Raw genomic sequence first — 56,879 nt, forward strand, 5'->3', positions numbered from 1 at the left:
GACCGGGATGGACGTACCGCTGGTGTACCAGTTGTTCCGCCAGGAGCACGGCTGGATAGCCAAGTACGGACGGGATAAGCGCTGAAAGCATCTAAGCGTGAAGCCCCCCTCAAGATGAGATTTCCCAGTATGTAAGACCCCTTGTAGACGACGAGGTAGATAGGTTCGGGGTGGAAGCGCGGCAACGTGTGGAGCTGACGAATACTAATCGGTCGAGGGCTTATCCAAAAATAAATGATCAGCAGCAGCTTTGGTTTCGATCCAGTTTTCAGGGCGCAAGCCTTGAAGCTTACGATGCAGTTTTGCTAAAGCAAAACTCTTAGTTTGGTGATGATGGCGGAAGGGAACCACGCGTACCCATACCGAACACGACCGTTAAGCCTTCCAGCGTCGATGGTACTTGGACCGCAGGGTCCTGGGAGAGTAGAACGTCGCCAAGCAAAATTATACGAAAAGGGCCGTCCCGTACGTAGATTTTAAATACGTAGGGATGGCCCTGTCTTGTTTAATTCTCATTTTTGTTAAAAAAGAGTCGAGTAGGGGGATACATCGGTTTCCTTGCTCGACTCTTTTGGGTTTATCGCCGTTTATACGCATCTATTTGATTTTCAGACTTGACCGTTAACAGCCTACGTATTTCCTCTTTTATCACTTACCTCCGTCCGCTCTGGACTGCCGGGATTGGCTTGTATTTGTTTTCTTAGTCCTCATTCTCAACATACACCTCCAATAGAATTCGTTCCGTTTAACCAATATTTTCCCATACGATGGCAGGCAGAACGCGTCGTCATAACATTAGAACAATGTAAATAAAATGAGAATAGGAAGAACGAATCCCAATAAAAAACAATACAATGAAATGAAAGTGGTTACAATAACGTAATTTTCTTTTTGAAAGCGCATTCTTATAACATAATCTTAGAGTTTTTTAAGGGGGTGGAAATCATGTGAGCGCTACGAATCACTACGTTCAACACTTTAAGTAAAGCTGGTCAAAAGGAGGAATTAGCATCTCGTGTTTGAAATTCACGCTAGACAATAGCGATAAAAAAATTGACAGGAGTACCATGGCAGCACCGGAGATCGCTCCGAAGCTCGCGGCGTTGCTTGTGATAGATAGGCAGCCCTTATGTACAGATCCCGAAGGTACGCTGAGCATTCCGAGTGTGGGAGGCATCCTGAGTAGAAAGGACACGGTAGAGCAGGTCATCAAACGGTTCCGTGGGGAAGGCAGTCCAGTCATAGGGTCACTAGAATGCGGAGGGAGGAGTTAACGTGTCGTCTTTATCTTTTCCTGAGGAGGAACTTGGAAACACGAATGTTGGGGAAACAGAGGAGGCAAAAGGAAAGTTTGCCTCACTGAAGCCGCAGCTAGGCGGTTTTGCAAAGCTGATCGAGTTCACACAGACGCAAGCTGGGATCCTGAATGCGGCAGCTGACCGAATCATTCCCGGTGGTGAGGGATTTCCCTGGCCTAGCGAAGTCGGGATAGTGCGCTTTATCGCGCACTACATCACACCGAGCGGCGAGGAGCCTAGATGGTTCCCCTTCGCCGGTGAGGATGAATTCAGAGCAGAATTAGATAAGCTCGGTGAGGACTTTCTCCAGGCAGACGAGGCCAAGCAGGTCGAGATCCTCAAACGTATCGAGCGGGAGTTGCCAACCTTCTTCTCACAGCTTAGAGATCTAGTCTACTACGGGTACTACTCGCGGCCCGAAGTCACACAGGCGATAAACGAGAACCTCGAGGCAGGTCGCGACTACCGGAGCTCTCCACAGCCTTACGGCTATCTGGACGTTATCGAGCAGTGGGATGAATCGCTGTTCTCTCAAGCAAAAGGTTCCTATATCCGGACAGAAGACGTCAGGCGTGTAAACGTCCGGACTCCGGCCCAGCAGGGGGTGGAGAGCACGACACCATCAAGCGAGGAGCCTTCCTGTAATGAAGAAATTTGAGGCATAATAATCATCTTTGGCTGATAGCCGCCGGGCCATTAATGGCTGCAGACTGTATTGGAGCTTCTTCGGCAAATCGTCATCTTATAAGCAACCGCGTTAGGAGCCATGTATTAAGTACTTTAGATGCAGAATATTCCCCTTCAGGGTTATGGCATGTGTTGATTAGGGAAGCTTTTATTTATTCCTTATGAAATTTTGATTAAGAACGGGCATGTTGGAATAAATTATTTTTTTTTTTCTAGAGGGAGGTTCAAAAATGGCGAGCTATGTGGAAACGAACGTCCTAGTAATCGGCGCGGGCGCGGCCGGTGGCGCGGTCAGTAAACGGCTTAGCGACGCAGGAATCAAGGTCACGTGCCTAGAGCAGGGCGATTGGGTACACCCGCTAGACCACCCGCATTTCCACCACGAATGGGAGATCGAGAGGAAGCGAGGCTGGGACTTCGACCCGAACAAACGCAAGCTTCCGGAGGATTATCCGACTACGGGAAACGTAGCGGCATACGTATATAATGCCGTTGGCGGCACGACCAGGCATTATGCGGGCGCCTGGCCGCGTTTTAAACCGGTCGATTTCCGTAAGGGGACCGAGCACGGGCTGGAAGGAACGATCGACTGGCCGATCAGCTATGAGGAGCTGGAGCCGTTCTACAACATCAATGACGCGGAGGTCGGGGTGGCGCGTATAGTCGGCGATCTGGGGAACCCCAAAAGACCGCCAGGCTATGGGCCCCCTATCCCCCCGGGAAAGCTTGGCCTGAAAATGGCAAGGGCGTTCGAGAAACTCGGGTGGCACTGGTGGCCGGCAGACTATGCCATCCTGACCCGGCATAAGGACAGCCGTTTGCCCTGCAATGCGTGCGGACCCTGCTTAAGCGGGTGCCCGCGCGGCTCGATCGGCTCTACAGATGTCACTTACTGGCCCAAGGCCATCCGAAACGGCGTCGATCTGCGCACCAACGCGCGGGTTGAGCGGATTAACGTTGGCGAGGACGGACGCGCCACTGGTGCGACGTACATCGATCGGATTACCGGCGAACGGCACGAGGTTAGGGCGGACATTGTAGTGATGTGTGCCAACGCCGTCGGCACCCCCCGCTTGCTCCTTATGTCCGCCCAGAACGGACACCCGGACGGTTTGGCAAACAGCAACGGACTTGTAGGGACACACCTCATGTTCCACGGCTGGGCCTTCGAAGATTTCTGGTTCGATGAGCCTATAGAGGACTATAAGGGCCCTGAACCGGCGTCTCTGTATAGCCAGGAGTTCTATGATACGAATCCAAATCATGACTTCGTCAACGGATTCTCATTGCAAGTCGGGCGGGCAAACGGTTCCGCCTACACCGCTATGGGGACGACGAGTAATCATCTTGCGCCTTGGGGGGCGGACCACCGGAAATTTTTCAACGAGCACTTCGGCCGACATGTACTCATCTACGTACAGGGAGAGGATCTCCCGGTAAGAACGAACAGGGTGACGCTAGACCCCAAAGTCACCGATTCAAGCGGACTTCCCGCGCCTCACTTGCACTACAAGCTGACTGAGAACGACGCTCGACTTCTCGAGTGCGGAAGACAAAAGGCCCGAGAGGCCGCCGAGGCTGCTGGCGGTCTAATAGATGCGAGCAGTTCGGGGGTTACAGGCGTTACGAAACCACCGCCAGGCTGGCACATTATGGGTACCTGCCGGATGGGAAATACGCCGGAAGATTCAGTAACCAACAAATTCAATCAGAGCTGGGACGTACCTAACCTGTTTATCGTCGACGCCAGTGCGCTCCCAACCAGCGCTGCCGTCAATCCGACGAGTACCTTGCAGGCACTTGCCGTCCGTTGCGCCGAGTACATAAAGCGGCGTCACTCTCACATCCTATCGCAGAAGGTCACACCCAGCAACGCGGATGCACCGGATTTTTGATCGAACTTGAGACAACACCGTATGAGCCTATGAAATTTGGAGTTTGAAAGAGGAAAACCATCATACCCGTGAAGTGGATGGGTTAATAACAAAAAACGTCCATTTCGCGGGAAGTGAACAGCGGCTTGAGCTGGTAGACGGAGAAATTGAGGTGCTGCCGGGCATCCGTGTTATCTGGACAAGCGGCCATAGCCCCGCCGACCAGATGGTGACCGTTGAGGCCACGCAGGGGACTGTCATTATCCCCGGCGGCGAGAACTCGAAGCCAACATTCCCATGGTTATTACTGCAACTTCGACAACGCAGCCGCGGCTATGGATCTGGTACGTGAAAGAGACGTAATCATGCTGCCGGCCCATGAACCTAAGGTAGACGAGCGCTGCCCGTTCTCAAAGACCGGGCAAAGAAAGGAAAGGGGGGAGGAATGATGGAATTGTACCGGCCCAGGCGCTGATAAAGCTAGGACCGGTTCTTGTAATCGCTGACGGGGTTACCGGCTATGGACATGTTGCTATAGCTTAAGGAGTATTTGAATGAATCAGGGCAATCGGGAGGCATACTAACTGAAGATTTGCAACTTTGCGCTCTTAAGGAGAGATACGCCCAGATGAAAGCTGTGACCTATCAAGGAGTTAAAGATGTTAAGGTAAAGGAAGTACAAGACCCCAAATTGGAGAAGAAAGATGATATTATCGTCAGAATCACCAGTACGACCATATGCGGTTCCGATCTGCATCTTATTCATGGCATGGTTCCCAATATGCCGAAGGATTTTATAATCGGGCACGAGCCGATGGGGATCGTAGAGGAAGTCGGTCCTGAGGTGACCAAAGTGAAAAAGGGAGACCGTGTGGTTATTCCCTTTAACATTGCCTGTGGACAATGCTATTACTGCCAGCATCATCAGGAAAGCCAATGCGATAATTCCAATCCGCATGGAGATACCGGCGCTTATTTTGGGTACTCCGAAACGTTCGGCGGGTACGCCGGGGGTCAGGCCGAGCTGCTTCGGGTACCCTATGGGAATTTTGTGCCTTTCAAGGTGCCCGAGGATAGTGAGATGGATGACGAAAAGCTTTTGTTCCTGTCCGATATTATTCCAACCGCCTATTGGGGCGTAGATAATGCAGGAGTTAAGCCCGGAGATACGGTCATTGTGCTTGGTTGCGGTCCAGTTGGTCTGCTGGCACAAAAGTTTGCTTGGCTAAAAGGAGCGAAGCGAGTCATTGCCGTCGATTACATCCCTTATCGGCTGGAGCATGCAAAGCGGATCAATCGTGTAGAGACGGTTAATTTTGAGCAGGAGGAGAATATCGGTAATCATCTAAAGGAGATAACGAGCGGCGGGGCAGAGGTGGTTATTGATTGCGTAGGCATGGATGGAAAAATGACTACGCTCGAATTGGTGGAAACGGCACTGAAGCTGCAAGGAGGCTCCATGGGAGCAATCACTATCGCAACCCAGTGCGTAAAGAAGACAGGAACCATTCAATTAATCGGTGTATATGGAATGCGCTACAATGCGTTTCCTTTGGGAGATTTATTTGCCCGAAATATCGTCTTAAAAATGGGTCAGGCACCGGTGATCCATTATATGCCTGAGCTGTATCAAATGATTAAGCAAAACAAATTCGATCCGACGGACATCATTACTCATCGCGTGCCATTAACGGAGGCCGAACGGATGTATGAGCTTTTTGACGAGAAGAAGGATAACTGCATTAAAGTCGTATTAAAGCCCTAAATCCAAACCGTATTCGAGGAGGAATTAATTTATGAACAAAGTTCAGAATAACAACGACAATGAAGAGCTGGCAGAGTTAGGCACTCATATGGCAGGAGCCACAGATTTGCATCATACGAGGACAACAAATGAAGCGGTACAAATCGATCCTCCCGTAGGCAACCAGCCGGGGGCCATTGATAATCGAAGCGGAAGATTTAATACGAAGAAGAATGGCAAGCCCATCTGATCCCAACGAAAATTCAAAATGCAACAAGAGCAGGCGTCCTTTAGAAATAAAGCATACCTGCTTTTTCCCTATTTTTGAACGTTAATCCACCTCTGCAAACAGTTCCTTAAGCATCCGTTCCCGGCCAAGCAGGAACTGCTTTATCATCATGTAATGATCTGTTTCTTCGACCGTTTCCTGTTCAATGCCTAAAGCGCCATGCTTCTCAAATAGGCATCTTGTTTTTTATAGTCACCCGGCACCGGTCTTCTTTCCTTCCCCATATCATGAACAACTGCATTCTATCAAAAAAGAAAAGAAAAATGTAACGATAGAAATCAAAAACACCTCATCCCGAAAGGAATGAGGTGCCTTAACGGTCGCTAAGTCCTGGAATGATAGGGCTACAAACGTGTAAAGCCTTCCTCGCGAAGATATTCGATCGCCTCGTCATAGGTTTCAAAAGCGGACTCCAGGTTAAGACCTGTGTATACATACCATATTTCGTCTTCTTCAAGCAGCACAAGCGTCTGGTTATCCGGACCGATCCATCGTTCTTCTTTCGCATCTCCTATAATGGCCTGTTCCTCGGTAGTTCTAGGGGAGAGAGAGCGGATGGATGCTTCGATGATCGCTTGAAGCTGTTCCTTGGAGAAATCACGAATATTCACCAAGCCTTTGTTATCCTTTTCGTAATCGTGCAGAAGGCCGGCGTAGACAAAGCCGTTGCCGTTAGGATGCAAATGATAAACGACGATCTTTTTATCATAGGCGCTTTTCTCATAATGATAATTGATTCGGCCCAAGGATACCGTTTTAGGTTCCAGATCCTGGAAAGATTCCACAACGGCGCGTTTTTCTTCAAAAGAAAGCATGATATCCCTCATAACATCGATTAATGTATTCCAAGTTCCAGTTGATTATATCATAGGACAGGCTGCATCACGATCAAATTTTGAGTGCACATCCATTTGAAAAACATATAACAAGGCATTACTTACGGGTTTGGGCGATCAAATCGGATACCGTGACAAATCGATAGCCCTGCTGTGTCAGTTCGGGCAAAATTCGTTTGAGCGCCTCCACGGTCTGGGTACAATCTCCCTGCAGATCGTGGAACAATATGATATCTCCGTTGTGTACGTTGCTCAGAACCTGCCGGACGATTTTGTCCACCCCCGGCTTCTTCCAATCCTGCGTGTCCTGATACCATGACCACATCACGACCGTCAGCTTATCGTCTTTTACGGATTGAAGCAGCGCATCGTTATAAAAACCTCCGGGGGGACGGAACACATGCGGCATTTGTTCCGTGATATCGAATATGACCTCCTGCGTTTGACGGATCTCTTGTACGAGACGTTCCGGGGGATAGTTTTTTAAGTAATGATGATCAAATGTGTGGTTGGCGATTTCGTGACCTTCGTTTACCTCGCGAATAGCGATAGCCGGGTACATTTGTACGCGTTTGCCGATCACGAAAAACGTGCCTTTAGCACCGTATTGCTTGAGCAAATCCAAAATTTGCGGCGTATACACCGGATTCGGCCCGTCATCAAACGTGAGAGCGATCAGCTTCTGATCCGTCTCCACGTTCGAGATGACTTCACTGCTAGGAGGGGCGCCACCGGTAAGAAAGAGGAGTACCAAACAAAGCATAAGTAGACGTACGCTGTGATGCATAACATTTCGACCTCCGTTCTGACATGACTCGCTTAGGTTTTGGTCGCCGGAACAAAAATATGCGACAGCTCCGGCAGCCAAAAAAAAGCAGTCGTCTCGGAAGAGACGACTGCTTTTTTTTGGCTGCAGATGAGAATCAAATATGATTACGAGCCTAGTACGTAAACTTTAACTTGTTGAATCCCGAACGTTCTTGCTTTACTCTTGCTCTCCGGCAGGAAAATGTCAATGCGGTTGCCTTTTACCGCACCTCCTGTATCGGTGGCCGTGGCGTACATTCCGCCGGCAGGAAGACCGTCATACGTATAGCCCTCCACATACACCTTGGAGCCGAGCGGTATAACGGACGGATCTACGGCAATGGTACCCAGACGAAGCGGGTTGCCCATATAATCGATTCCTGCATAACCGCCGTTCTCATCGGCAGACGCGGTATATGCCGTAGCTTTGGCTTCAACGATTTTGGAGTAAGTCGGCACCTTGTTAACCGGACGGTACCACGCTGGAGCGTGATATTGCCCGTCCATGCTAAGAATCGCAATCCGGTTGACTTTGTCCCATTGTGTTTTGATTCCGAACGTGTCGGAGATCAGCCGAAAAGGGACATAGACGCGTCCGTCTACGAATCTGGCAGGATTATCGATCTCAGTCGGCTCTCCGTTAATGATAACCGTCGGATCGCCGGTCGTGAGCGATACCGATGTGTCGTCGCTCTTCATGGTAATGGTGAATTGGGAACCGTCTTGTTCCCAGTGAAGCTCGTAGCCAAGCTTGTCCGTAACCGCTCTCGCGGGAACCTGGAGCTTCTGATTCTCATCCACGAAAGGCTGTGCATCCGGGAATGCCACGAGCTTTTCGTTGACCTGTACCTTAACGTCATCGGCCAGACGTACAGGTTGCTGCGCATGCGCGGGTAAAGCTGTCGTTAAAACGGCAGGTACGGCAAATACACATGCGAGCAGCATGTTTTTGAAACGGAAATTCATGCTTATGTTCCCTCCTGTTTATGCCTCCGAGGTTAGTTGTCGGGTTCGGGAAGAGGTTGTTCCCTAGCGCGGCCTGTAAAGGCTTTGCGCATTCACCCCATGGTGCTCAGTCCCCCGTACGTACACATAGATTGGCTGCACGATTCGGCTTTTAAAAGCCTAACATAGGATCATATTGAGGTTCAATGCATAAAATCATCCAATCATTTCCCGATAATGGAATTGCTTCTAGCTCCGATTTTCCTCATGCTGCATAATCCTGTACAATAAAAAGAAAGACACGGTCTGGGATAGAAAGGAAAGAGAGACTCATGTACAGACGCGATTATCTCATGCGGTTGATTGAACAGACGGCGGAAGTGCTGCATAAAGTGATGTCCGCAAGGCAAAATCATCGATTGCAAGAAGCTCTTGAGCTTGTGAACCAGGCGATGCGTCAATTGCTGGGACTGAATTCGAAGCTGATTCACGCTCTTTCTACCAAGGATTTGCTCGCCCTTCTTTCCAAGGACGGGGAAGTCGATCAAGGAAAGGTGCTGGCTTTAGGAGATATGCTGAACGCGCAGGGCGCTGCACAGGAAGAGCATGGCTATACGGACGCTGCACGTAAGGACGGCTTAAAAGCGCTTGACCTGCTGCTCTCCGCCAGGGAAATGGATTCCCGCGGCGAATTGGCCGAGATGTTCAAAGAACGGATTGATGCGGCGCTTGCGCTCGTTAACCGTGCGCCTATGCCGACGGATACCATGCATAAGCTTGTTTTATATTACGAAGATTGCGGGCAGTATGCCAAAAGCGAAGATGTGTTGTTTCATTTATTAGATGAATTAAGTGACGCCGAGCCTCTTCGTGAAGAATTCACAAGTCTATTGGATGAAGGGATCCGCATGTACGGGCGCTGGCGGTCTGTCGAAGAAGAGCGGCTGGCAGCAGGTAATTTCTCAGTCGCCGAGGTCGAAGACGGTCTTGATGAACTAAAGAATAAGAAATTAAAGAATGTCATTATCCGTCAAAATCCCAGGGAATAGGGCGCCAAATGCGAACTATTATTTGTGTCTTTTTAGTTAATGTTCGTCTTTTATAGTTGACATCCAGTGTTAAAGCCTGTAAACTGAAGACGTATCAGAGAATGGAAAAATCGTTCGGAAAAAGTCGAATAATCTCGTATATCATCGGGAATAAGGCCCGAAAGTTTCTACCCGAAAACCTTAAATTTTTGGACTACGAGTGAGCGTCGGTATTATAGAAAGGTCAGCACATCGGTGCATGGCCTTAGCTTGCGCTTGTGGGTATTCTTGTCGTCCTGCCGATAGACTGTGCGTTAGAGGTTCAGTATCTATCTAATGGGCGTTTTTGTTTTTTACTTTCACTATAGATGCTAAACGACATGGAGGATAACAGATGTCAGTTCTTGTAGGGGTCATTATGGGCAGTCAATCGGATTGGGAGACGATGAAGCATGCATGCGACATGCTGGAGGAGCTGGGGGTGCCTTATGAGAAGAAGGTCGTTTCGGCACACCGCACGCCTGATCTGATGTTCGACTATGCGGCGTCGGCGCAAGAGCGGGGTCTGAAGGTCATTATTGCGGGTGCCGGCGGAGCCGCGCACTTGCCTGGTATGGTGGCGGCCAAGACGGTGCTGCCGGTAATCGGCGTTCCGGTCAAAACCTCCACCCTTAACGGCATGGATTCGCTGCTGTCGATCGTACAGATGCCAGGCGGCGTTCCCGTCGCAACCGTTGCGATCGGACATGCCGGGGCGACGAATGCCGGCCTTCTTGCGGCGCAGATTCTTGGGTCGTTCGATCCTGAGCTGCAGCAAAAAGTAACGCAGCGGCGCGAGCGCATCGCACAGACAGTAATGGAAAAGAGCGTGCTGGAATGACACGAGGGAATGTGACAGACAAGGCGTACAATCCGGAGTTTGTTCATGCGCCGGGGGCGACGATCGGCATCCTTGGCGGGGGGCAGCTGGGCCGGATGCTGGCTTTGGCCGGACGAGCGATGGGCTACCGCTTTGTTACGCTGGATCCGATACCCGATGCACCGTGCGGACAGGTGGCGGATCGTCAGATCGTTGCAGAATATCATGATGCGGCGGCGGCAAGGCAATTAGCGGAGCTGTCGGATGTCATCACGTATGAATTCGAGAATGTGGACGCGGAAGTAACCTCTCTATTGATGGCTGAATCCTATGTGCCGCAGGGAAGCCGCCTGCTTTACACCACGCAGCACCGGCTGCGCGAGAAACGTGCGATTGAAGCGGCCGGAGTTAAAGTAGCGCCTTATGCAGAAATCACAAATGTGGAGGAGCTGCGAGAAGCGGTAGTGCGGTTCGGAACACCCTGCGTGCTCAAAACGGCGACAGGCGGCTATGACGGCAAAGGACAATGGGTCATCCGAACGCTTGAAGAGGTTCAGGATGCTTATGATACTTTAAGTAAGGCCAAGACGGAGCTGGTGCTGGAGCAGTTTATCCGCTTCGACAAAGAAATTTCCGTTATCGCAGCCAGAAGCCCGAGGGGAGAAGTTAAGGTATTCCCGGCGGCCGAGAACGTGCATGTGAACAATATCTTGCATCTGTCCATTGTTCCGGCTCGTGCGCCGGAAACGGTATTGAAGGCAGCGGAAGCGATGGCTCAGCGAATTGCAGAAGAGCTTGACGTAATCGGACTGATCGCAGTGGAGATGTTCCTGACGGCCGACGGAGAGCTTTACGTCAACGAGCTTGCCCCGCGGCCCCATAATTCCGGCCATTACACGATGGAAGCCTGCAAGACGTCGCAATTCGAGCAGCATATCCGGGCGGTCTGCAACCTTCCGCTGGGCGATACTGCGCTGCTTACTCCTGTGGTGATGGTTAACGTTTTGGGCGAGCACGTACAGCCGCTGCTGGATTGGATCGTGAATCCGGAATCGGAGCGGGTTGTGCCCGGAGTGACGGCTAAGGTCCACTTGTACGGCAAGCAAGAAGCCAAAACAGGCAGAAAAATGGGACACGTCAATGTGTTGTCCGAATCTGCAGAAGCTGCATTTCGCTGGATAGAGGCTTCACATATTTGGGAATCTATAGAAAAGAATTAAACGAAGGATGGGGAAACGATGATCGAACGCTACACAAGACCCGAAATGGGCGCCATTTGGACGGAAGAAAACAAATTCAAGGCTTGGCTGGAAGTAGAGATTCTTTCCTGTGAGGCATGGTCTGAGCTGGGTGTTATTCCGAAGGAAGATGTTGCCGAGCTGCGCAAAAAGGCAGGATTTCAGATTGACCGTATCTACGAAATCGAACAGGAAACCCGCCATGACGTCATCGCGTTTACCCGTGCGGTATCCGAAACGCTGGGGGATGAGCGGAAATGGGTGCATTACGGTTTGACCTCGACGGACGTCGTGGACACGGCGCTAGGTTATTTGCTCAAGCAAGCCAACGAGATTTTGGAGCGCGACATCGTTAACTTCATCGACATCGTTCGTGAAAAAGCCATCGCTTATAAAGATACTCCGATGATGGGACGTACACACGGCGTACATGCCGAGCCTACGACCTTCGGTTTGAAAATGGCGCTCTGGTATGAGGAAATGAAACGCAACCTGGAGCGGTTCCGCTTTGCGGCTGACGGCGTGCAGTACGGTAAAATCTCCGGCGCCGTAGGAACATACGCGAACATCGATCCGTTCGTAGAGGAATATGTTTGCGGCAAGCTGGGCACAAAGCCGGCACCGATCTCGACGCAGACGCTGCAGCGCGACCGCCATGCGGAGTACATGGCTACCCTCGCTTTGGTCGCGACTTCACTGGACAAGTTTGCAACGGAAATCCGCGCATTGCAAAAGAGCGAATTCCGTGAAGTGGAGGAGCCGTTCGCCAAAGGACAGAAGGGCTCGTCGGCCATGCCGCACAAGCGCAACCCGATCGGCTGCGAAAGCATCTCCGGTTTGGCGCGTGTCATCCGCGGTCACATGGTTTCCGCATACGAGAACGTCACGCTGTGGCATGAAAGAGATATTTCCCATTCCTCCGTGGAACGGATTATTTTACCGGATGCGACGATTTTGCTTAACTACATGCTGAATCGACTGGGCAATATCGTGAAAAATTTGACGGTATTCCCTGAAAACATGAAGCGCAACATGCAGAGCACCTACGGCGTTCCTTTCTCCGGCCGCGTGATGACGAAGCTGATCGACAAAGGCTTCAGCCGCGAGCAGGCTTACGATACGGTTCAACCGCGCGCCATGCAGGCATGGGAAGAACAGCGCCCGTTCCGTGAGATTATCGAGAATACACCGGCGGTACGCGATGTGTTGAGCCCGGAAGAGATCGAGGATGCATTTAACCCGAGCTGGCATTTGAAGCACGTGGATACGATTTTCAAGCGTTTGGGCTTGAGCTGATAAAAGGGGAGGCCATAAGGACGATGAGCGCTACGACAACGGCCATTTCAAGTGCGGAAGCTTATGTAAAGGCGCCGCTGCTGTATAAAGGCAAAGTGAGAGAACTGTACGATCTCGGCGAGCACTATCTGATTGCGGTCACCGACCGGATCTCGGCGTTCGATTGGGTGCTCAGCCCGGCGGTGCCGGACAAGGGCAACGTGCTGAACAGCTTGAGCAAGTTCTGGTTCGAGCAGACGGCTTCGATTCAGCCGAATCATGTGGTTCACGGGGATGTGGATAAGCTCGGCGATCTGATTACAGACCGCGAGATTATGAAGGACCGCTTCATGGTCACTCGCAAAGCGCAGCGGATCGATATCGAATGTGTGGTTCGCGGATATATAACCGGCGGAGGCTGGCGCCAGTATCAGCAGACAGGTGAAGTGAACGGACACAAGCTTCCGGCAGGAATGCGGAAAAACGAGCGGTTTCCCCAACCGGTCTTCACACCGGCCGCCAAGAACGATGTCGGCCATGACGAGGACATATCCATTGAGCGAATGAAAGAGCTGGTTGGAGCGGAGCTCACAGAGCAGCTGCAGGAAAAGAGCATCCGGCTGTACGAGTTTGCTCATGCGTTTTGCGCGGAGCGCGGCATCATTTTGGCCGATACGAAATTTGAGTTTGGAATTATTGACGGCGAAATTATCTTAATAGATGAAATTTTCACCCCGGACTCCTCCCGTTTCTGGGCGCAGGAAAAGTACGAGCTGGATATTGAAATCGACGGCATGGACAAGGAGCCTGTGCGTACGTATTTGGCCGGCACAGGCTGGGATAAAAACAGTGAGCCGGATCCTTTGCCGGCACATGTAGTGGAAGAGACGTCCAAGCGTTACCGCGATATTTATAACCGTTTGGTGCAAGGGTAATTGCCGCTTACGCGGTAGAAAACGAAAGAACAAACCATTTTGCAGGAGGGTTTTATCCGATGTTTAAAGCGACCGTGTATGTAACGATAAAGCAAAGCGTACTTGATGTTCAGGGAACCGCCGTTCAAGGCGCGCTCCATTCGATGGGTTTTGATGAGGTGGAGAAAGTAAGAATCGGCAAGTATTTAGAAGTGGAATTGAACACCAACGATCGCGCGGCCGCAGAAGAGCGTTTGAAGGCCATGTGCGAAAAACTGCTGGCCAACACGGTGATCGAGGACTATCGTTTCGAGCTGGTACAGGCCTAATAAAAGGAGGAGCACGACAATGAATTTTGCGGTACTGGTATTTCCGGGCTCCAACTGCGATATCGACTGCTATAAAGCGGTGGAAGATACGATCGGACAGCCTGTAGATTATGTTTGGCATACGGAAACGGATTTGTCGAAATATGACTGCATTATCCTTCCCGGAGGCTTTTCGTACGGCGATTACTTGCGCACCGGTGCGATTGCGCGGTTTGCGCCTGTCATGAATGCGCTCGTTCAAGCGGCGGCTGAAGGAAAATATATACTCGGCATTTGCAACGGATTCCAAATCCTGCTCGAATCGGGGCTGCTGCCAGGCGCAATGCTGCGCAACCGGTCGCTGAAGTTCCGCTGTCATGCGGCGCTTCTTTCGGTAGAGAACACGGACAATCCTTTTACAAAAGAATATACCCAAGGCGAGCTGATCAACATTCCGATCGCTCACGGGGAAGGCAATTACTACTGTGACGAGGCAACGCTGGCTGAGCTTAAAGCGAATAACCAGATCGTTTTCCGGTATGAAGCAGGGAACAATCCGAACGGCTCGGTGGATGATATTGCGGGAATTTGCAGCAAAGAGGGCAACGTGCTTGGTATGATGCCTCACCCGGAGCGTGCGGTGCATGAGATCCTGGGCTCGGCGGACGGACGGAGAATGTTTACATCGATATTGAGCACTTGGAGGGAGAAGCATGGCGCAGCAGCTATCGGCTAAAGAACCAACAGCGGAACAAATTGCGGATCAGCAGATCTACAAGCAGTTTGGCGTTACGGATGCGGAGTATGAACAAATTTGCGGGTTCCTCGGACGGAAACCGAATTATGTGGAGATCGGCGTGTTCAGCGTCATGTGGTCGGAGCACTGCTCCTACAAGAACTCCAAAGTGGTTTTGAAAAAATTCCCGACCAGCGGACCGAAGGTCCTGATGGGCCCCGGCGAAGGCGCAGGTATCGTCGATATCGGAGACAACCAGGCGGTGGTGTTCAAGATCGAAAGCCACAACCACCCATCCGCAGTGGAGCCGTATCAAGGAGCAGCTACGGGCGTAGGCGGCATAATCCGCGATATTTTCTCGATGGGCGCTCGTCCGGTGGCTGTGCTGAACAGCCTGCGTTTCGGTAAGCTGACCAACGATCGCGTGAAATATTTGTTCGAGAACGTCGTATCGGGGATTGCAGGGTACGGCAACTGTATCGGTATTCCGACGGTTGGCGGGGAAGTCATGTTCGACGAAAGCTATGAGGGCAACCCGCTTGTTAATGCGATGTGCGTAGGCATCATTGAGCATGACAAGATTCAAAAGGGCGTGGCCAAAGGCGTAGGCAACCCGGTATTCTACGTAGGTCCGGCAACGGGCCGCGACGGCATTCACGGCGCGACGTTCGCGTCCGAGGACTTGTCGGAGCAGTCGGAATCGAAGCGTTCCGCAGTGCAAGTCGGCGATCCGTTCATGGAAAAGCTGGTGCTCGAAGCGTGCCTTGAGCTGATTAACTCAGGCATCGTTGTGGGTATTCAAGATATGGGAGCCGCAGGACTTACCTGCTCGAGCTCAGAGATGGCAAGCAAAGCGGGCAACGGCATGGAGCTGTACCTCGATCAGGTGCCTCAGCGTGAAGAAGGCATGACGGCTTACGAGATGATGCTGTCGGAATCCCAAGAACGTATGCTGTTTGTGGTGAAGCCTGAGCATGAGGCACAGGCCGTAGCGATTTTTGAACGCTGGGGCTTGCCTTGCCCTAAAGTCGGAAAGGTAACCGACGACGGCAACCTGAAGCTTTACCATAAGGGTGAGCTGGTGGCTAACATGCCGGTTAAGGCATTGGTGGACGATGTCCCGATGTACCATAAGCCTTCGGCTGTGCCTGCTTACTATGAGGAGAACGGCCGCATCGATACGCTGCGCTACCCTGAGGTAACGGATTTGAACGATGCGCTTTTACAGGTATTGGCATCGCCGACGGTGGCGAGCAAAGAATGGATCTATAATCAATATGACTATATGGTACGTACGTCCACAGCTGTTCAACCGGGTTCGGATGCAGCGGTTGTGACAATCCGCGATTCCCGCAAGGCACTGTCGATGTCGACGGACTGCAACGGCCGTTTCGTTTATCTGGATCCTGAAGTCGGCGGACGCATTGCCGTAGCCGAAGCAGCCCGGAACAACGTTTGCTCGGGAGCGGAGCCGCTGGCGATTACGGACAACCTGAACTTCGGAAGCCCGGAGAAGCCGGAAATTTTCTGGCAGCTGGAAAAAGCGGTCGACGGCATGGCGGAAGCGTGCCGCAAGCTGAATACGCCGGTTATCGGAGGAAATGTCAGCTTGTACAACGAGAACGCCAAAGGCGCGATTTATCCGACGCCGGTCGTCGGGATGGTCGGTCTGGTGCATGACATCGACCATATTACGACACAAGGGTTTAAGCGCGAGGGTGATATAGTATTATTGCTTGGTGAAACGAAAGCGGAGCTTGGCGGCAGCGAGTTCCAATACGTATTGCACGGTGTGACGGAAGGCCGTCCGCCGCAGATCGATCTCGATGTGGAGCAAACACTGTTGAGCACCGTGCTGCGCGCGATTCAAAGCGGACTTGTAGCTTCGGCTCATGACCTGTCGGAAGGCGGCTTGGCTGTAGCATTGGCAGAGAGCTGCATGAGCGGGAAGATCGGCGCCCAGGTGAATTTTGCAAGCGAACTGCGCAATGACGTGGCATTGTTTAGCGAAAGCCAGTCGCGCCTTCTGCTCAGCGCTGCGCCTGACAAGGTCGAAGAACTGCAGAAGCTGTTGTCGGAAGCGGGCGTGCCTGTACAAGTTTTGGGTACGGTCGGCGGAGAAGCATTGAATGTTCAAGTGAATGGCAAATCGGTTATTGATGCATCTGTAACACAACTAGAAAAGGTTTGGAAGGATGCGATTCCATGTCTGATGAACTAAGAGTCGGCGGACAAGGACTAGGTTTTATAAAGGGCAACGGGTCGGGCTCCGCCAAGGTTCCGAAGCTGTGGACCGGAGATTACTATAACGAGGGCGTCGGCAGCAGTCATGACGGCTTGTTCGATAAGCTGGGAGAAGAGTGCGGTGTCTTCGGAGTGTTCGGTCACTCCGAAGCGGCCTCGCTTTCGTACTACGGCCTGCATGCTCTGCAGCATCGCGGCCAAGAGAGCGCGGGCATCTGCGTAACCGGCGGAGAGTCGTTCAACTATCATCGCGGCATGGGGCTCGTGAAGGAAGTGTTCAATAACGACAACCTCGGAACGCTGGCTGGTGCCAACTCGATCGCCCACGTGCGTTACTCTACGGCGGGCGAAAGCAAGCTGGCCAATGCGCAGCCCCTCGTGTTCAAATACCGCGAAGGGGACTTGGCGATTGCAACGAACGGCAACTTGACCAATGCGCCGGAAATCAAGCGTCAGCTGGAGAAGGAAGGCTCTATCTTCCAGACGACGAGCGACACGGAAGTCGTTGCCCACCTGATTGCGCGCTCCAAGCACGACGATATTGTCAGTGCTGTGAAGGAAACGCTTCTCAAGATACAGGGCGCTTATGCGTTCCTATTCATGACTAAGGATAAGCTCATTGCCGCACGCGACCCGTACGGCCTGCGCCCCTTCGTCATGGGCCGTCTCGGGACCGCGAAGCTCTTCGCATCCGAGTCGTGCGCATTCGATACGGTCGGCGCCAAGTACTATCGGGACATTGAGCCCGGCGAGATGCTGGTGATGGACCTCAAAACCGGTACATTGACGGAAGACCGATTTTCACCTATAAAACAACGTGCCATTTGCGCGATGGAATACATTTATTTTGCCCGTCCGGACAGTGATATCGATGCGACGAACATTCATTCTGCGCGCAAGCGCATGGGCCGCCAGCTGGCGCTCGAATCGTTCGTGGATGCCGATGTCGTCACCGGTGTGCCGGATTCGAGTATATCGGCCGCCATCGGATACGCGGAGCAGACAGGCATCCCCTATGAGCTGGGGCTGATCAAGAACCGTTATACCGGCCGGACGTTCATTCAGCCGAGCCAAGAACTGCGCGAGCAGGGTGTAAAGATGAAGCTGTCAGCCGTACGCAGCATCGTAGAGGGCAAGCGGGTCGTCATGATTGACGACTCGATCGTGCGCGGGACGACGTCGCTGCGCATCGTGAATTTACTCCGCGAAGCGGGAGCTTCCGAGGTGCACGTGAGGATCAGCTCGCCGCCGTTCCAGAATCCGTGCTTCTACGGCATCGATACGCCGAGCCGCACGGAGCTCATCGCCGCGGTGAAATCGGTAGAAGAGATTCGCCAGGCGATCAATGCCGATTCTCTTCACTTTCTGACTAAAGAAGGCTTGCTAACGGCTATCGGTCGTCCCGGAAATGAATATAACCGCGGTCATTGTACCGCTTGTTTCGACAATCAATACCCGTCGCCAATTCCGGATGAAGCCAAGCTCGGTTGCGGCTGCGATTGACATGGAGGTTGAGGGGCGCCTGCCGGCGGCCCTCAACCTCAAAACCGCGGGAGCAAAAACAGCGGTAACGGGCGCTGATCATAAAGCAAACCACAGGCTGTCATCCGCATGAAAATAAGCATACCAGCCAGCGAGGCCCGTTTAGATAGGCGCAAACGGCGGCAGAAAGAGCCGCAATGGCGGTAAGGTAATGACGACCATTGAAGACAACACAAGAGCTGTAATGTTCGTTGGAGTGCATTAGCAATGCAGGTAGGGTCATATCGATTTGGGGAGGAAATACCAAGTGTCCGATGCATATAAAAAGGCCGGTGTCGACATCGCAGCCGGTAATGAAGCGGTAGAACGCATGAAGAAGCACGTAAAGACGACGTTCCGTCCTGAAGTCATGACGGAGCTCGGCGGTTTCGGCGGACTGTTCGGCTTGAATAAAGATAAATATGAGGAGCCGGTGCTTGTTTCCGGAACGGACGGTGTCGGAACGAAGCTCAAAATCGCATTTGCGATGGACAAGCACGATACGATCGGCATCGATGCCGTGGCGATGTGCGTGAACGACATCGTGGTACAGGGAGCAGAGCCGCTCTTTTTCCTCGATTATCTCGCTTGCGACAAGGTCATTCCGGAGAAAATCGAAGCGATCGTCAAAGGCATCAGCGACGGCTGCGTGCAATCGGGATGTGCTTTGATCGGCGGCGAAACGGCGGAAATGCCGGGCATGTACAGCGAAGGCGAATATGATATCGCCGGCTTTACCGTCGGTGTCGTAGACAAAAAGAAGATCATCGACGGCAAGACGATTCGTCCGGGGGATGTGGTGCTTGGATTGGCTTCAAGCGGCGTGCACAGCAACGGCTTTTCGCTTGTCCGCAAGCTGCTGCTTGAGGAGAAGGGCTACAGCCTGCACGATCACGTGGATGCATTGGGCGAACGCCTCGGCGATACGCTGCTTGCACCGACAAAAATCTACGTCAAGCCGGTGCTTGCCGTTTTGGAGCAGGTAGAAATCAAAGGCATGGCGCACATCACCGGGGGAGGCTTCCTGGAAAACATTCCGCGCGTGCTGCCTGAAGGCGTGAACGTGGAAATTGATTACGGTTCATGGCCGATTCTTCCGATTTTTGAGCTGATGCAGCGTGAAGGCGAAATCAGCAATAACGATATGTTCCGTACATTCAATATGGGAATTGGCATGGTCGTGATCGTAGCCGAGGATCAGGCCGCTAAAGCGGCTGAGCTTTTCGAGCGTAACGGTGAAAAGGCCTATACTCTTGGCCGCGTAACGGCAGGGGAGCGCATTGTCACTTTTAACGGGGCTGCCGTATGAGTACGGCTCCCCTCAGCATTGCCGTATTCGCATCGGGGAACGGAAGCAATTTTCAAGCGATTGCGGATGCGGTAAAGGACGGACGGCTCGATGCACGCATCGAGCTTTTGGTCTGTGACCGCCCGAAGGCCAAGGTAGTGGAGCGGGCGGAAGCGGCCGGTATCCCCGTATTTGCGTTTTCCCCGAAGGAGTACACTTCACGGGAAGCGTATGAGCACGACATATTACAACAGCTGCAGCAGAAAAACGTAAGACTTGTCGTTCTTGCGGGATATATGAGAATTATAACCAAGGTATTGGTAGACGCGTATTGGGGATGGATGATCAATATACATCCTTCGCTGCTGCCGTCTTTTCCGGGGCTTGACGCGGTGGGACAAGCGCTCCGTCACGGCGTGAAGGTCACCGGAGTGACGGTGCATGTGGTCGATGGAGGTCTCGACAGCGGGCCTATCTTGGCTCAAAGGGCTATCGACATTCACCCGGACGATACGGAGGTATCGATTGCCGAACGCATACATCAAATCGAGCACCGGCTGTATCCGGAAGTCATACAAGGCATTTGCAAAGGCAGCATCAGTCTGGAAACAGCTGCCGATATTAAACCAAAGGATGGGATAACACCATGAGCCAAACGACGAGCTCTCCAAACGTGTTGGAACTGAGATACGGAATGAACCCGCACCAAAAACAAGCGAAGCTCTTTAGTGAAGGAGAACTGCCGATTAAGGTTCTTAACGGCGATCCCGGATTCATCAATTTGCTGGATGCGCTCAACGGTTTTCAGCTTGCCCGCGAATTGCGCCGCGCAACCGGACTTCCTGCAGCTGCGTCCTTCAAGCATGTAAGCCCGGCAGGAGCTGCCGTTGCCGCTCCGATGTCTCCCGAGCTGAAGAAGGCTTACTTTGTGGAAGGGCTGGAGCTTTCTCCGCTGGCAACCGCCTACGCGCGTGCCCGCGGAGCCGACCGGATGTCCTCCTTCGGCGACGCCGCCGCACTCAGCGATATCGTTGACGCTTCGACGGCCCAATTGTTAAAGCGGGAGGTATCCGATCTTGTCGTCGCCCCGGGATACACGGACGAAGCATTGGAAATGCTTAAGGCGAAAAAGAACGGAAAGTATCTGATTCTTCAGATCGATCCGGATTATGTGCCGAATCCGGTCGAAATCCGCACGCTGTTTGGTCTTACGCTGCAGCAGGAGCGTAACGACGCAGTCATCGATGAATCTGCTCTGGAAAAGATCGTTACAGAGAACAAAGACCTGCCGGAGAATGCAAAACGGGATCTTTTAGTTGCACTAGTCACCTTGAAATATACGCAATCCAATTCCATCTGCTACACGCTGGACGGCCAAACCATCGGCATCGGAGCAGGACAGCAATCGAGGATTCACTGTACGAGACTTGCGGGAGACAAGGCCGACCGCTGGTTCCTTCGCCAGCATCCGACGGCGCTCAACATGAAATTCCGTCAAGGACTTTCCCGGGCGGAGCAGAATAATGCGATCGACCTCTGGCTCGAGGATGAGCTCACATTGGTGGAGCAAGCGGCATGGGAAGCTTGCTTCGATGAAGTGCCGGCACGCTTGTCCCGTGAAGAGAAGCGTGAGTGGCTGAACAAGCTTCAGGGCGTTTCTTACGGTTCGGATGCCTTCCTTCCGTTCCGCGATAACCTGGACCGCGCCAGCCGCAGCGGCGTGAAATACGTCGTGCAGGCGGGCAGCTCCATGCGGGATGAAGAAGTCGTACAAGCGGCCAACGATTACGGAATGGTGATGATGTATTCCGGCGTTCGTCTGTTCCATCACTAAGCAAGCTATTGAACCGGGGAGGAAAACGAAAGTGTCGACGACTAGAGCCGCGAAAGCGGAGCAATATATCAACGGGTTAAAAGAGAATGCTTATCCAGGCCGCGGGATCGTGATCGGTTTAACGCCTGACGGTACGCGTCTGGTACAGGTGTACTGGATTATGGGCCGAAGTGAAAACAGCCGCAACCGCGTATTTATTCAGGAAGATAACGGATTTGTCCGTACGGAGGCGAAAGACCCTGCGAAGCTGACGGATCCTTCGCTGATCATTTATTACCCGGTTAAGCATGTGAACGGGGCGCATATTGTTACGAACGGAGATCAGACCAATACGATTCATGAAGCGCTGCAGGCCGGCGGGTCATTCGAGTCTGCGTTGGCCACACGGACGTACGAGCCGGATGCGCCGAATTTCACTCCCCGCATCAGCGGTCTCGCAGACCTGAAGGACGGTCAGTTCGCTTACAAGCTGTCGATTTTGAAATCCAGCGATAATACGGAAAAACAAACGCTTCGTCATACCTATACTTATGAGAAGGCCATTCCGGGCTTCGGGCACTGCATCCATACGTATGCAGGGGACGGCAACCCGCTGCCTTCCTTCCAAGGTGAGCCGGCGCTTGTTCCGCTTTCAAACGATGTAAAGCAGATTGCGGATACCTACTGGAACGTTTTGAATGATGAGAATAAAATTTCACTGCTGGTCAAGACCATTCGCCTCGGAAGCGGAGAGACCGAGCTGTTGATCGTAAATAAGGATTAAGGGGGAGCGCAACATGCGGATATTGGTAGTGGGCGGCGGCGGCCGCGAGCATGCGATTTGTTGGGCGCTCAAAAAAAGTCCTAAAGTGCAGGAACTGTTCTGCGCGCCGGGCAACGGAGGCATTGCCGGAGTGGCTGAATGTGTGCCAATCCAGGTGAATCAATTTGAAGAGATCGCCCAGTTTGCGATCGACCGTGCGGTTGACCTCGTCGTGATCGGACCGGACGACCCGTTGTCCGAAGGCATTGTAGACCATCTGGAAGCCAAGCAAATTCCGGTCTTTGGCCCTCGCAAAAATGCTGCGATTATTGAAGGAAGTAAAGTGTTCACCAAGCAGCTGCTGAAAAAATACAACATTCCGACAGCCGCTTACGAATCCTTTGACAAGTACGAGGATGCCGTAGCTTACCTGCACAAGCAGCAGGTACCGATTGTCATTAAAGCAGACGGCCTGGCGGCAGGAAAAGGCGTTGTTGTAGCCCAAACGTTGGAAGAAGCGGAGAAGGCGCTGCATGACATCATGGTCGCCAGAGTATTCGGCGAATCCGGCAATCAGGTAGTTATCGAGGAATTCCTGACTGGACAAGAAATGTCCATACTGGCTTTCGTGGACGGCGAAACGGTACGTCCGATGGTACCTGCACAGGACCATAAGCCGGTATATGATAACGATAAAGGGCCAAATACAGGCGGGATGGGTACGTATACGCCGCTGCCGCATATTCCGCAGTCCATTATCGAAGAATCGATTGAAACGATCATCAAGCCTACGGCAAAGGCCATGGTGGCCGAAGGCCGCCCATTCCGCGGTGTGCTGTTCGCAGGACTGATGCTTACGCCAAACGGTCCGAAGACGATCGAATTCAACGCGCGTTTCGGCGATCCGGAAACACAGGTCGTGCTGCCGCGGCTGAAGACGGATCTGCTGGACATTTTCCTTGCAGCGGTAAACGGACGTCTGGATCAGATGAACATCGAATGGAGCGACGAAGCTGCCGTATGCGTTATTCTTGCTTCCGAGGGGTATCCGGCATCGTACCCGAAAGGGCTGCCGATCGAAGGGCTGGATGAGGTTCAGGATGCGCTCGTGTTTCATGCCGGGACCGCTGTGAAAGACGGAGCCATCGTCACCAGCGGCGGCAGGGTGCTTGGTGTAACCGCGCTGGGCCGCGATATCGCGGAGGCGCGTGCCAAAGCCTATGCGGAAGCCGACCGCATCCGATTCCAAGGCAAGCATTATCGGACGGATATTGCAAAGAAAGCTTTAGTATAAAAGATGCGGTAAAGCCGGATTTGAGGGCACAGCCTTCAGATCCGGCTTTTTTATTTATGGCCTAAGGGCTTTCCAAAATGGCTATCAAGTGATGGCTTTCTTCCTTAAACAACCATGTATATTTCTCCAGTCCTTCGATCATTTAATGTTGCGATAGGAAACTAGCATATAACGGATCTGCTGCGAGTATATATTTTAATAGATCCATTTCAGTGAGATAAGGAAGTTGATATCGTATGCAAGGATTCCTTAATAAAGAAATATTCCACGATGTACTGAAGCTGATCTTGTTTCAAGCGTATCTTTTTCTCTTTCATATGACGATGACGCTGGAGTATGACGGAGTTTACAAAATCATGGTATACGCGGGCTGTTTGCTGTTTTTAAGCCTGTTTTTCTTTTCCATTTCCTCTTTGAACAGGCAAAAAGAAAAGGTTCGCGGCGTATTCAACCAGCTATTCATTTCTCTCATCTGCTTTCATTTGCTGCTAAGCTTTATCAGCGGTTCAAAACAGAGGGAAAGTGTGATGTTCTTTGCGCTGACGGCGATCTTTATCCTGACCATGAACGGGTATATGTCGGTGGAGGACAAGCCGGAAGGCCTGATGGTCAAGCTGGTCTACTGCCTGCTGATCGGATGCATTGCCGCAGCCGCCGTGCTAAAGCTCGTTGCCGGGGCGTTTTCATTTGGATAATTACTGTAGACGACTGTCCAAGCTCTGTTTCATGCAGAAGGATTATTTTCTGCCGCTGCCCTTGATGACGATATGATCCCAGTATCTATACACGAAAAAAGCGGCAAGTCCGATTCCCGCGATCAGCACGGCCGATAACCAGTGATGCTGCACGTAATATAGGAACGAATTCATGGCTGGGCTCTCCCTTCTTTCAAGATTTTCCTTCATTTTTCCCAATGAGGCCCAATCTCATGAGTGAAAAGCAATCCAAACACAAAAACGCTGAGACTCTAATGGAGTGCTCAGCGTTTTAGCTTTTATTTTATATCACTAATGCGGTAGGCTTCTCATTGTTCGCGATTACGCTTGAATTGTTTGGGTATCGTTCGGGTTTTTTGCCTCTGCCGAAAGGAACGACCATCGGGGTACCGAACAACGGGTCCTCGATAATACGGCAATCCAAGTCGAATACACTGTGGATCAGTTCTTCGGTGATGACGTTCTGCGGTTGTCCCTCCGCCCATATCTTTCTGTCCTTGATGGCCACGATATTGTCCGCATACCGGCAGGCCAGATTGATATCGTGAAGCACCATGACAATGGTGCGCTGTTCCCGTGCATTTAGATCGTACAGCAGATCCAGCACTTCAATTTGGTGCGCGAGATCCAAATACGTTGTCGGTTCGTCGAGTAAAATGGTCGGGGTTCCTTGAGCCAGCGTCATGGCTATCCATGCGCGCTGTCGTTGACCTCCGGAAAGGGAATCGACGGTACGCTCGGAAAGATGCTTCATGTGGGTTCGCTCGAGTGCCCGTTGAACCATGGTTTCATCTTCCTTCGACCACTGCTGCAGCCAATTTTGATACGGATATCGTCCTTGCTTGACAAGCTGCAGAACAGTTAAACCTTCCGGAGCCGCCGGACCTTGGGGGAGCATGGCCATTCGCCTCGCAACCTCCTTCGTTCTCAACGTGGCGATATCACTGCCGTCGAGTACGACCTGCCCGCTTTGAGGCTTCAACAGCCGGGCAAGAGAACGCAACAGCGTCGATTTACCGCAGCCGTTGCTGCCGATGAATACGGTGATTTTTCCTTTGGGCAGGCAGACGTTCAGGTCCTGGAAAATGCACGTGTCACCGTAGCTGAGACACAGGTCGTTCGATTGAATGGCGGTCATAAGAATCAACTCCTTTATTCAACGTGGTTGACGCAGCGTAGTTTTGGTATGCGTTAACCGTGATTTCGGCTGTGATATAACAAATAAATAAAGAAAGGAGCGCCGATACATGCGGTGAATACACCCGCAGGAATGTCAAGCGGCGTGAACAGTGAACGGCCTGCAAGGTCAGCCAGCAGCAGGATGAGCGCGCCGATCAGCGCAGAAACAGGCAGCAAAGCGCCGAAGGCCGGTCCCACGAGCTTGCGCGCCATATGGGGCGCCATTAAACCGATGAAGACGATGGCCCCTCCAAACGCAACGGCTGCGCCGGCCAGCGCAACGCTGAGCAGCATCAGGAGCATGCGTTGGCGCTGCACGGCGCTGCCTACGCTGCGAGCCACATCCTCGCCGAGCTCTTGAATGTTGATGTGACGCGACAAGACGATCACCAGCGGCAGAAGCATCATAACCCAAGGCAGCAGAGGAAGCACGTCCTTGTCCCAAGAGACGCCGTAGATGCTTCCGGTCATGAAGGTCAAAGCTTTATTGGCCAAAACGACCGGACCCGAAATCATAAGCATATAAGAGACAGCGTTCATCGCTGCCGTAAAGCCGATGCCGATCAGAACGAGACGAAGCGGGGTGACGCCGCCATTTTTCCAGGAGAGCGAATATACGGCCAGCGTCGCCGTGAAGGCTCCGGCTACGGCAAATAAAGGAAGCCAATGAATGCTTGCTTTATCCGAGACAAAAAAGAAGAAGGTGACGGCTCCCAGTGTTGCACCGCCGGTCATGCTGATGGTGTCGGGGGATGCCAGCGGATTGCGTACAACCCCTTGCAGGATGGCTCCTGCAACCGCCAGTGTGGCTCCGATCAGCACCGCGATGACGACGCGCGGCAGACGTAAAGAGCGAATAATCGTTTCGCTTGTATCCGATCCGTGACCAAAGACGGAACGAATCACCTCCGCGGGCGTAATGAACACGCTGCCGAGCCCTGTGCTGAGAATCATCACCGCTGCCGTCGCCAGCAGCAGAATGAGTGTAACGGCCAGAGCCTTTTTGCTGATGAGAAAAGAGTAGGCTTTGCCGCGCAGAGAAACATATTTGCTTTTGGCTTGGCTCATTTCAGCTGACCTCCTTTGCGGGCGATATACACAAAGAAGGGAACGCCGATTAACGCCGTGGTCACTCCGACGTGAACTTCCTTCGGCATGGCGATGAACCTTGCGAGAATATCCGCGCTGACCAGCAGCAAGGCTCCCAGTACTGCGCAATAGGGAAGCACCCAGCGGTAATCGGCGCCGATAAGAAAGCGGACAATATGCGGTACGATGATACCGACAAAAACGACAGGACCGGCAACCGCAACCGAACCGCCGGCAAGCAGCACGACGACGACCGCCGCCGCGGCTTTGATCAGCATAGTACGCTGTCCCAAGCCCTTGGCTACATCCTCACCCATGGAAAGAACATTGATATGAGGAGACAGCAGCAGTGCACCTGCCAATGCGATGAGCATATAGGGAAGCACGGACAGCAGCATTTCCATCGTCCGTCCGGCGACGGAGCCGACGAGCCAGAAGAGCACCTGATCGAACGCTTTACCGTCGGCCAGAAGAATCCCCTGGGTAAGCGAATGAAAAAATGCGGTAATCGCTGATCCGGCGAGTGTGATTTTGATCGGGGTCAAGCCGTCCCGTCCGATGGAGCCAAGAACATAGACGGCGGCAGAGCTGACGGCAGCTCCCAAGAAAGCAATCCATGTAAATTGCGTTAAGCCCGATACATCAAATAAAGAGACGGATAAGATAATGGCGAATGCGGCGCCGGCGTTCACGCCGAAGAGGCTTGGGGAAGCCAGCGGATTGCGGGTGATCGCCTGCATCAGAGCTCCGGCGACCGCCAGACTGCCTCCCACGGCGGCGGCAATGAGCGCCCGGGGTACCCGGGCCGATTGAATGATGATGTGCTCATTTGAACCGTCATGCTGTGTATAAGCGGACACGATGCTGTTCCACGAATAAGGATTGACGCCGAACATAACGCTTGCAAGCATGGAAACGGCGAGCAGCACCAAAGCTGCAATCAAACCGCCGATTTTGAAGGAAAGTTGATTGTGAAGTCTTGTACGCATGAATATAAGCCTGCTTCCCGTGATTTCCGGACCCATTGGATTTATCTTAGTACTAAAATAAATAAATAAAATAATAAATCCATTGTATGAGAAGCGTTATCAACTGTCAATGATTTTGAGAATCATTATCAAAAAAGATTGACAATGTGCGAGTTCCCAATTATGATTTATTTTGTTAATGATAATCATTATCACTATTTGGTACATAATCAGGAGGTTCACTCAATGTTTAGTGCACGCAAATCGTTTCAATGGAAAACAGGCGCAATTCTCGCCGGTGCGCTGTTTATGTCTGTATGGCTGAGCGCTTGCGGGACGAATCCGTCTGCCGCGCCGAATGCTTCTGAGAATCAGCAAAGCGCACCTGCCGCCGCTGCGGAAGGTCCGCACAAAGTGAAGCATGCGATGGGAGAAACCGAGGTTCCGGCGAACCCGAAGAAGGTCGTCATTCTGACCAATGAAGGAACGGAAGCTTTGCTGGCTCTGGGAATTAAGCCTGTGGGTGCCGTCAAGTCTTGGACGGGTGATCCTTGGTACGATCATATCAAAGCCGACATGGAAGGCGTTAAAGTGGTCGGAGAAGAAAGCCAGCCGAACCTGGAGCTGATTGCCGCACTGCAGCCTGACCTGATTATTGGGAATAAAATGCGCCAAGAAAAAGTATATGCCCAGCTGAATGCCATCGCTCCGACCGTATTCTCCGAAACGCTGCGCGGCGAATGGAAAAATAACTTCCGTCTGTATGCGGAAACGGTTGGCAAAAAAGAAGAGGGCGAGAAAATTATCGCCGCTTTCGACAAACGCATTGAGGATTTTAAAGCGAAGGCCGGAGACAAGCTCAAGGAGAAAGTATCGGTTGTACGCTTCATGTCCGGCAAAACGAGAATTTACCTGCAGGATACATTTACGGGAATTATTTTCTCACAAATCGGCATTGCGCGTCCTGAATTGAAGGATAAAGAAACCTTCGCTATTGAAATTACGAAGGAACGTCTGCCGGATGCAGATGCGGACAGAATGTTCTATTTCACATACGAGACCGGAGACGGGAAAGCAAGCAACCAAGAGAAAGAATGGATGAACGATCCGCTGTGGAAAAACCTGAATGTAGTAAAGAAAGGTCAAGTGTTTAAAGTGAACGATGCGATCTGGAATACGGCGGGCGGGGTTAAGGCTGCCAACCTGATGCTCGACGATTTGTATAAATTTTACGATATAAAGTAAGAAAACGCCAAAGGCCGGCTCTTCCAAGGGAAGAGACCGGTTTTTTCAATAAAAAGGTATAACCTTCGGACGGTTAAAGCAAAATATATGAGGTTCCTTACCACAATCTAGAACCCAAGGAGGATTTCAACCCTATGCACCAGGTGATTAACCAATTAAACCAATGCCAACAAGCCATTGGCCAGCTGATTCAGCAAACGGAACAAGCGAGCATGAATTACCAGAGAATGCTGCAGCAGGAGCAGCAAAACGCGCAGCAGCTGGAGATGCTGGCTCAGCGGGAGCGTCAGGCGGCTCAAATGATCCAAATGGCGCTGCAGGGTCATCAAACGGCGATTCAGCAAATGCACCAAATGTCGCAAATGTGCCAACAAATGGAGCAAAGGCTTGTACAAATGAACGCGATGGGCATGCAGTCACAGCAGCAGGGCGGCTACGCCCACGGCAGCATGTTCCAATAAATAGCCGGCTGAGCTGTTCCCGACTTTATCGGGGACGGCTTTTTTTTCACGTTGTACAGGAATTTCCTAAGGATTGTTGACAAATTTATCTGTAATAATTATAATAACAGTAAGACGAAAGAGGAGGACGCCAGGCGTGAACAGTGAATTTACAATTGCGGTACACAGTCTGGTGCTGCTTGCTTACCGGCCGGATCATATGGCTACCAGCGATATGATCGCGGCGAATGTTTGCACTCATCCCGCCCGTGTGCGGAAGGTAATGAGCTGTCTGAAGAAGCAAGGCTACGTTAGTACTAAAGAAGGCACCGGCGGCGGATATGCGTTAAGCTGTAATCCGGCCGAGGTCACTTTGGCGCAAATGTATCGTGCGACTTCGATTGGCTCTCTCAAGCCTTCCTGGTGCTCCGGCAGCGAGGAGGAAGATTGCATTGTTGCATGCAACATGGCGGACGTGATGGATCATATTTTCGCGGAAGCCGAGGAGCAGATGCTGACCTTTCTGTCCCGGATTACGATCCTTGATGTACTGAACCGGATTCGGGAAGTGCAAGACGTGAGGAAGTAATCGATCCTTTGTGTACAAACTGTTACTTTAATTGTATCAGATTTCGATAAATAGGAGGGATTGGTATATGGCTTCAATTCATGATGTGAAAATGAACGAAGGCGACTGGGTGAGCGGTACAACGCAAGAGGATGAACGCTTTATCGGTTATGTCGAATCGAGGGAAGGAAACGGTTTGATCAAGGTTCGAATCACCCAATGCGACCGTCCGGAAATCATCGGCGATTGGGCCGAAGCCAAGCTGTCCAAGGTTTCTAAGCTTTCTGAGTATGAACCGGCCGGCGAAACGGCGCTGCGCTCGTTGATTGAAATTGCTCTGATGACAAAGGACCGGGAATGGTTTACGGAGCTGAGCGGCAAGCTTGCCTTATCCGCCGAAGTTGAGGCGGAGAACCGGTCGAGAAGGAACCGTTTGGAGGCGGATTTTCTTTTGCAGCGCCCATCCCGTTTGAATTAACCTGGTGGGGTATAAAAACATTTAGATATGTTTTCATAAAATATTTATTTATTAGGAGTGGATACTCATGGCTATTGTTAATGTAACTGATGTACAATTTAAGGACACCGTAAAAGAGGGAGTCGTATTGGTTGATTTCTGGGCGCCTTGGTGCGGACCTTGCAAAATGATTGCGCCGGTGCTTGAGGAGCTGAACGGAAAGCTCGGAGGCGCGCTTACGATTGCGAAAGTAAATGTGGATGACAACCCGCAAACCGCAGGCAATTACGGAGTTATGAGTATTCCGACCTTAAAGCTGTTTAAAGACGGCGTAGAGGTCGGCACGAACGTAGGCTTCAGACCGCTGAATGAACTGGAGGCTTGGGTACGGGAGCAGTTGTAAGCCGGTCAGAGGAGCCTTCTAATCTTTCTGGTTAGGGGGATACACATGGTTCCATCTTTTTTCATGGCTCATGGCGCGCCTACTCTTGTATTGGAGAACACCTCCTATACCCGGTTTATCCAAGATTTAGGCCGGACTCTTCCTGCTCCTGAGGGAGTCGTCATTTGGAGCGCACATTGGGAGAGTCCGACCCAGCTGGTTACCGGCGCCCCAAAGCTTGAAACGATCAAGGACTTTTGGGGCTTTCCGCAAGAGCTCTATGATTTATCCTATCCGGCCAAAGGCAGCATGATGCTGAGCATGGAAATTCAAAGCATGCTGTCCGCGGAAGGCATTCATTGTCATATTGACGATCAGAGAGGCTTGGATCACGGTGCGTGGTCCTTGCTTTCTTTGTTGTTTCCTCAAGCCGATATCCCTGTTGTAGGGATGTCGGTGAACGCAAATCTCGTTCCTGAAGAACAATATCGCATCGGAAAAGCGTTGACGGATTTGAGAAGGAGCGGCTATTTGCTCATCGGCAGCGGCGGTACGACGCACAATCTGTCCAGATTGAACTGGAGCCATGAAAGAGTGGAGGCTTGGGCGCTGAAGTTTGACGAATGGCTGGCGGAGAGGATCCTTGTATGGGATTTGGAGGCCTTATTCGATTATGAACGCCGCGCTCCTTATGCGAGCTTGGCCGTACCGACCAAAGAACACTTCGTGCCCTTGTTGATCGGATTGGGAACGGCTGATGAAAAGCGTAAAGCGGCGCTGCTTCATCAGCAGTATCAGTTTGGAACACTCGGCTTGAGCTGTTGGATGTTCAGCTGAATGCAGCCAGCTGGCATCATAGAATAAAAAAGGGAAATAAAATCGCGGCATCATCCGATATTTAATATAGGGATGATGCCTTTTTTGTATTTATTTGCAAAAAAAGGATTCTAAACGCAAGATTAATAGAATATAGTTTACTAGAGGACAAGCGGATGAGGTGACGTCGTATGAAACGGAAGCAGAGGATAACGGAATGGAGCCGCATGGGGCGGCAGGGAGGACTTGCGCTGCTGGCGGTCTGTCTGGCCTGGACAGCGGCGGGCTGTCAAACCACCGGAGGGCCGCCGCCGGATAATGTGAAGCCGGTTGTTATGGAGCCGAATGTTCCGCCCGCGCCTCTTGTCAAAGCTGAACCGGCTTTCCGGGCTCCTTTAACGGGAGTGCCGGGCGACAAGAAAGCGGAGGAGCGGCCGATCATGGTTATGATCAATAATGCCCCGCAGGCGAGGCCGCAAAGCGGTCTGACGCAAGCGGATATGCTTCTCGAGGTGCTGGCTGAAGGGGATATTACCCGGATCGTCGGTATTTTTCAAAGCAGTACGTCCAAGGATCCCGTTGGCCCGGTGCGAAGCATCCGTCCCTATTTTATCGAAATCGGCAAATCGTTTGGAGCTATTCAAGTGCATGCGGGCGGAAGCCCTGACGGTTATGAAAAGCTGAAAAAGGAGCGCATTCAGGCGCTGGATGAAATTACAAATGCAGGTGCCGCCTTTTGGAGGGAACGTTCCCGTAAGGCTCCCCACAACCTATATACGGATCTGACGAAAATACGGGAGACGGCTCAAGAGCGGGGCTTTACCGCTAACGCTCTCACCCATCCGGTCTACAGCTTTGTAAAGACGGATTCGGAAGCCGTCCCGGCTCTGGGCAACGATGCGCAGGATGCGCCAAAGGTGGATGTTACCTTTTTGATGCAGAGCTATAAGGTTACTTACGATTTTGACCGGATCAGCGGGTTGTATAAACGGTCGATCAACGGCAAAAAGCATATCGATCTGAATAATGAAGAGCAATTGTCCGCGGCCAATGTGGTAGTGATGGGGACAAAGCACCGTACGCTCGATAGCGAGGGCAGGCTTGACGTCAAGCTTACCGGGATCGGCCCGGCACTCCTGTTCGAACGGGGCAAGGTAAAGAAAGCGGAGTGGAAGAGGGATAAAGAAAGCGACCCGATCCGTTTTTATGATCAAGGCCGCGAGGCGGTTCTGCAGCAGGGGCAGACGCATATCATGATCGTACCCGATACGCCGTCGTTTGAAAGCCATGTAAACTACGGGCAGCAGCCGTAACCGCTGCCGCCCTTTATTGCGGCTCCAGGTAGGCCTTGGCCTGCCGTTTCCAAGACTCGACATACTGGTCCGCCGCCCACTGCGCCATAATCACCGATTCATGGGGTTGGAGCGGGATCGTCATAAGCTGCGATGGAATCAGCCGGTCGATATAAGGGTAGATGATAATACTTCGATCCGTAACGACCGCCACAATATCGTGCTTTGGTGAAGTGAAGACGTCCATGGCGGAAGGCTGCAGACGCTTGATTTCATTCCACGAAACCGCCAGCTTGTCATGAGCGACAACCGTTGCAGGCAGCTCCATCGGCACATCCTTTAACCGGTATCCGATCGTGCCGTTCCGATTCTCCGCAGAACCGTAATCGGCCAGCTGTGCGAGCCACTGACCCTGCTTGCGAACAAGGGTCCAGCTTTCCCCCGCGGGATCCATGGCTCCGGCTGCCGTACCGGGGTCTCCCGGCTGTGCGGGGAGCGTCGGCTTAAGCTCCTGGAGAATCGGCTCGGAGTAGGCGGCGAGCAGTCCGCGCAGCGATACGTGCGGTTCTTTTAGCGGTGTAAGGGAAATGGCCTTCTTCGTCGGGATCATATGCATCAGCTCTTTGACCCATACGTATTCGTATTTGACGCCCTGTCCAGAGGCGGAATCATGAGTTTGTACGGTTTGAGCAACGGCGATATAGCGGTTCCCGGCAAAGAGGAGCTTCTCCGACAGCTTCACCGGTTTGGACACTTCTGCGGAGGTCCGCTCATCTTCAAATGTCGGATTGGCGGCCGCTTTGGATGCGATCATGATCCACGCCTCTTTCTCCTCGTCTAATACCCGCTGGCCCCCCAATTTCCAGAAATCCATTTTGTAAGGCATGAGTATGCCTTTGCCCTCCGCGGCTTTCTGAAGCCGATTTTGCTCCGGAGCGATGAGTACGGTGCGGTAAGTGCTGTATTCCTGCCTGCCGCCGGATGCAGGAAAATCTGTACGCAAACCAAGAAGCAGTGCGGAACGGACGGATGCTTCCCAGCTTTCCTTTGCCGGCTCTTGCGAAGCGGCATGCTGTGAATACTCATCAGCCATCGGTTGGTTCATGCGCAGGAAGGAAGTCAACCTTTGTCCGTCGACGAACAGGAGCAAAACCATGATCGCAAGCAGGGCACAGGCGAAGCCGAGCCATGGCTTCCAGGGCTTCGATCCGAACCTTTCTTCCTCTATGCGCGCTTCGATACGCTGCCTTAAGCTGTCGGTAAACCCCTCGTGGGTGAGCGGCCCTTCAGACAGCTTATTCTTAAGCTCATTGTCCATCGGATTCAAGACTCCAATCCTCCTTCATCCTCGAAATTTTATTCCGTGCATGAAACAGCCTCGATTTGACCGTTCCTTCACTGACACCCAGCACTTCCGCCATTTCCTTCATGGACAGCTGATGATGCGCATAAAGGATCAATACTTCCCTGTATTTCACAGGCAGCTTCAGCACCATGTCCCACATTTCATTTATGGTCAACCGTTCCATAATCTCTTTTTCCGGCTGCGAGGTGGCCGCCTGTTCGCCGAAAGAAGTGAGAAAATCGACTAAAGTGACTTTACGGTAAAAGGCAGCCCTCCGGTAATCGAGCGTCATATTGCGCGTTATGGCGAGCAGCCAAGTTTTGACGGAGGATTCGCAGCGGAATGTATAAAGGTTGCGATATACCTTAATAAACACCTCTTGGGTGATATCGTCGGCCTGATCCCGCTTCCGGGTCATGCTGTAAGCATAGTTCCATACGTCTTTGCCGTAAGCCGTCATCAGCTCGTGCAGTATCGCTTTCTGGTCCGAGCTTTCCGACAAATGCTTCAAATATTCAAAGTTTGCTTTCGAATCCAAAGCTGCCACCTCAAATGTTTGACGATCTTTCAGGCGTGCCGGTTCAATGATCCGGCCCCGAAGACGTCAAGAGAGAGTATCGGACTTTATCTATCCTACCAGTGTACTGTGATCTTGAAGCTTTATAAAGAGGAAGCCGGATTTTGTCACAAAAAAAGATTGATCATCTGATGTTTAGATAATATAATAAAAAACATCAGATGAATTTTGGAGGAAATAACAACCGGCTTATGTCAAAAAAACTGACTTATGAAACCGTTTACGACGAAATCAAAAGAAAAATCGAGAGCGGCGTTTGGAAGCCCGGACAGCAAATTCCTCCCCTGGAGCAGCTGTCCATAGAGCTCGGTGTAGGCATTTCGTCTGTTCGAGAGGCTGTACGGATTCTTGGTAAGCAGAAAATTTTACGTATAGAGCAGGGTCGAGGCACTTATGTCGAACCTGATGTGGCCGGGGGGGATAGCACAAAAACGCTTGATTTTCTGGAGAAGGCGACGATGCTGCAGTTAACGGAAGCAAGGCTGATCATTGAGCCGGAGCTTGCTGCGCTGGCGGCCGAGAAGGCGACCGAGGCCGAGGCCGCGGAGATCGTAAGGACAGCCGAAACGATGCGGCAAAAAATAAGGAAGAAGCAGGACTTTTTTAAAGAGGATTTACTGTTTCATGAACTGATTGCCAGAGCTTCCCATAATGAAATCATGTTTCACATGCTTGAACGAATCGGAGACCTGCTGACGGACAGCCGCAGGCGCTCGATGAAATGGACGGGGATGGACGAAAAAGCGGCCTCTTACCATTATTTGATCGGGCAGGCTATTGCGCAGCGCAATCCTACCCAAGCCAGGACACTGATGAAAAGCCATTTGGAGGATATGCTGACAGGGTTTCGCCAAGACATTTAGGCTGAATGACCGAAGGATCGCCATTCCATGATAAGGGAGAGGACAATGATATGAAAATCAAATCCATGGAGCTTTTTCAAGTGCCGCCAAGATGGTTGTTTCTGAAGGTAACGACAGATGACGGCATTGTCGGGTGGGGAGAGCCGATCGTGGAAGGGAAGGCGGATACGGTTCGTGCCGCGGTGGAGGAGTTGAGCGATTACCTGATCGGCAAAGATCCGGGACATATCGAGGACCTGTGGCAGGTGCTGTATCGGGGCGGCTTTTACCGGGGAGGTCCGATTCTGACCAGTGCGATCTCGGGTATCGAACAAGCGCTGTGGGATATTAAAGGCAAGCGGCTGGGGGTGCCTGTGTACGAGCTGCTTGGCGGTCCGGTCCGCGACAAAATGCGTGTTTATGCCTGGATCGGCGGCGATAAGCCTTCGGATGTGGCGGAAGCGGCCAAGGAGAAGATGGCGGAAGGATATACCGCAGTCAAGATGAACGGCACGGCGGAAATGGAGTGGATCGATTCGCCGCTGAAGGTGCAGGAGGCTGTGGAACGGCTGGCCGCGGTGCGTGAGGCCCTCGGCTGGGACAAGGGCATCGGTGTGGATTTTCACGGTCGAGTGCACAAGACCATGGCCAAAGTGCTGATCAAGGAGATGGAACCGTTCAAGCCGATGTTCATCGAAGAGCCGGTGCTCCCCGAAAACAATGAGGTGATTCCCGAGATCACCAAAGGCGTCAGCATACCGATTGCAACAGGAGAGCGGATGTATACGCGCTGGGATTTCAAGCGGCTTCTCACTCAAGGGGGCGTGGATATTATCCAACCGGATCTCAGCCATGCCGGGGGCATATGGGAGGTGCGCAAAATCGCTGCGATGGCGGAAGCCTTCGATGTTGCCGTAGCGCCGCACTGCCCGCTTGGACCGATTGCGCTGGCTGCATCGCTGCAGCTCGATTTCTGTACGCCCAACGCGTTCATCCAGGAGCAGAGCCTGGGTATTCATTACAATCAAGGCTCGGACCTGTTGGATTATTTGGTTGATCCGGCCGTGTTTCACTACCAGGACGGTTTTGTCCGCAGGCTTACCGGTCCCGGGCTTGGAGTAGAGATTAACGAATCGAAGGTACGCGAGATGGCGGCTGTCGGCCACCGGTGGCGCAACCCGGTATGGAGAAACGAGGACGGCGTCGTCACGGAGTGGTAATTAACGCACCCCTAAACAGCCCTTAGGCAAGACCCGTGATGAGGAGTCTTGCCTAAGGGCTGTTTAGTGTTTAGTACTGTCGGCCCAGATGATTCTTATTATCCATGTAAGCGCCCATCGGCGGTATGGCGACATCCTCCACACGTTCGCGCCGGCGTGCGGCTGCTTCCTCCTCGCGTTCAAATGGGCCAGGGTCTTCTTGGACCCATACAAGTACCATAATCCGGCCTTTGTCCAATTCGGACTCATAGCGTTTCGCTTCCGAAGGCGAGATGCCGAGAGATTCAATCTTGGCCCGCAATTGATCGCCCCTCGAACGGAACAGGTTGGCGAATGCCGTCGCCATCCCTTCTTCCATCATGCCGATCGTGTTCGTATCGGTTAATCGGCTCAGCCCTTCGGTCTGCTCATCATCATGCGCCAATACATAGATTTCACTCAAGGAATGGCCTTCCTCCCGAAAACCGCGAATGGCGCGGATAGCTCCCTCTTCATCATTGACCAGTTTGATTTTGGTTCTCAAGCTCATTGTTAATCCCTCCCCCGTATTGTCACTTGCCATTTTTTTAACCGGATTTCGACCCCATGAAACACAGTCCTGGTTGTTTCAAAAGGAGTCAATATGGTTACATAGAGATATAAAAAAGCTATAATTGAAGGAACGGACTTGAACCGGATAATACATTGGTTCCGTTTCGAACAATAGAGGGAGACCATCACATGAATATTGCCATCGTTGACGATAATCCGGTCAACATTATCGTGATAGAGAAGATCTTGAAAAGTGCAGGTTACGATTCGTTTTGGAAGGCCTCTTCGGCTCAGGAGCTCCTCGGAAGGCTGCAGGAGCATGCCGATTCGGGAACTGTGCCTGTAGATTTGATTCTCATGGATATGATGATGCCGGGGATGGACGGAATCGAAGCATGCCGCCGCATCCAGCAGGATGAATTATTAAAGGATATTCCGGTCATTATCGTGACTGCTCTCGGAGATTCCAATAAGCTGGCTGAAGCGCTGGAGGCCGGAGCGATCGACTATGTCATGAAGCCTGTTAACAAGGTGGAGCTGATCGCCCGAATCCGCGTCGCGCTGCGCTTGAAGTACGAAAAGGATTGGCACAAGCATAACGAAGCCCGAATCCGCGAGGAGCTCGAGCTGGCTAGAAAAGTACAGGGAAGCGTGCTGAGTCCGCCGTTGCAAAAGGAACTCCTCGAAATCAGCGCCGCGTATTATCCTTCCTCGGAGCTGGCCGGTGACTTTTATGCCTGGTACCGTATTGACGATGATCGGCATGGTGCGATCATTCTGGATATCATGGGTCACGGTATCTCATCTTCTCTGGTCTGTATGTTCATTTCTTCCGTAATGCAGGATACGATTACCCGTTTCGTTTCACCGGAATTCGTCATCGCGGAGTTGAACCGGTACATGAAACAGTTGAATCATAAAAATCCTTCGATCAGCTATTATTTTACGGCGATTTATTTGCTTATCGATACGAAAAACAAAACGATTGAGTACGTTAATGCCGGTCACCCGCCCGGCTTTCTTTTTGAGGAAGGGAAAGCGCCGATTGAGCTTGGGCAAGGAAGCTGCGCGGTCGGCTTTTTTGACCAAATGGAGATCACCAAAAGCACGTTTACTTACGAGAATCCGATTCAGGTTGTCCTTTATACGGACGGCCTGCTCGAGGCGCTGCCGATGCCGGAGGATTATCCGGAGGATACGCCGGAATCCGATCTGCTTGCAATGAAGCTGCACAGCCGTGTCCAGGGCGAGCACGATCCCGTACATCTGGTGGAAAGCCTTCTGCCGCTCAATGACCGGGAAACGCAAAGTGACGATATCTGCATGATGTTAATTACAGCCAAATAAGAGAGCGTAATTCGATCGAAATAAAAGCTTCAGAACGGGAAGAGGGTAACGCCGCAATGAAAATTAAGACAAAGCTGTATTTGGGGTTCAGCCTCCTGCTCCTGGTGCTGTTTGTTGTTGGGGGGATTGGAATCAATCGGATGAATGATGCCGATTTAAGCATGAAGGAGGTTTATGAAACCCGCTATAAAAAAGTTCAAGCGAGCGCTCAAATTCAAAATGACGCCTTAGTTTTGTCCAAGGCGCTGGCCGATTTGGTACAGTTTGATCTGCCGGAAAGCGAGCGGCAAAATATTCAAATCATACAGCGGACTTCCGAATTGGTTTCGTCACAAATGCAGGAAATCAACACCTTGTTTCAAGATCCGACGGAACGGTCCTTGGCGGTGGAACTGAGAGTCAACGGCAGCCGTTTTTTGGAATACAAGGATCAAGTGCTGCGGTTGTATGAAAGCGGCAGCAAGGCGGAGGCAAACCGTTTGCGGACACAGACGGGGAACTCCCTTCAGGAGAGGTTTCTCCAAAGCCTGAGGGAAATCGGCGAATATCAAGAGCAGGCCCTGGACCGGGAGGTAGCGCAGGTACTGGAAGATAACCGGAAGACCTATATGTCTACGGCGGTCATCACCCTGCTAGGTTTGCTGCTGGGTCTGGCGATTATGTACTGGATTGCCGTCTGCTTGAATCGCGGGCTTGATATTCTTGCGAAGTTGCCCGCCAATTACGCCAAAGCTAGGCGGGATCAAGCGTCTTACCGGATTCCGATCACAACAAACGATGAATTCGGGCGTCTGGCCACCGTATTCAATCAATTAATCGAAGAGCTTGAAAAGTCGGCCGAAACTCAACGCAGGCTGAACAAGATCAATGAAGAATCGCTGTGGCTCCAAACGGAAATAACCCGATTGTATTATATGCTGCAGCAAATCGATGAGCTGGATCAGATCGGGCAAGGGTTTATTACAGAGATGGCGCGTGCGGTCGGTGCATACGACGGCGCATTATATGTGATTCAGGGATCGGGAGCCGGAAGAAAGCTGGCCCTTCTTGGAACTTATGCGCGATCCGAGAGCGCTGCCGCAGAACAAATCGAATGGGGGAGCGGTTTGGTCGGCCAGTGTGCCAAAGACGGACAGCCCATCCACGTAAAGGGCTATACGGGAGAATACGGCAAAATCCGCTCCGCATTTGGCGATTTGCAAGAGATGGCGATTACGGTACAGCCGGTCAAATATGACGAGCAAATTCTTGCGGTATTTGAATTGGTGTCTTTGGATGCATTTAATGAGCTGGAGCTAAAAATGATCGAGCAGCTTTCCGAGCTATTCGGTATTTTGCTCAACAGTATGCAGGGGCGGATTCGGATTGAAGAGCTGCTGCGGATCCACCAGGGGCTTAATCATGAATTGCAAAGCCAATCCGAAGAGCTTTTGAGTCAGCAGGACGAGCTTAAAGCTTCTAACGAGAAGCTGGAAGAGCAGACCCGGAAGCTCAAAGCATCGGAAGAGGCGCTGCAGCGTCAGCAAGAGGAGCTGGAACACAGCAACGAAGCGCTCCTGAACAAAACGGCGGAGCTGGAGCTGCAAATTAAGGAAACCGAAGAGATTAACCGGCAAATTGAGCTTGCCAAAGAATCCATTGAGAGACAAGCGATTGAGCTGGCGCTGGCTTCCCGGTACAAATCGGAGTTTTTGGCGAATATGTCGCATGAGCTTCGCACGCCGCTGAACAGTATTCTCATTTTGGCCCAGATGCTGAAGGAAAATAAAGCGGGGCGCTTGTCCGACAAACAGGTGGAATTTGCAGAGACCATTCATACCTCCGGCTATGATTTGCTCCGTTTGATCGATGATGTGCTCGATTTGGCCAAGGTGGAAGCCGGACGCATGGAAGTGAGCTCCGAGCCGGTTTCATTGCAGGAAATCGCTTCCGCGATGCAAAAGGCCTTTGAACCGGTTGCTCTTAGCAAAGAGCTTCACTATGAGGTTCGTATGGATGAAAATGTACCGGACAGTATACAAACCGATCCCGTAAGGGTTCAGCAAATCCTGAAAAACCTGCTTTCCAATGCCTTCAAATTTACCGATAGCGGCGGTGTGGTGCTTGATATACGTCAAGTTTTTGCTGCCGAACCCATGCTGGCTTTTGCGGTGGAGGATACGGGGATCGGAATTTCGCCCGAGAAGCAGGGGACGATTTTTGAAGCGTTTTATCAGGCGGACGGGACGACAAGCCGCAAATACGGCGGGACGGGATTGGGGCTGTCCATCAGCCGTCAATTGTCTTCCCTCCTGGGCGGATCGATAGAGCTTGAGAGCAAGGAAGGTCACGGCAGCCGCTTTATCCTGTACCTGCCTCTGGAGCTGGACCAACGCCATGAAGACTATGCTTCTATCGCCATACCTGCAGCAGCCGCGGCTGAGCTTGTGGAACCGAAGACACCCGATACGCTTCCGAAGACGGCAGATTCATCCAGAACGGGGTCACATCCGGCAGCCCATTTATCAGATGACCGGGAGCGGATCGAAGAGGGCGACAAAGTGCTGCTCATCATTGAAGACGACGCTAACTTTGCCGGAATTTTACTCGATATGGCACGAAGCCGTAACTTTAAAGCCGTGGTGGCGCTGCAGGGGGACACGGGGCTGCAGCTGGCCAAACGATATCGGCCGGACGCCATTCTGCTCGATATTCAGCTGCCGGTGGTCGATGGATGGTCGGTGCTTGTGAAGCTGAAGAACGATGCGCAGACGCGCCATATTCCGGTACACGTGATTTCCGTGGCGGAGGAAATTCATCAAGGCTTGTCCATGGGAGCGATCGCCTGGTTGAAGAAGCCTGCGAGTAAGGAGAATTTGGAACAGGCATTCGCTCAAATTCAAACGTTCTTAAACCGCGATCTCCGTAACCTGCTTGTCGTGCAGCCGGACAACGAGCAGTGGGACGGCTTGATCGAGTTAATTGCTCACGATGACATTCATATCGACGGGGTCTCCGGCGCGGCGGCTGCGTTAGAAGCGCTTTCGGAAAAGCCGTTCGATTGTATGGTGCTTGATTACAATCTAACCGATATGTCCGTGTATGCGCTGCTGGACCGGATTAAAGCGGACGAGAGCTTACGGCGTTTGCCGATAATCATTTATACCGGCAAAAGCCTCGATAAGAAGGAACAAATGCGCTTGAAAAAATATGCCGAATCGATCATCGTTAAAGATGTGAAATCGCCCGAGAGGCTGCTGGATGAAACCTCACTGTTTCTGCATCGTGTTGAAGAGCGCCTTCCGGAAGAAAAAAAGCAGGTGCTGCAAAAGCTGCACAGCTTTGAGGCCGTATTCGCGGGTAAAAAAGTGCTGCTTGTTGATGATGACATTCGCAATATCTTTGCCCTGTCCAATCTTCTTGAGGGATTGGATATGCAGACGACCTTTGCGGAAACGGGCAAGCAGGCACTCGAGCTGCTGGTTCAGGAGCCCGATTTCGACATCGTGCTTATGGACATTATGATGCCTGTCATGGACGGTTACGAAGCAATGCGGGCCATCCGTGCGGACGAGCGTTTCGATAAGCTTCCGATCATCGCACTGACTGCGAAGGCGATGAAGGGCGACCGTGACAAATGCATCCAAGCAGGTGCCTCTGACTACATTACGAAACCGGTTCATACGGAACAGCTGCTGTCACTCATGAGGGTTTGGCTGTGCAAATAAATGACGGACCGGACAATAAAGGGGCTGAATCCATGAAAGCTCTGCGAAAACAAACATCGGTAAGTATGAACCAAGATGATGACGATAAAAAAGATACGAAGGACAAGGAAAGGGAGCAGATTGAAATCAGTCTGCTCCTCGAAGGCTTATACAGGCTGTATGGGTATGATTTCCGCAATTACGCATACCCTTCGATACGCCGCCGCATTTGGCACCGGATTTATGCAGAGGGGCTGAAATCCGTCTCCGGGCTGCAGGAGCGCATCCTGCATGACCGGGGCTGTATGGAACGCTTAATCGCGGACCTGGTCATTCATGTCACCGAGATGTTCCGTGATCCGACCTTGTTCACCGCCTTTCGGGAGCAGGTCTTACCGCTCTTAAAGACTATGCCTTCTATCCGGATTTGGCATGCCGGCTGCTCGACGGGAGAAGAAGTGTACTCGACAGCCATTATGCTATATGAGGAAGGCTTGTACGACAGGTCGCGTATATACGCGACCGATATTAATGAGGAAGTGCTGAGTGCTGCCGAAAAGGCATCCTATCCTTTGAAAAAAATGCAGGCATACACCAAAAACTATCTGAGTGCCGGGGGAAAAGACGATTTCTCCCGTTACTATAGCGGTTCAGGGGACACGGCCACATTTCATCCTTTTTTGCGTGAGAAGATCGTCTTCGCCCAGCACAATTTGGTCACGGACCGTTCGTTTAATGAGTTTCATGTCATTTTTTGCCGCAATGTGTTGATTTATTTCGATTCGGTGCTGCAAAACCGGGTGCATGACTTGTTTTACGAAAGCTTGAGCCCGATGGGCATCCTGGTATTAGGCCATAAGGAATCGATAAGCTTTACCAAGCACGCGCAAAAGTATGAAGCTCTGGTTAACGAGGATAAAATTTTCCGCAAGATCAAATGAGGTGGGCGCTTTGAACGAAACGATTCGCATTCTGCTTGTGGATGACCAGCCGGAAAATCTGCTGGCGCTGGAAGCGGTGCTGGAAGACCAAAACTATCATTTAGAGAAGGCGGCTTCCGGAGAAGAAGCGCTGCGGTATCTTTTGAAGTATGAATTTGCCGTCATTGTATTGGATGTTCATATGCCGGGGATGGACGGGTTTGAAACTGCGCAATGGATCAAATCCCGTGAAAAAACAAGGACAATTCCAATTATATTCGTTACCGCGGCTCCGGATGAACAGGAGCAGTCGTTTACCGCCTATTCCGTTGGCGCGATCGATTACATCGTCAAGCCGTTCGTTCCGCGAATTTTGAAATCAAAGATCGAAGGCTTTGTCAGCATGTATGTGGCCCAAAAAAAGCTTCAGCAGCAAACCGAGCTGCTTAACCAGCGCACAAAGGAGCTGGAGCGGGCTAAGGAAGTGGCGGAGCAAGCGGCGATGGCCAAATCGCAGTTTTTGGCTATGATGAGCCATGAAATCCGTACGCCGTTGAATGGGGTCATTGCGATGGCTGATTTGTTGGTTGAGACCCATTTGAACAGTGAGCAGACCGAATATGTGGAGACGATTCGTCGAAGCGGAGCCGCTTTGCTTTATATCATCAATGATATACTCGATCTGTCGAAGAGTGAATCCGGCAAGATGGAGCTCCAAGAGGACGTGCTTAACCTGCGTAACTGTCTGATTGAAACATTCGAAATGTTTCATGCCGAGTGCCGTAGAAAATCGCTGGAGATGACCTACGATATCGATCTTGCGATTCCGGATTTCGTGATAGGAGACGAATCACGGCTGCGGCAAGTGTTGACTAATCTGGTCGGCAATGCCGTCAAATTTACGGAACATGGCGGTGTGCACGTTTCTATAACATTTGTGAACAGCGAAAAGGAACAGCTGGAGCTGGAATTCCGTGTAACCGATACAGGAATCGGCATCCCTGAAGACAAGCGGAGCCTGCTGTTTGAGCCGTTTACCCAAGCGGATTCTTCCATGACCCGCAAGTATGGCGGCACCGGTCTTGGACTGGCTATCTGCAAAAATCTGGTGCAATTGATGGGCGGCCGCATTGAGCTTGTAGACAGCGATCGGCCAGGAGCGGAATTTGTGTTCTCCATTCTTGTCAAGGCTTGTAAGGAGCACGATCTGATTACATAGATATGTACAGCCTGATCCCGTAAAAGAATGCGGGGGAGGGCTTTTTTTGTTTATTGCTGCAGATTAGCTGATTTGGCATGAAATGATTCGGGGAATCAAAATGGTTTTCTGGAGTGATGGAGATAATATATGACAGCATGCGAATAATAAGAGAGAAATCATAAAGCGGTGTTTGCAGGTTTTTGGAGTTTTTTGTCGGTATGTTCATCCCATAGGAAAGAACGCTCATGATTCGACAGGCAGCACCTTCTTCATATGGAAAAATGTGATTCAAATGAGGGGTGTTCGGTTAATCATAACTATCCAAATAATGAATGTAGCGATAAACGATTTCCAAATAGAAAGGTGCAGGTGAGTTTATGAGTTCCAAAGCTTGTGTAGCGATGCTTCTTGCCGGAGGAGAAGGGCGTCGACTGGGCGTGTTGACCCGTTCCAAGGCAAAGCCTGCAGTATATTTTGGCGGTTCTTACCGCATTATTGATTTCGGGTTGAGCAATTGCAAAAATTCAGGAATCCATACCGTAGGCGTAGTAACCCAATATCAGGCTGCATCTTTAAATGACCATATAGGTGACGGAACCGTATGGTCCGAGAACAAAGAAAGCATTAGCATGCTGCCCCCGGTAAACGGTGCGTATATAGGAACAGCGGATGCCGTGTACAAAAACCAAGCTTTTCTGGAACGACACCATCCCGAGCATGTGCTTATTTTGTCTGGAGATCATATCTATCGCATGGATTACCGTAAGCTGCTGGAACGTCACATGCAAACGCAAGCCGATGCGACCATCGCTGTGACACCGGTGGCTTGGGACCAGGCTCATCGTTTTGGCATTATTCGAACGGACGATCATGGGCGGGTTGCAGAGTTTTCCGAGAAGCCCGAACAACCCAATAGCAACTTAGCATCGATGGGGATTTACATTTTCAGATGGTCCTATTTAAAGCAGGTACTGGAAGCCGATGCGCAGGATCCTCAATCCAGCCGCGATTTCGGAAAGGATGTCATCCCCGGGATGCTCAAGGCAGGGGCCAAGCTTCAGACCTATTCGTTTGAGGGATATTGGCGGGATGTCGGAACCGTGGAAAGTTTATGGGAATCGCACATGGATTTGATTGGGACAAACCCAAAGTTCAGCTGCAGTGAAGCGGAATGGCCTTTATACACTCCGAAATCGGATCTTAAACATGCTTATGTGGAATCCGCACCTCACATTAGACAATCTCTGGTTGCAGGCCGTTGCCAAATTCTCGGACAAGTTGAGCAGTCTGTCTTAGCCGACGGTGTGTATATCGGGCAGGGGAGCGTGCTTCGAAACTGTGTTGTGATGGCGGGGGCGAAAATTGGCCGCAATGTGGTCGTTCGCAATGCCATTATTGGAGAAAAGGCTGTGCTGGAGGACGGGGCAGTCCTAGAAATGCCTTCCCTAGGCTCGATTGCCGTTGTCGGAGATGCCGAAATCGTGATGAGAAGGAATCAGAGAATGCCCAAGGTCTATATTCCTCTCCGACAAATTCAATGGGAGCAAGCCAAATAAAAGCATATTCATTTCCAAGGAGGCGTAAGCCCAATGTTTCATTCCATTATTGTGGCCAATGGCGAGCAAGAAGTAAGGCAAGCGGTTCGTGATTTCCAATCGGCGGGCCGCCAAGTAGACCAAATTCAAATTCTGGCTCATGAGAATCTGAATACAGAGCGGCTGTTTAGGCCCAAGTATGCCAGCCGGATCGGTTTTGTTGGAGAAACGATGGCACATACGGTTACTCCGTGCTACAAATGCGAAGGTTCTGTGCTTAGAGAAAAGTTAGGGTCTCTGGGATTGTCTCCGTCAGCTATACAATATTACGAAGAAGAAATGGCTCAAGGACGAATTGTCGTTGCTGTTGATGACCAAACGTTGCTCAAGTACGAAAATGGCTGATTTTACCGAGCCGACTGCCTTCGGAATTCTCAGCCGAAATTACTCCACAGGCAGGTGAACGCAATGAAAAGATGGATCATGACCGGCACGTTGTTACTTGGAATCTACGGTGCTTCGTGGGGAACAGCTGCCTATATGCCGTCAGCATCGGACAAGCCTGCTTCTGCACCTCTGGAGCCGGAAGCGGCAATTGCGGAAACGGCTTCGGTTGATGCTGGAATTCAGGGTCAGGAGCGGTTTAGGCTCGAAAGGGCCAATGGAATCGGGGTTTCAGACGATCTGAAAACGCTTTATGAAATTAAGGGTGAGCCGCTGTCCATTGAACGGGACCCCTTGTTCCAGAATGAAAAGATTTTTGTTTATCAAGACTGTAAAGTGGGTTTATTCGAGCAATTTATTCAATACGTTGTTATTACGCCCGATGCCGGCACCTTTGAGCTGGACGGTACGACTCTGCCATTGCAAACAGAGCCGTTAAGAAAAGCGCTTGGCGAACCGGATTGGGTTGCGGAGGACGGGTTACTGTACCGAAATGGAAATAATGTATTGAAGCTGTTTATCCAGCCCGAGACAGGGAACCTGACATCCGTACACTATTTCCACGCGATGAGCATATAAATGGATGGAACTTGAAGGCCGTACAGGCCTTTGAGTTTTTTGTTTTTTACAAAAGGACCGTTTGCACAAAAAAACGTACATGGCCAAAGCCAGTACGTTTGGGGGGATTGTGGTCTTGTTTATTAGAACATAGGAAATACGTAACGGACTAAGAAGTAGAGAAAACCAAAAAAGATGAGTATGTAGGCCGCGTATTTAATAAAAGTGGATGCGACCATACCCGAATCCATCTTTTTTTCCACACTCTTTTTTTCTACATCTACATCTACATTTTTCATTTGATCCATATCTTATCACTCCTTTAAAACAGAGTAGTTTCGGCGCCGTCTTCTTGTTTGTTATTACCCATCCGGTATCCTTGTGAATCAATCATATAACGGTCGTGAAAAACGATTAAAAATCTGGTATTCTATTTTTATGAGGTGTTCTAATATTTGAACGGAGGAGTGATCACGTTGAGGATGGATGCCCAAAAGTTTCAAGTTGAGGTACAGACCGGAGCCGAAGCGAATGTCCTTTTTCTATCGGGTGAGCTCGACCTTGGAACGGTGAATGAATTTCGTATGGCGGTGGAGCCTCTTGCTGCAAACCAGGGGATACCGCTCAAAGTGAATTTGCGGGAATTGACCTATATTGACAGTACAGGCATCGGTATTTTCGTTACGGTGTTAAAGACCAGACAGGAAAAAGGGATGGGTCTCATTGTGCAGGATGTTCCTGCCAAAATCAGAAGGCTGTTTGATATGACCGGACTATCCAAATTTTTGACTATCGAGAGTGAGAAGGTATGAAAAGAAGCGGGGCAGGGCTGTTAGACAAGGACGTCATCCTGAAGGTTCCGCTGCTCGCGGATCAACTGGATACAGTCCGGCTGACGCTTTATGGGGTTGCCGTGCGCATGGGCTTCACTTATGAGCTCATAGAGGATTTGAAGGTGGCCGTTAGCGAAGCGTGCAACCATGTGCTGCTGAAGCTGGGCGAACAAAAGACAGAGATCGATGCTTGTCTCAAGCTTGTATTTACTATACGTCCCAAAGAACTTGTCATACGGATCGAAACGGAGGGCTTCCATGTCAGATTTGCCGAAGAGTCCAATTGGCGGAAGTCTGCAGCGGCAGGCGAAGCAGGCAGCCTGAAGGCTCTGGAAAATGTCCCGCTTGGTCTGTATCTCATGGAAGCGTTGGTAGATGAAGTAAAGCTGGTGTCCGGTAAGGAAGAGGTATCCGACCAGATTGTACTGGTCCAATATCTGGAGTAAAAGAGCTGCTAGAGGTTATAAAAAGGCGCGGCGTATGCGGGGAATTATCCTCCGCATACGCCGCGCCTTTTTTGGCCGGGATTATTGGGCTGTATCGGCGGCCAAGGATTGGGGTGCGCGGCTTTTGGCCACCTTCAGATATCCGAACACATTTTGCAGCTCGCTATCCTGTACAAAACGGAGCTTGATCGGTCCTGCGGCTTCGATCAGATAGGGCTTGAGCGCGGCTGCACCGCCTCCAATCACATAGAAGCACTGAATATCAGGACATTTTTTCCACCGTTTCTTGATTAAATCCACGATACGTTGGGCTGCGCGGCTGAAGTATGCGTCCACAATAGGCTTAATGCTGCTTTGGCCTTCCCCGATGCGTTGAATGACATAATCCTGCTGCTTGATGCGTTGAGACAGCTTGGAACGGCTTGGAAAGCTATATCCAAATTGATCCTCGACTTCCCGGATGATCGGATCGAGGTACCCGGCCAGGCCCATTTGCTCCCCATAGCTGAAATGGTTGTCGATGTTCATGCGCCGGATCACGGGCAAATCGGTGGTAAGCGCTCCAATTTCACATACTCCGATGACCCCGTTATAAATTTCTTCGTCTTGGACCTGAAGGTTGTCGTGAGTAGCCAAATTGAATAATGCAGCCGCTCCTTCGATCGAAACCACGGCTTTGCGTATACGGATTTTCACCTTGCGGCCGCGAAGCTGCGGAGTAGACATGAACATGACCTCGTGTTCTCCGACAAGGCGCTGTTCGAATGCTTCGCGGAACCTGGTGTAGGTACGGACCGGCAGACCTGTACCAATGACGTATTCCAGCTCGTCCGTTTGGGCAAAGGAAGAGGCTTGGTAGGAGGAGTGGGTAATGCCTGCAAAAGCAAGAGCAGTGAGCGCGACCACGAGCGATTGGTCGGATAACGCCTTGTTGTCCGTATCCTCAAGTTCGGTATTATCCTCCAATTCCGAGGCCAGCTGCCCGACAAACCAGCGGCGGTTGTTCTGGGTCAGGGAGGGACTGTAAATGGTGACATCCAATGCTTTTAACGGAGTATCCTCCTCCTGCAAAACATGTCTTTCGTAGCCAGGGGTCACGATGTTCGGCACCACCAACGGTTCGCGGGAGCCATCATGAACGATTTTTATACTATCATTGCCTAAATCCATACCGGCGATTTTCATTACTCAAGTACCTCCCAAGCAAATGGTTATAATTACCACTTTGATATATCTACTAAATTTCGAGCAATATCGACTAAATCCTCTGATACTTTATACCTATTTTTCGGAAATTCGACAAAAAAATAAAGGTTTTTTTAGGAAGATGGAGAATAATGAGAATGGTACTTTTGTTGGAAATTAAACCCAAAGACTTAAGGAGCTGTTATGAGATTCAAGATTGGCATGAAAAAACTGACATTTGTGATTATTCCGGAAAACGCCCAACGCGCCGTCATTCAGCTGCGTTTCACCTATGCGGTACTCTATGCTGCAGCGCTGCTTTTGATAGGCATCATCGGATGGACTTTGGCAATGCAAAGCCTGCACCTGCGATCCGAACTGGTTAACGAGCAGCTGAAAGCGGATTTGGACGGGAAAACGCAGCAGTACGATCAGATTGTGGCCGACAAAAACGAGATGATTGAGAAGCTGCAAAATGAGGTTGTCCTATTGTCCGAACAGGCTAAAGAAGTGAAGACTCAGATGGAAGAAGTCAGGAAGCTCGAAAAGGACCTGCGTTCGATTACCGGCGCCCCCTCTGCTTCGGTGAAGGAATCGGCCGCCGTGCAGGAAAGCAATGCTGTGCAAGGGGGGTCAGGGCTTGGAGGCGTTATGATTCCAGTTGAAGATAATGAGATTCTAAAGCTTTCGGATGATACTTCGGTGCAATTGGCGGGCTTAACGGAACAGGCAGGCGAACTGAAAAATCAGCTCTCCGCTGCACGTGATATGCTTCAGCAGCAGCAGCGGCAGTGGAGAATCACTCCAAACGTGTGGCCGGTGGAATCCAGAAATGTGACGTCCGCCTTCGGCTACCGGAAGGATCCGTTTACCAACCGCTTAAGCTTTCACTCGGGAATGGATATTGCCGCTCCCGAGAATACGAAAGTCATGGTGACGGCGGACGGCACCGTCGTATCGGCCGGATATGATAGCGGAAAAGGCAATTATATTACAGTGGACCATACAGGCGGGACGCGGTCAACCTATATGCATTTGAATCAAATATTAGTACAGCAAGGGGATAAGGTGATGAAAGGGGATACGATCGGGAAAGTCGGATCTACCGGTCGAAGCACGGGACCTCATTTACATTATGAAGTGCTCAAGCAAGGTCAAACGATCGATCCGTATTCTTACTTAAAATAAATGCAATGTGTTTTGGAGAGGAGATTTGCAGATGTTTAAAGGGAAGAAGCAGCCGGTTAATCCCGATACGATGGACACGCTCATCGGTGAGGGAACGAATTTTGAAGGGAAAATTACTTCGGCCGCAGGCGTTCGAATCGAAGGACAGCTTACGGGCGATATCTTGTCTGAAGGTGATGTGACGATAGGTGAAAAGGCGGAGGTGAAATCTTCCATTTCCTCAAGAAATATGACGATAGCGGGAAAAGTTCACGGGAATGTAAAAGCAAAAGGGAAAATTACGATTACTTCAACGGGAGAGCTGCACGGCAATGTGAGCGCCCCTTCTTTCGTCATTGAGGAAGGGGGAGTATTCGAGGGGAACAGCAGGATGAAAGAGCAAACCGGAGCGCCTGAGGAACAGGGCGTATCCGGTGAGAGATCGGTACAAGAAAAGCCCGCCGTATCTCCTGTGGCATCGGCAGGCTTGGGGGGCAATCCATTCGTGCTGTAACCGGTTGTCTGAATCATGCGGCTTGTTGGTGCAAGTCAGGCTTCAGCGTTTGCCGGGATCATAAGGCTCGCCGAGAGCCGACGGAGGGTAGGCGCGGCCTACTGCGCCGGCAAGTACGAGAATAGTTAACAGGTATGGCAGCATATATAGAAATTCCATGGGAATCAATTGGGCCCAATCGAAAAGCTGGACAAAGTTTTTGACTGCCTGGGCCAAGCCGAAAAAAAGCGCTGCTCCCAATGCGCCGAAAGGGTGCCATTTGCCAAAAATCATCGCAGCCAGAGCAATGAAGCCTTGGCCGGAAATCGTATTGTGCGAGAAGCTGCTGGTTGTCGTCAGCGTAATCGTTGCCCCTCCGAGCCCCCCGAGTGCTCCGCTGAGCAGCACGCAGGCATAACGGATTCGAGAGACGTTTACGCCGAGCGTGTCCGCAGCGCCGGGATGCTCGCCGACTGCACGAATCCGCAGCCCGAATGGCGTTTTAAAGAGTGTGTACCACACGATGACCACAAGTGCCAGGGCAAGGTATGTTGTTGGGTAAGCATAGAATACTCCGTTGCCCAGTAGTGGAATCGACGAAAGCCATGGGACGGCCGATTTGTGAAAGACATGGTTCAAGGTTTCCGTTTGACCGGAACCTGCAAACAGCATTTTCACAAGATAGACGGTGAATCCGGCTGCGAGGAAGTTGATGACTACGCCGCTGACCACTTGATTCGCCTTGAAGGAAATGGATGCTGCGGCATGGATAACGGAAATCAGGATGCCGAACAGCAGTGCGCCAAGCAGGCCAAGCCAAGGCGATAAGCCGGCGAGACCTGCTTGTTCGGCATAGTAGGCCGTTACTGCTGAGGCGAAAGCTCCTGAGACCATAAGGCCTTCCAAACCAATGTTGACGACTCCGGACCGCTCGGAAAATATTCCTCCCATGGCCGTAAAGATCAACGCCGTCGAAAAAACGAGCGTCGTATGGAGCAATTCGCCCAGAATGCGCAAGACGTTCATGACCGGTCAAGTCACCTCCCCTGAGCTGCGTTTGTTTCGCAGCGGCTTAAGCACTGCACGGATCAAGCCGTGCGATGCCACAAAGAAAATGACGGTTCCGATAATGACGCGAATAATTTCGGGCGGCACATCCGCGCCGAAGCTCATTCCTGCGGAACCGTATGTGAGCGATCCGAATAATACGGCGGCCAGCACGACGCCGAGCGGATGATTCCCGCCCAGCAGCGCAACGGCAATACCGTCAAAGCCGTAGCCGGGAGACGCGGCTGCAATGACTTGATAATGGAAGACGCCAAGAATTTCAAACACACCGGCAAGTCCTGCGAACAGTCCCCCGATGAACATGGCTTTGACCGTATTCGCATTTACGCTCATACCGGCATACTCCGCAGCATAAGGGCTGTGACCTACGGCGCGGAGCTCGTAGCCCTGGCGCGTTTTCCACAGAATGACATAGAACGCTGCCGCAGCCAGCACGGCGATCGGGATGCCCCAATGAAGCCGGGCATTGCCGAACATTTCGCTTAAGGTACGCAGGCTGACCACAGCCGACTCCCGGATCAGGTAGGAGCGCTGCTGGCCGGGCTGCAGTAAATACCGGCTAACCATATAGTTGGCCAGATACAATGCTATCCAGTTCAGCATAATCGTAGTGATGACTTCATTGACCCCGCGCCGGGCCTTCAAGTAACCTGCTATGCCTCCCCATAGTCCTCCAAGCAACGCTCCTGTCAGAACAGCGAGCGGCGCATGGATCCAAAACGGCAGATCCAGCTTCACTCCAATCACAGTCGCGCCCGTCATCCCCATGATGAATTGGCCCTCTCCGCCGATATTGAACAAGCCGGTGCGAAACGCGAAGGCCACCGACAGGCCGGTGAGGATGAGAGGAGCAATTTCGCGAACGGTCTCACCGATGCTGTAAGGATCGCCAATCACTTTTTCTACAAGCGAAGAATAAGCGATGACCGGATTATATCCCCCGGCGAGCATGATCAAAGCGCCGACAAGCAGCCCGAGAACGATAGCGGCAAGGGGAACGAGCGCCGAGTCTTTGGTCATCACGCGAATGACATTAGCCACACCCTTCACCTCCGGAAGATGGTGCGGCCGCTCTATCGGAAATGGTGCGGCCGGATCCGGACATCATAAGCCCGAGTTCCCGGTCGGACGTTTGTCCGGGGTCCGCCTCGCCGACGATGCGGCCTTCATAAATGACCGCGATGCGGTCGGATAATGCGAGAATTTCCTCCAGCTCCAGTGAAATGAGAAGCACGGCCTTGCCCCGCTCCCGCTGCTCCAGCAGCCGCTTGTGGATAAATTCGATTGCTCCCACATCCAGTCCGCGTGCAGGCTGGGCGGCGATCAGCAGCTCGGGGTTCAGATCGATCTCGCGGGCGATAATGGCCTTTTGCTGGTTGCCTCCCGACAGCGCCCTTGCCGGCGTATGCAGGCCTGGCGTTCGCACGTCGAACTCTTCAATTAAACGCTGAGCATGTTGATCGATCGCTCTGTAGTCGAGAAAGCCGCCGCGATGATAAGCGGAGGTATAGTACGTCTTCAGCACCAGGTTTTCACTCATGGAAAAATCGAGCACCAGCCCCCGTTTATGCCGGTCTTCGGGAATATGAGCCAGTCCGCTTTCCGAGATCTGCCGGGGCGTCCGATTCGTGATATCCCTGTCTTTGAGCAATATACGTCCGCTTGCCGCCCGGCGCAGCCCGGACAGCACGTCAATCAGCTCGCTTTGTCCGTTGCCGTCTACACCGGCAAGTCCCAGAATTTCACCGGCGCGTACCTCGAAGGACAGACCATTGAGCACAGGCAGGCCGTTTGAGCCGAGGGCGGTAACATCCTGTACGGACAGCACCGGTTTACCCGGCGCCGCCGCTTTTTTGTCCGGCCGGAAGGAGACCTGGCGTCCTACCATTTTGGCCGCGAGCTCGTCCGGATTGGTTTTTTTTACGTGAAGCGTGTCTATGACTTTGCCTCGACGGATGACCGTCACACGGTCTGCGATCGTCATAATTTCCTTAAGCTTGTGCGTGATGAGAATGATGGACTTGCCCTCCTCCACCAGCCTGAGCATGATTTCCATCAGCTCTTGAATTTCCTGCGGGGTCAGCACGGCGGTTGGTTCGTCAAAGATCAGGATCTCGGCCCCGCGGTACAGGGTTTTAACAATTTCTACACGCTGCTGCATGCCCACGGAAATATCCTGCACGCGCGCCCTGGGTTCGATTCGCAGACCATACCGTTCGGACAGCCTGGCAACTTCTTGTTCCGCTTTAGTGTAATGAATCCCGAGCCGCTGCTTCGGTTCGGAGCCGAGAATGATATTTTCCGTTACGGTAAAAGGCTGAACGAGCTTGAAATGCTGGTGTACCATGCCCAGACCGAGGCGGATCGCCGTCTTTGGATTGGCGATGGTTACGCGTTCCCCGTTTATTGCAATCTCTCCCTCGTCAGGCTGATAAAGTCCGAACAAGATGTTCATCAGCGTCGATTTTCCGGCACCGTTTTCTCCAAGCAGCGCAAGGATTTCTCCTTGACGAAGCGTAAGGCTGATCCCGTCGTTGGCTACAATGCCCGGAAAGCGCTTGGTGATGCCGCGCATCTCCACTTTGACGGGCTGGCTCATGCTTCAGGCACCCGGATCTCGCCGTTGATGATTTTTTGTTTGTACTCATCCACCTTTTTGAGCACATCCTCAGGCACGTTCTTGCTTGATGTTTCCGGGAGGCCTACACCGTCGTCCTTCAGCCCGAGCCGGATCGTTTTACCGCCTTCGAATTTGCCGTCGATCAAATCCTTAGAAACCCGATAAACGGCATGATCGACCCGCTTGACCATGGAGGTCAGTGTGACATCATCGCCGAAGATGGCGGACTGGTCCTGGTCCACGCCGATGACCCATACCTTCTGTCCGTTCTTTACGCGGTCCTTGGCTTCGTTGAATACCCCGTTGCCTGTAGCCCCCGAGGCGTGGAAGATGATGTCGGCTCCGTCATTATAAAGAGTGGCTGCCGCTGCTTTGCCCAGGTCGGGCTTGTCGAATACGCCGGTATAGTTGATCGTTACTTTGGCATTTGGATTGACCGTACTTACACCGGCTTTGAAGCCGGCTTCAAAGCGCTTGATCACCGGAAGCTCCATGCCGCCGACAAAGCCGACCTTGTTCGATTTGGTCATCAGCCCGGCCACCACACCTACCAAGTAGGAACCTTCATTCTCAGAGAACGTCACCGAAACGACATTCGGGGCGTCAACGGTGTTATCGATGATGCCCAGATGGGCGTTCGGATTTTGTGCCGCTACGGTTTTCATGGCTTCTCCGATGATAGCCCCGATTCCCCAGGTCAGGTTAAAATTATTTTTGACCATTTGATTCAGGTTAGGCAAATACTCGGAATCGCTTTTGCTTTGCAAATATTTCACCTTTGCTCCCGTATCCTTCTCCAGCTTCTGCAGTCCTGCCCATGCGCTTTGGTTGAAGGAATTGTCGTTTACACCACCGACATCGGTGACCATTCCGATATTAAAATTGGCTCCGCCGGCGGCAGGAGCGTTCCCGGCCGCAGCTCCTTCATTCGACGGCGCGGGCTTTTGGCCGCATCCGGCGACTGTTGGCAGAGCGATTAGCATGATCACCAGGCAAAATGATATCCATTTTTTCATGTTGACGTGTCCTCCTCGCATGGATTCCATGGGTTGTCTTTCCAGTCGAGGATAGTATTCTCCAAATAGGGATTCCTTATGACATCACCTTAAACTGAAAACAAAGAACCCGTACCTCGGTTTGCGCCGCAGTACGGGTTCTTTGGTCTCTATTCATATCAGACGGTTCATCCTTATTTGCCTAAATACGCCTTCATCATCCATACGTGCTTTTGCAGCTTGGTACGGAGTTCATTCAGCATATCGTGAGTACCTTCGTCGCCTTCTTTTTCTGCCGCCTCCATGGCCTCTCCGGTTTCCTCGATCATCATCGAGAAATCGTCGCACAAGCTTTGCACCATGTCATCCGCCGATTTGAGCGGGGCGTGCTCTTTGATGGTTGCAAGCTCCGCAAATTCTTTGGTTGTGGATACCGGAGCGCCTCCTAAAGCAAGAAGCCGCTCGGCAAGCTCATCCATATTCAGTGCCGCTTCATTATACAGCTCCTCGAATTTGAGATGAAGGCTGTAAAACTGGGGCCCCTTTACGAACCAGTGATGCTGGTGGATTTTTATATCAAGAACCGCCCAGTTGGCAACCTGTTGATTGAGTAAAGCCTGCAGGTCCTTGCCTTTCTTTGCTTGCTTCGTTTCCTTCGCTTCTCTTTCCATCACCTTAGCCATAAGACATTACCTCCCGGATTCTTGGATATACTCGTGTGTTTTACGGACAAGCCAGGTTCTCATACCCGAAATGCCCGGTGATGTTAGGAGCCTTGATAGGCTTCCATTGTATGTTTTCTTAACCCGCAGGTCGTCATATGAAACAAGGTGTTTGGCCGGTGAAGCTGCTGTTTCAACTATGGAGGCGCGGGGTAAAAATACTCAAATTCACGATAAAAAAATGATGGTTGGAGAGGAAGATGATCATGGACAATGTAGTGATTACGATTA

General features: G+C 51.6%; 58 protein-coding genes, 2 rRNA genes and 2 riboswitches (1 of these 62 running past the window's edge). Of the genes, 43 read left to right on the forward strand and 17 right to left on the reverse strand.

What is annotated here, in order from left to right; all coding sequences use genetic code 11:
- The 7 genes from ACZYR9_RS07325 to ACZYR9_RS07355 all read left to right on the forward strand — a co-directional run.
- Positions 1–228 (forward strand): 23S ribosomal RNA (locus ACZYR9_RS07325); the annotation flags it as partial.
- 95 nt (positions 229–323) lie between these two features.
- Positions 324–440 (forward strand): 5S ribosomal RNA (gene rrf, locus ACZYR9_RS07330).
- An 835-nt stretch (positions 441–1,275) separates the two neighbouring features.
- Positions 1,276–1,956, forward strand: coding sequence for a gluconate 2-dehydrogenase subunit 3 family protein (locus ACZYR9_RS07335; RefSeq protein WP_488977813.1), 681 nt, complete (start codon positions 1,276–1,278; stop codon positions 1,954–1,956).
- 259 nt (positions 1,957–2,215) lie between these two features.
- The gene (locus ACZYR9_RS07340; protein ID WP_488977814.1) at positions 2,216–3,880 is read left to right on the forward strand and encodes a GMC family oxidoreductase; all 1,665 of its coding nucleotides are present in this window, start codon (positions 2,216–2,218) and stop codon (positions 3,878–3,880) included.
- A gap of 43 nt (positions 3,881–3,923) precedes the next feature.
- Positions 3,924–4,211, forward strand: coding sequence for a hypothetical protein (locus tag ACZYR9_RS07345; RefSeq protein ID WP_488977815.1), 288 nt, complete (start codon positions 3,924–3,926; stop codon positions 4,209–4,211).
- 276 nt (positions 4,212–4,487) lie between these two features.
- Positions 4,488–5,624, forward strand: a complete 1,137-nt coding sequence (locus ACZYR9_RS07350; RefSeq protein ID WP_488977816.1) for a zinc-dependent alcohol dehydrogenase — start codon at positions 4,488–4,490, stop codon at positions 5,622–5,624.
- 31 nt (positions 5,625–5,655) lie between these two features.
- Positions 5,656–5,853 (forward strand): hypothetical protein, encoded by a 198-nt coding sequence (locus ACZYR9_RS07355; protein WP_488977817.1) that lies wholly within the window; start codon positions 5,656–5,658, stop codon positions 5,851–5,853.
- Between the two features lie 383 nt (positions 5,854–6,236).
- On the opposite strand, the gene ACZYR9_RS07360 is transcribed toward ACZYR9_RS07355, so the two are convergent.
- From ACZYR9_RS07360 to ACZYR9_RS07370, 3 genes are all read right to left on the reverse strand, one after another.
- On the reverse strand, positions 6,237–6,707 hold the full coding sequence (locus ACZYR9_RS07360; protein ID WP_488977818.1) for a hypothetical protein: 471 nt from the start codon (positions 6,705–6,707) through the stop codon (positions 6,237–6,239).
- A 118-nt stretch (positions 6,708–6,825) separates the two neighbouring features.
- The gene (locus ACZYR9_RS07365; RefSeq protein WP_488977819.1) at positions 6,826–7,515 is read right to left on the reverse strand and encodes a polysaccharide deacetylase family protein; all 690 of its coding nucleotides are present in this window, start codon (positions 7,513–7,515) and stop codon (positions 6,826–6,828) included.
- Between the two features lie 146 nt (positions 7,516–7,661).
- Positions 7,662–8,501 (reverse strand): stalk domain-containing protein, encoded by an 840-nt coding sequence (locus tag ACZYR9_RS07370; protein ID WP_488977820.1) that lies wholly within the window; start codon positions 8,499–8,501, stop codon positions 7,662–7,664.
- Between the two features lie 6 nt (positions 8,502–8,507).
- Positions 8,508–8,661, reverse strand: a riboswitch (cyclic di-AMP (ydaO/yuaA leader).
- A gap of 151 nt (positions 8,662–8,812) precedes the next feature.
- On the opposite strand from ACZYR9_RS07370, the gene ACZYR9_RS07375 reads away from it, so the two are divergent.
- The 15 genes from ACZYR9_RS07375 to ACZYR9_RS07445 all read left to right on the forward strand — a co-directional run bounded on the left by ACZYR9_RS07375 (position 8,813) and on the right by ACZYR9_RS07445 (position 24,456).
- Entirely contained in the window at positions 8,813–9,529 is a 717-nt protein-coding gene (locus tag ACZYR9_RS07375) for a DUF6483 family protein (protein WP_488977821.1), read from the forward strand.
- A gap of 114 nt (positions 9,530–9,643) precedes the next feature.
- A riboswitch (purine riboswitch) is annotated at positions 9,644–9,745 on the forward strand.
- Positions 9,746–9,902: 157 nt separating this feature from the next.
- Positions 9,903–10,388 (forward strand): 5-(carboxyamino)imidazole ribonucleotide mutase, encoded by a 486-nt coding sequence (purE, locus tag ACZYR9_RS07380; protein WP_488977822.1) that lies wholly within the window; start codon positions 9,903–9,905, stop codon positions 10,386–10,388.
- Positions 10,385–11,587, forward strand: coding sequence for a 5-(carboxyamino)imidazole ribonucleotide synthase (gene purK, locus ACZYR9_RS07385; RefSeq protein ID WP_488977823.1), 1,203 nt, complete (start codon positions 10,385–10,387; stop codon positions 11,585–11,587). Before purE ends, purK begins: the two co-directional genes overlap by 4 nt.
- Before the next feature lie 18 nt (positions 11,588–11,605).
- Positions 11,606–12,901, forward strand: coding sequence for an adenylosuccinate lyase (gene purB / locus ACZYR9_RS07390; protein ID WP_488977824.1), 1,296 nt, complete (start codon positions 11,606–11,608; stop codon positions 12,899–12,901).
- A gap of 23 nt (positions 12,902–12,924) precedes the next feature.
- A complete protein-coding gene (locus tag ACZYR9_RS07395; protein ID WP_488977825.1) occupies positions 12,925–13,815 on the forward strand; it encodes a phosphoribosylaminoimidazolesuccinocarboxamide synthase in 891 nt (296 codons plus the stop codon).
- 59 nt (positions 13,816–13,874) lie between these two features.
- On the forward strand, positions 13,875–14,123 hold the full coding sequence (gene purS / locus ACZYR9_RS07400; RefSeq protein ID WP_488977826.1) for a phosphoribosylformylglycinamidine synthase subunit PurS: 249 nt from the start codon (positions 13,875–13,877) through the stop codon (positions 14,121–14,123).
- Positions 14,124–14,142: 19 nt separating this feature from the next.
- Positions 14,143–14,838 (forward strand): phosphoribosylformylglycinamidine synthase subunit PurQ, encoded by a 696-nt coding sequence (gene purQ, locus ACZYR9_RS07405; protein WP_488977827.1) that lies wholly within the window; start codon positions 14,143–14,145, stop codon positions 14,836–14,838.
- Positions 14,816–17,059, forward strand: coding sequence for a phosphoribosylformylglycinamidine synthase subunit PurL (gene purL, locus ACZYR9_RS07410; protein ID WP_488977828.1), 2,244 nt, complete (start codon positions 14,816–14,818; stop codon positions 17,057–17,059). The genes purQ and purL overlap by 23 nt, the downstream gene beginning before the upstream one ends.
- Positions 17,044–18,585: an amidophosphoribosyltransferase gene (purF, locus tag ACZYR9_RS07415; RefSeq protein WP_488977829.1), complete on the forward strand. Its 1,542-nt coding sequence runs from the start codon at positions 17,044–17,046 to the stop codon at positions 18,583–18,585. Before purL ends, purF begins: the two co-directional genes overlap by 16 nt.
- A 286-nt stretch (positions 18,586–18,871) precedes the next feature.
- Entirely contained in the window at positions 18,872–19,912 is a 1,041-nt protein-coding gene (gene purM / locus ACZYR9_RS07420; RefSeq protein WP_488977830.1) for a phosphoribosylformylglycinamidine cyclo-ligase, read from the forward strand.
- Positions 19,909–20,541, forward strand: a complete 633-nt coding sequence (gene purN / locus ACZYR9_RS07425; RefSeq protein ID WP_488977831.1) for a phosphoribosylglycinamide formyltransferase — start codon at positions 19,909–19,911, stop codon at positions 20,539–20,541. Before purM ends, purN begins: the two co-directional genes overlap by 4 nt.
- On the forward strand, positions 20,538–21,725 hold the full coding sequence (locus ACZYR9_RS07430; RefSeq protein WP_488977832.1) for a phosphoribosylaminoimidazolecarboxamide formyltransferase: 1,188 nt from the start codon (positions 20,538–20,540) through the stop codon (positions 21,723–21,725). Before purN ends, ACZYR9_RS07430 begins: the two co-directional genes overlap by 4 nt.
- 31 nt (positions 21,726–21,756) lie before the next feature.
- Entirely contained in the window at positions 21,757–22,488 is a 732-nt protein-coding gene (locus ACZYR9_RS07435; protein WP_488977833.1) for an IMP cyclohydrolase, read from the forward strand.
- A 13-nt stretch (positions 22,489–22,501) separates the two neighbouring features.
- Positions 22,502–23,761 carry a phosphoribosylamine--glycine ligase gene (purD, locus tag ACZYR9_RS07440; RefSeq protein WP_488977834.1) on the forward strand — a complete coding sequence of 420 codons (1,260 nt, stop codon included), beginning with the start codon at positions 22,502–22,504 and terminating at the stop codon, positions 23,759–23,761.
- Positions 23,762–23,997: 236 nt separating this feature from the next.
- Positions 23,998–24,456, forward strand: a complete 459-nt coding sequence (locus ACZYR9_RS07445) for a hypothetical protein (RefSeq protein WP_488977835.1) — start codon at positions 23,998–24,000, stop codon at positions 24,454–24,456.
- Between the two features lie 42 nt (positions 24,457–24,498).
- On the opposite strand, the gene ACZYR9_RS07450 is transcribed toward ACZYR9_RS07445, so the two are convergent.
- The 4 genes from ACZYR9_RS07450 to ACZYR9_RS07465 form a co-directional block, all read right to left on the reverse strand.
- A complete protein-coding gene (locus ACZYR9_RS07450; protein ID WP_488977836.1) occupies positions 24,499–24,630 on the reverse strand; it encodes a hypothetical protein in 132 nt (43 codons plus the stop codon).
- Between the two features lie 130 nt (positions 24,631–24,760).
- Positions 24,761–25,615, reverse strand: coding sequence for an ABC transporter ATP-binding protein (locus tag ACZYR9_RS07455; RefSeq protein ID WP_488977837.1), 855 nt, complete (start codon positions 25,613–25,615; stop codon positions 24,761–24,763).
- Positions 25,616–25,668: 53 nt separating this feature from the next.
- Complete coding sequence (locus ACZYR9_RS07460; RefSeq protein WP_488977838.1) at positions 25,669–26,724, reverse strand: FecCD family ABC transporter permease; 1,056 nt, start codon at positions 26,722–26,724, stop codon at positions 25,669–25,671.
- Positions 26,721–27,734 carry a FecCD family ABC transporter permease gene (locus ACZYR9_RS07465; RefSeq protein ID WP_488977839.1) on the reverse strand — a complete coding sequence of 338 codons (1,014 nt, stop codon included), beginning with the start codon at positions 27,732–27,734 and terminating at the stop codon, positions 26,721–26,723. The genes ACZYR9_RS07460 and ACZYR9_RS07465 overlap by 4 nt, the downstream gene beginning before the upstream one ends.
- Positions 27,735–27,959: 225 nt before the next feature.
- Here ACZYR9_RS07465 and ACZYR9_RS07470 point away from each other — a divergent pair, with 225 nt between their 5' ends.
- The 7 genes from ACZYR9_RS07470 to ACZYR9_RS07500 all read left to right on the forward strand — a co-directional run bounded on the left by ACZYR9_RS07470 (position 27,960) and on the right by ACZYR9_RS07500 (position 32,934).
- Entirely contained in the window at positions 27,960–28,958 is a 999-nt protein-coding gene (locus ACZYR9_RS07470; RefSeq protein ID WP_488977840.1) for an ABC transporter substrate-binding protein, read from the forward strand.
- A gap of 134 nt (positions 28,959–29,092) precedes the next feature.
- A complete protein-coding gene (locus ACZYR9_RS07475; RefSeq protein WP_488977841.1) occupies positions 29,093–29,419 on the forward strand; it encodes a hypothetical protein in 327 nt (108 codons plus the stop codon).
- Between the two features lie 136 nt (positions 29,420–29,555).
- Positions 29,556–29,987, forward strand: a complete 432-nt coding sequence (locus tag ACZYR9_RS07480) for an RrF2 family transcriptional regulator (protein ID WP_488977842.1) — start codon at positions 29,556–29,558, stop codon at positions 29,985–29,987.
- Positions 29,988–30,054: 67 nt separating this feature from the next.
- Positions 30,055–30,444: a hypothetical protein gene (locus tag ACZYR9_RS07485; protein WP_488977843.1), complete on the forward strand. Its 390-nt coding sequence runs from the start codon at positions 30,055–30,057 to the stop codon at positions 30,442–30,444.
- A gap of 67 nt (positions 30,445–30,511) precedes the next feature.
- Positions 30,512–30,826: a thioredoxin gene (gene trxA, locus ACZYR9_RS07490; RefSeq protein ID WP_488977844.1), complete on the forward strand. Its 315-nt coding sequence runs from the start codon at positions 30,512–30,514 to the stop codon at positions 30,824–30,826.
- A 45-nt stretch (positions 30,827–30,871) separates the two neighbouring features.
- Complete coding sequence (locus ACZYR9_RS07495; RefSeq protein WP_488977845.1) at positions 30,872–31,642, forward strand: DODA-type extradiol aromatic ring-opening family dioxygenase; 771 nt, start codon at positions 30,872–30,874, stop codon at positions 31,640–31,642.
- A gap of 170 nt (positions 31,643–31,812) precedes the next feature.
- Positions 31,813–32,934 (forward strand): DUF3048 domain-containing protein, encoded by a 1,122-nt coding sequence (locus ACZYR9_RS07500; protein WP_488977846.1) that lies wholly within the window; start codon positions 31,813–31,815, stop codon positions 32,932–32,934.
- A 13-nt stretch (positions 32,935–32,947) separates the two neighbouring features.
- Here the strand turns inward: ACZYR9_RS07500 and ACZYR9_RS07505 are convergent, their stop codons facing one another.
- Complete coding sequence (locus ACZYR9_RS07505) at positions 32,948–34,240, reverse strand: hypothetical protein (protein WP_488977847.1); 1,293 nt, start codon at positions 34,238–34,240, stop codon at positions 32,948–32,950.
- Positions 34,221–34,796 (reverse strand): RNA polymerase sigma factor, encoded by a 576-nt coding sequence (locus ACZYR9_RS07510; protein WP_488977848.1) that lies wholly within the window; start codon positions 34,794–34,796, stop codon positions 34,221–34,223. Before ACZYR9_RS07510 ends, ACZYR9_RS07505 begins: the two co-directional genes overlap by 20 nt.
- A 230-nt stretch (positions 34,797–35,026) precedes the next feature.
- On the opposite strand from ACZYR9_RS07510, the gene ACZYR9_RS07515 reads away from it, so the two are divergent.
- Together ACZYR9_RS07515 and dgoD are read left to right on the forward strand one after the other, a co-directional pair.
- A complete protein-coding gene (locus tag ACZYR9_RS07515; RefSeq protein WP_488977849.1) occupies positions 35,027–35,698 on the forward strand; it encodes a FadR/GntR family transcriptional regulator in 672 nt (223 codons plus the stop codon).
- 50 nt (positions 35,699–35,748) lie between these two features.
- Positions 35,749–36,897, forward strand: coding sequence for a galactonate dehydratase (dgoD, locus tag ACZYR9_RS07520; protein ID WP_488977850.1), 1,149 nt, complete (start codon positions 35,749–35,751; stop codon positions 36,895–36,897).
- A gap of 70 nt (positions 36,898–36,967) precedes the next feature.
- Here the strand turns inward: dgoD and ACZYR9_RS07525 are convergent, their stop codons facing one another.
- Positions 36,968–37,426 carry a YflT domain-containing protein gene (locus ACZYR9_RS07525; protein WP_488977851.1) on the reverse strand — a complete coding sequence of 153 codons (459 nt, stop codon included), beginning with the start codon at positions 37,424–37,426 and terminating at the stop codon, positions 36,968–36,970.
- A 191-nt stretch (positions 37,427–37,617) separates the two neighbouring features.
- Between ACZYR9_RS07525 and ACZYR9_RS07530 the strand changes: the two genes are divergently transcribed.
- From ACZYR9_RS07530 to ACZYR9_RS07560, 7 genes are all read left to right on the forward strand, one after another.
- Complete coding sequence (locus ACZYR9_RS07530; RefSeq protein ID WP_488977852.1) at positions 37,618–38,775, forward strand: SpoIIE family protein phosphatase; 1,158 nt, start codon at positions 37,618–37,620, stop codon at positions 38,773–38,775.
- Between the two features lie 56 nt (positions 38,776–38,831).
- Positions 38,832–42,482, forward strand: a complete 3,651-nt coding sequence (locus ACZYR9_RS07535; RefSeq protein WP_488977853.1) for a response regulator — start codon at positions 38,832–38,834, stop codon at positions 42,480–42,482.
- Positions 42,483–42,547: 65 nt separating this feature from the next.
- Entirely contained in the window at positions 42,548–43,402 is an 855-nt protein-coding gene (locus ACZYR9_RS07540; RefSeq protein ID WP_488978010.1) for a CheR family methyltransferase, read from the forward strand.
- 10 nt (positions 43,403–43,412) lie between these two features.
- Positions 43,413–44,600, forward strand: coding sequence for a response regulator (locus ACZYR9_RS07545; protein WP_488977854.1), 1,188 nt, complete (start codon positions 43,413–43,415; stop codon positions 44,598–44,600).
- A 359-nt stretch (positions 44,601–44,959) separates the two neighbouring features.
- On the forward strand, positions 44,960–46,138 hold the full coding sequence (locus ACZYR9_RS07550; protein ID WP_488977855.1) for a glucose-1-phosphate adenylyltransferase: 1,179 nt from the start codon (positions 44,960–44,962) through the stop codon (positions 46,136–46,138).
- A gap of 33 nt (positions 46,139–46,171) precedes the next feature.
- Entirely contained in the window at positions 46,172–46,522 is a 351-nt protein-coding gene (locus ACZYR9_RS07555; RefSeq protein ID WP_488977856.1) for a YflT domain-containing protein, read from the forward strand.
- Positions 46,523–46,585: 63 nt separating this feature from the next.
- A complete protein-coding gene (locus tag ACZYR9_RS07560) occupies positions 46,586–47,140 on the forward strand; it encodes a hypothetical protein (protein ID WP_488977857.1) in 555 nt (184 codons plus the stop codon).
- A gap of 122 nt (positions 47,141–47,262) precedes the next feature.
- Here ACZYR9_RS07560 and ACZYR9_RS07565 read toward each other — a convergent pair whose 3' ends face one another.
- The gene (locus ACZYR9_RS07565; RefSeq protein ID WP_488977858.1) at positions 47,263–47,427 is read right to left on the reverse strand and encodes a hypothetical protein; all 165 of its coding nucleotides are present in this window, start codon (positions 47,425–47,427) and stop codon (positions 47,263–47,265) included.
- Positions 47,428–47,574: 147 nt separating this feature from the next.
- Here ACZYR9_RS07565 and ACZYR9_RS07570 point away from each other — a divergent pair, with 147 nt between their 5' ends.
- Together ACZYR9_RS07570 and ACZYR9_RS07575 are read left to right on the forward strand one after the other, a co-directional pair.
- Complete coding sequence (locus ACZYR9_RS07570) at positions 47,575–47,931, forward strand: STAS domain-containing protein (RefSeq protein WP_488977859.1); 357 nt, start codon at positions 47,575–47,577, stop codon at positions 47,929–47,931.
- A complete protein-coding gene (locus tag ACZYR9_RS07575; RefSeq protein WP_488977860.1) occupies positions 47,928–48,398 on the forward strand; it encodes an ATP-binding protein in 471 nt (156 codons plus the stop codon). The genes ACZYR9_RS07570 and ACZYR9_RS07575 overlap by 4 nt, the downstream gene beginning before the upstream one ends.
- Before the next feature lie 81 nt (positions 48,399–48,479).
- Here the strand turns inward: ACZYR9_RS07575 and ACZYR9_RS07580 are convergent, their stop codons facing one another.
- Positions 48,480–49,583 carry a ParM/StbA family protein gene (locus ACZYR9_RS07580; RefSeq protein WP_488977861.1) on the reverse strand — a complete coding sequence of 368 codons (1,104 nt, stop codon included), beginning with the start codon at positions 49,581–49,583 and terminating at the stop codon, positions 48,480–48,482.
- 204 nt (positions 49,584–49,787) lie between these two features.
- Between ACZYR9_RS07580 and ACZYR9_RS07585 the strand changes: the two genes are divergently transcribed.
- Together ACZYR9_RS07585 and ACZYR9_RS07590 are read left to right on the forward strand one after the other, a co-directional pair.
- Positions 49,788–50,771, forward strand: a complete 984-nt coding sequence (locus ACZYR9_RS07585) for a M23 family metallopeptidase (protein ID WP_488977862.1) — start codon at positions 49,788–49,790, stop codon at positions 50,769–50,771.
- Between the two features lie 31 nt (positions 50,772–50,802).
- The gene (locus ACZYR9_RS07590; RefSeq protein WP_488977863.1) at positions 50,803–51,264 is read left to right on the forward strand and encodes a bactofilin family protein; all 462 of its coding nucleotides are present in this window, start codon (positions 50,803–50,805) and stop codon (positions 51,262–51,264) included.
- 42 nt (positions 51,265–51,306) lie between these two features.
- On the opposite strand, the gene ACZYR9_RS07595 is transcribed toward ACZYR9_RS07590, so the two are convergent.
- From ACZYR9_RS07595 to ACZYR9_RS07615, 5 genes are all read right to left on the reverse strand, one after another.
- Positions 51,307–52,269: an ABC transporter permease gene (locus ACZYR9_RS07595; protein WP_488977864.1), complete on the reverse strand. Its 963-nt coding sequence runs from the start codon at positions 52,267–52,269 to the stop codon at positions 51,307–51,309.
- A gap of 6 nt (positions 52,270–52,275) precedes the next feature.
- Complete coding sequence (locus ACZYR9_RS07600; RefSeq protein ID WP_488977865.1) at positions 52,276–53,352, reverse strand: ABC transporter permease; 1,077 nt, start codon at positions 53,350–53,352, stop codon at positions 52,276–52,278.
- Positions 53,345–54,910 (reverse strand): ABC transporter ATP-binding protein, encoded by a 1,566-nt coding sequence (locus ACZYR9_RS07605; RefSeq protein WP_488977866.1) that lies wholly within the window; start codon positions 54,908–54,910, stop codon positions 53,345–53,347. Before ACZYR9_RS07605 ends, ACZYR9_RS07600 begins: the two co-directional genes overlap by 8 nt.
- On the reverse strand, positions 54,907–55,947 hold the full coding sequence (locus ACZYR9_RS07610) for a BMP family ABC transporter substrate-binding protein (protein ID WP_488977867.1): 1,041 nt from the start codon (positions 55,945–55,947) through the stop codon (positions 54,907–54,909). The genes ACZYR9_RS07605 and ACZYR9_RS07610 overlap by 4 nt, the downstream gene beginning before the upstream one ends.
- Positions 55,948–56,120: 173 nt before the next feature.
- On the reverse strand, positions 56,121–56,609 hold the full coding sequence (locus ACZYR9_RS07615) for a Dps family protein (protein WP_488977868.1): 489 nt from the start codon (positions 56,607–56,609) through the stop codon (positions 56,121–56,123).
- A gap of 245 nt (positions 56,610–56,854) precedes the next feature.
- Between ACZYR9_RS07615 and ACZYR9_RS07620 the strand changes: the two genes are divergently transcribed.
- Positions 56,855–56,879 carry the 5' portion of a DUF948 domain-containing protein gene (locus ACZYR9_RS07620; protein ID WP_488977869.1) on the forward strand. Its footprint extends 437 nt past the window's final position, so 25 of the gene's 462 nt are visible here — the first part of the coding sequence; it begins with the start codon at positions 56,855–56,857; the stop codon falls past the right edge of the window.

It is taken from the genome of Paenibacillus sp. F024 (assembly GCF_057814255.1).

What these genes read in the sequence shown, in the direction of transcription:
- purS (WP_488977826.1), top strand. Translation starts at nt 13,875, where the DNA reads ATGTTTAAAGCGACCGTGTATGTAACGATAAAGCAAAGCGTACTTGAT.
- ACZYR9_RS07575 (WP_488977860.1), top strand. Translation starts at nt 47,928, where the DNA reads ATGAAAAGAAGCGGGGCAGGGCTGTTAGACAAGGACGTCATCCTGAAG.
- dgoD (WP_488977850.1), top strand. Translation starts at nt 35,749, where the DNA reads ATGAAAATCAAATCCATGGAGCTTTTTCAAGTGCCGCCAAGATGGTTG.
- ACZYR9_RS07540 (WP_488978010.1), top strand. Translation starts at nt 42,548, where the DNA reads ATGAACCAAGATGATGACGATAAAAAAGATACGAAGGACAAGGAAAGG.
- ACZYR9_RS07595 (WP_488977864.1), bottom strand. Translation starts at nt 52,269, where the DNA reads ATGAACGTCTTGCGCATTCTGGGCGAATTGCTCCATACGACGCTCGTT.
- purD (WP_488977834.1), top strand. Translation starts at nt 22,502, where the DNA reads ATGCGGATATTGGTAGTGGGCGGCGGCGGCCGCGAGCATGCGATTTGT.
- ACZYR9_RS07560 (WP_488977857.1), top strand. Translation starts at nt 46,586, where the DNA reads ATGAAAAGATGGATCATGACCGGCACGTTGTTACTTGGAATCTACGGT.
- ACZYR9_RS07530 (WP_488977852.1), top strand. Translation starts at nt 37,618, where the DNA reads ATGAATATTGCCATCGTTGACGATAATCCGGTCAACATTATCGTGATA.
- trxA (WP_488977844.1), top strand. Translation starts at nt 30,512, where the DNA reads ATGGCTATTGTTAATGTAACTGATGTACAATTTAAGGACACCGTAAAA.
- ACZYR9_RS07515 (WP_488977849.1), top strand. Translation starts at nt 35,027, where the DNA reads ATGTCAAAAAAACTGACTTATGAAACCGTTTACGACGAAATCAAAAGA.
- ACZYR9_RS07455 (WP_488977837.1), bottom strand. Translation starts at nt 25,615, where the DNA reads ATGACCGCCATTCAATCGAACGACCTGTGTCTCAGCTACGGTGACACG.
- ACZYR9_RS07355 (WP_488977817.1), top strand. Translation starts at nt 5,656, where the DNA reads ATGAACAAAGTTCAGAATAACAACGACAATGAAGAGCTGGCAGAGTTA.
- ACZYR9_RS07610 (WP_488977867.1), bottom strand. Translation starts at nt 55,947, where the DNA reads ATGAAAAAATGGATATCATTTTGCCTGGTGATCATGCTAATCGCTCTG.
- ACZYR9_RS07615 (WP_488977868.1), bottom strand. Translation starts at nt 56,609, where the DNA reads ATGGCTAAGGTGATGGAAAGAGAAGCGAAGGAAACGAAGCAAGCAAAG.
- purL (WP_488977828.1), top strand. Translation starts at nt 14,816, where the DNA reads ATGGCGCAGCAGCTATCGGCTAAAGAACCAACAGCGGAACAAATTGCG.
- ACZYR9_RS07465 (WP_488977839.1), bottom strand. Translation starts at nt 27,734, where the DNA reads ATGCGTACAAGACTTCACAATCAACTTTCCTTCAAAATCGGCGGTTTG.
- ACZYR9_RS07375 (WP_488977821.1), top strand. Translation starts at nt 8,813, where the DNA reads ATGTACAGACGCGATTATCTCATGCGGTTGATTGAACAGACGGCGGAA.
- ACZYR9_RS07500 (WP_488977846.1), top strand. Translation starts at nt 31,813, where the DNA reads ATGAAACGGAAGCAGAGGATAACGGAATGGAGCCGCATGGGGCGGCAG.
- purF (WP_488977829.1), top strand. Translation starts at nt 17,044, where the DNA reads ATGTCTGATGAACTAAGAGTCGGCGGACAAGGACTAGGTTTTATAAAG.
- ACZYR9_RS07550 (WP_488977855.1), top strand. Translation starts at nt 44,960, where the DNA reads ATGAGTTCCAAAGCTTGTGTAGCGATGCTTCTTGCCGGAGGAGAAGGG.
- ACZYR9_RS07340 (WP_488977814.1), top strand. Translation starts at nt 2,216, where the DNA reads ATGGCGAGCTATGTGGAAACGAACGTCCTAGTAATCGGCGCGGGCGCG.
- ACZYR9_RS07590 (WP_488977863.1), top strand. Translation starts at nt 50,803, where the DNA reads ATGTTTAAAGGGAAGAAGCAGCCGGTTAATCCCGATACGATGGACACG.
- ACZYR9_RS07370 (WP_488977820.1), bottom strand. Translation starts at nt 8,501, where the DNA reads ATGAATTTCCGTTTCAAAAACATGCTGCTCGCATGTGTATTTGCCGTA.
- purQ (WP_488977827.1), top strand. Translation starts at nt 14,143, where the DNA reads ATGAATTTTGCGGTACTGGTATTTCCGGGCTCCAACTGCGATATCGAC.
- ACZYR9_RS07605 (WP_488977866.1), bottom strand. Translation starts at nt 54,910, where the DNA reads ATGAGCCAGCCCGTCAAAGTGGAGATGCGCGGCATCACCAAGCGCTTT.
- ACZYR9_RS07585 (WP_488977862.1), top strand. Translation starts at nt 49,788, where the DNA reads ATGAGATTCAAGATTGGCATGAAAAAACTGACATTTGTGATTATTCCG.
- ACZYR9_RS07580 (WP_488977861.1), bottom strand. Translation starts at nt 49,583, where the DNA reads ATGAAAATCGCCGGTATGGATTTAGGCAATGATAGTATAAAAATCGTT.
- ACZYR9_RS07395 (WP_488977825.1), top strand. Translation starts at nt 12,925, where the DNA reads ATGAGCGCTACGACAACGGCCATTTCAAGTGCGGAAGCTTATGTAAAG.
- ACZYR9_RS07565 (WP_488977858.1), bottom strand. Translation starts at nt 47,427, where the DNA reads ATGGATCAAATGAAAAATGTAGATGTAGATGTAGAAAAAAAGAGTGTG.
- purN (WP_488977831.1), top strand. Translation starts at nt 19,909, where the DNA reads ATGAGTACGGCTCCCCTCAGCATTGCCGTATTCGCATCGGGGAACGGA.
- purB (WP_488977824.1), top strand. Translation starts at nt 11,606, where the DNA reads ATGATCGAACGCTACACAAGACCCGAAATGGGCGCCATTTGGACGGAA.
- ACZYR9_RS07470 (WP_488977840.1), top strand. Translation starts at nt 27,960, where the DNA reads ATGTTTAGTGCACGCAAATCGTTTCAATGGAAAACAGGCGCAATTCTC.
- ACZYR9_RS07555 (WP_488977856.1), top strand. Translation starts at nt 46,172, where the DNA reads ATGTTTCATTCCATTATTGTGGCCAATGGCGAGCAAGAAGTAAGGCAA.
- ACZYR9_RS07450 (WP_488977836.1), bottom strand. Translation starts at nt 24,630, where the DNA reads ATGAATTCGTTCCTATATTACGTGCAGCATCACTGGTTATCGGCCGTG.
- ACZYR9_RS07350 (WP_488977816.1), top strand. Translation starts at nt 4,488, where the DNA reads ATGAAAGCTGTGACCTATCAAGGAGTTAAAGATGTTAAGGTAAAGGAA.
- purK (WP_488977823.1), top strand. Translation starts at nt 10,385, where the DNA reads ATGACACGAGGGAATGTGACAGACAAGGCGTACAATCCGGAGTTTGTT.
- purE (WP_488977822.1), top strand. Translation starts at nt 9,903, where the DNA reads ATGTCAGTTCTTGTAGGGGTCATTATGGGCAGTCAATCGGATTGGGAG.
- ACZYR9_RS07365 (WP_488977819.1), bottom strand. Translation starts at nt 7,515, where the DNA reads ATGCATCACAGCGTACGTCTACTTATGCTTTGTTTGGTACTCCTCTTT.
- ACZYR9_RS07360 (WP_488977818.1), bottom strand. Translation starts at nt 6,707, where the DNA reads ATGCTTTCTTTTGAAGAAAAACGCGCCGTTGTGGAATCTTTCCAGGAT.
- ACZYR9_RS07525 (WP_488977851.1), bottom strand. Translation starts at nt 37,426, where the DNA reads ATGAGCTTGAGAACCAAAATCAAACTGGTCAATGATGAAGAGGGAGCT.
- ACZYR9_RS07445 (WP_488977835.1), top strand. Translation starts at nt 23,998, where the DNA reads ATGCAAGGATTCCTTAATAAAGAAATATTCCACGATGTACTGAAGCTG.
- ACZYR9_RS07535 (WP_488977853.1), top strand. Translation starts at nt 38,832, where the DNA reads ATGAAAATTAAGACAAAGCTGTATTTGGGGTTCAGCCTCCTGCTCCTG.
- ACZYR9_RS07495 (WP_488977845.1), top strand. Translation starts at nt 30,872, where the DNA reads ATGGTTCCATCTTTTTTCATGGCTCATGGCGCGCCTACTCTTGTATTG.
- ACZYR9_RS07430 (WP_488977832.1), top strand. Translation starts at nt 20,538, where the DNA reads ATGAGCCAAACGACGAGCTCTCCAAACGTGTTGGAACTGAGATACGGA.
- ACZYR9_RS07485 (WP_488977843.1), top strand. Translation starts at nt 30,055, where the DNA reads ATGGCTTCAATTCATGATGTGAAAATGAACGAAGGCGACTGGGTGAGC.
- ACZYR9_RS07475 (WP_488977841.1), top strand. Translation starts at nt 29,093, where the DNA reads ATGCACCAGGTGATTAACCAATTAAACCAATGCCAACAAGCCATTGGC.
- ACZYR9_RS07460 (WP_488977838.1), bottom strand. Translation starts at nt 26,724, where the DNA reads ATGAGCCAAGCCAAAAGCAAATATGTTTCTCTGCGCGGCAAAGCCTAC.